Here is a 57,671-nt window from a genome sequence, read left to right as displayed (position 1 = left end):
TATCGAAACAGCCGTTGGTGAATACTACTGTTTCGCCGGCTTGCTGCCACCGCTGGCAACACTCCTTTGCTTGTTGCCAATCATCCACTATTTTCAGTGTTGTATCCATATTGTTTGCCTGTTTCTGTTCGGATGTGTTTTTTTTTGGTTTGTCATGATTTTTTCAACGCTTTGTACAAGACTTCCGCCAGATGCAAAGCTTGTCTGCCGGTACCATCGACTATTTGATGGCGGCAGCTTGTCCCCGATGCCAATATGATATCTTCGGCAGCTGCCCGGCGCACTGCTGGAAAAAGCACCAATTCTCCTATCTTCATCGACACTTCGTAGTGCTCTTTTTCATAACCAAAAGAACCTGCCATGCCGCAACATCCTGAGGGGATGAAGCGCACGGCAAGTTCGGGAATCAACGACAAAGCCTTGCGCGTGTGTGTAAGCGATGACAAAGCTTTCTGATGGCAATGCCCATGCACCCATACCGTAGCATTCAATGCCTCGAAAGAAGCCGATGAAAGGCACCCTTCCTCCAGTTGCCATGCCAAGAACTCGTCGAGCAGCAAGGCTTTGGCTGCCACTTCTTTTGCCTGTGCCTGCATTGGCGAGGGCAGCAGGTCGGGGTACTCGTCCCGGAAGGAGAGGATAGCCGAAGGTTCTACGCCCAGCAGCACTGCCTGTCCGTCGGTCAACAGCGGGGCAAAAGTCTCCACATTGCGGCGGGCGTATTGCTGTGCTTCGTCGAGTAAGCCCTTAGAGATGCATGCTCTGCCCGAAGGGGCATGCTTTACATAATGCAGCTCATACCCCAAAGCCAAGAGTAAGTTGGTCATGGCTATGCCTGCCGGCACATCGTGGTAGTTGGTAAACTCGTCCACAAAAAGATAAACCTTTGTCTTCTGTGTTGGGGTAGGGGCTTGTTTCAAACGTTTTTTCAAGTACTGTGCCCATGTATGACTGTGCAGGCGGGGCAGCTGGCGCTGAACTGCTATGCCCATCATGAGCTTAACCACAGACAAACTGCTGATAAAGTTGTAAAGCGGGGGCATGAACGAAGCCCAGCGCATGGCTTTATCGACTGAGGCAATCAGCCGACTGCGCCATGGTACTCCTTTTTCTCGATAATATTGGTAGAGGAACTCCGCTTTCATCTTTGCCACGTCCACATTGGAAGGGCACTCGGCTTTACAGCCTTTGCATGAAAGGCATAAATCCATCACCTCATAAATTTCGTCATGAGCAAAGCGGTTTTCTTGGGTTGAGTGGGTCAAAAACTCGCGTAGAATATTGGCACGCGCCCGTGTGGAATCTTTTTCATCGAGGGTAGCCATGTAACTTGGGCACATGGTGCCACCGCTATGGTGAGTGCGCCGGCATTCGCCAGCCCCATTGCACATCTCTGCCATGCGCACAATGCCCAAACTGTCGTCAAAATTCAGCAAGGTGGGAATGTCGGGCGTAGGTTTTCCGGGCTCAAAACGCAAGGAAGTGTTCATCGGCGGGGTATCGACAATTTTGCCCGGATTGAAAATATGCTGCGGGTCGAAGGCTTTTTTCACTTCTTTCAACCAAGCATATACCTTTTCGCCCAGCATAAAAGGAATGAACTCGCCACGCAGGCGCCCGTCGCCATGCTCGCCACTCAAAGAACCGCCGTAGCGCTTCACCAAAGCAGCTACTTCTTCCAAGATGGTACGAAAGAGAGCATTGCCTTCCCGTGTTTTTAAATTGATGATAGGGCGCAAATGCAGCTCTCCGTCGCCAGCATGGGCATAGTGTACCGAATACAAACCATATTTTTTCAGTAGGTCGTTGAACTCACGGATATAATCGGGTAGGTCGCGCACATCCACGGCGGTATCTTCTACGACGGGCACCGGTTTGGCATCGCCCGGCATGTTCGACAACAACCCCAAGCCAGCTTTACGCAATGTCCACACTTTTTGAATGTCTTCACCCGTAATTACGGGATGATGATAGCCGTAGCCTTCTTCTTTGAGGTGAGCCACCAGCTGCCGAGCCCGTTCTATAGCATTGCTTTGGCTATGGTCTGAAATTTCCACCACCAAGATGGCAGCAGGGTCGCCTTTTACAAAAAAGCGATTTTTCTGTTGCTCAATGTTGTTTTTTGTACATTCAAGTATGTAATGGTCCATCAGTTCCGAAGCCGTAGGACGATGCTCCAAAGCCAGCAGGTTGGCACGCAAAGCCTCATCGATGCTTTCGCAGTGAATGCACACCAGCACCTTGTGTGGGGGAGGCAAAGGCTCTAAGTTCAGTTCAAACTCTGTCATCAACATCAGTGTACCTTCCGAGCCTGCCAGCAAAGTACAGAGGTTGAAAGGGGTACCGTCTTGTCGGAAGGGTTGATGGCGCAGCAACAAATCCAAAGCATAGCCGGTATTGCGCCGCCGGATGCTACTTTTTGGATATTGGCGCGCAATCTCTTCCTGATTTTCGGTTTTAAGCAATATGTTGTAGAGCGTACGATACACTTGCCCCTCGAGGTCATCGAGCCGCAGTTTAGCATAGAACTCCTCTTGCGACAGCGCATGAATATGGCGATAGGCGCCGTCCCCCATAAATCCCTTGACCGAAAGCAAGTGGTCGCGCGTACTGCCATAAATCAACGAGTTGGCGCCACAGGAATTGTTTCCTACCATCCCGCCAATCATGGCACGGTTTGCCGTAGAAGTCTCAGGGGCAAAGAATAAGCCATACTCTTTCAGTGCCATGTTCAGGTTGTCGCGGATGACTCCGGGCTGCACGCGCACACGCCGCTGCTCTGGGTCTATAGCCAGTATTTGGCGCATGTGACGCGACAAGTCAACCACCACGCCGCTGCCCACCACCTGCCCTGCCAGTGAGGTGCCTGCCGTGCGCGGAATCAAAGCAAAACCATATTCCAAGGCAGCTTTTACCAGTAGCTCCACTTCACTGTCGTTGCGAGGGCAGGCAACTGCCGCAGGCAGTTCTCTGTATGCCGAAGCGTCGGTGGCGTATAGACGGCGCATGGTTTCATCGACAAAGAAAGCGCCTTTCAGTTCCTTTTGTAATACGCTAAAAATGCGATTTTTCGAAGCGTTCATGAGCTTGTGGCTTGAGTGATTTCCTGCGTGGTAAAGTAGCATTTTTACTACACAAAAGATAAAGATAGCAGATGTATGGGCATCTACCAAGCGGCAGGCTCTCCACCTTCATAGAAGGGCTGACCTTCGGCAGCCCCCTCGTCCACGGCAACGAGTACTATCCGACTTCCTGCTTCAGTCTTAAACAAATTCTTAGCATCTTTGTAAAATGACCAAACGATGCTTTTAACATCATGTGTAAGCGCTCCTTCCCGCTTATCCTACTGCTTGGCTGCATGCAGGCTTTGATAAGCCTGCCGCTCCATGCCCAAACACTGGTTGTACGGCGCTCCGCTGCGGGGCTTTATGGCTACAGCCTTACCGCAGCGCAAGACAACTTTGCCATTCCACCCCGCTTTCAAAAAGCCTTTCCTTTCATGCGCAGCGGCTACGCCAAAGTGGTAGCAGAAAATGGGCAATGGGGGCTTATTGACGAAAAAGGCAATTTTGTACTACCACCGCAATACCAGTACATCGGCTGGTCTGACGATTACTACTGGATGGACTATCTCCAAAAAGGCAATGTTTCCGACGCCTCACTTCAACAAGACAGCTACAACCAACTAATAGGCTTTGTACAAAACGGCTTGTGGGGCTTGGTGCATATCCCCTCGGGCAAAGTAGTGCTTTCTGCCCAATACGATGCCCTCCGCTACCCCAAAGGCGGCTTATTGGCTATAGGCAAGCGACAGGGAAAAGATACACTCTGGGGGCTGCGTAGTCTGAAAAATAAAGAGATACTGCCTCTGCAATATCACTTCTTACAAAGCGTGGAAGGCGGCAGCTACTGGATTGCCGGCAAACGCAGCGCAGAAGGCAAACTGCTATTTGGTGCCCTTGATTTCAAAGGTAAGTTCATATGGGAACTCTCCTACGAAGCGTTGCGCTTCGAACAGGGTTTCTGGTTGGTACGCAAGCAAAACCGCTGGCAGGCATACAAAGCAGAAACGCTCGATGCCTGCTTCGGTAAGCAACCATGGGATGCCATACGCATCGCGGATGCTACTCATGCCATAGTGCAAAAAAACGGACGCTGGGGGGTATGCGACATACAGGGCAAAATGTTGTTGCCACTGCAGTACCGCTCTATTTATGCCATTCATGGCAACCGCTACCGGCTTGCCCCTTTTCCCGAGTGGCAGTTCTATGACGAAACGGGCATGCGCCGCGCAGTGCTTCAACTGGCAGAAGTGCAAGCTGTCGACAAAGATTTGCTCATTTACACCTTAGACGGGCGCAGCGGTTTCTTATCGCCTGCTGGCGAAATGCTCTCCTCACCGCAATATGACTACATCCGGGCTGTGGGGGGCGGCATCTGCCTTGTGCGCGACAGCAGCGGCTGCTATGCACTCAACCGGCGCCTCGAAAGACTGACCCCACCCGCCGACAGCGTGCAGCTCGACTTTCCGGGCTTTTTAAGCGTTTACCGCAACGGGCAATGGGCACTCTACGACTCTACCAAAAGACAAATCATCCCTTTTGGTAATTATGAAAGCATTCGACCTTTTCACTTTGAGCGCTTTGCTGTCAAGCAAGAGGGACTTTGGGGCATCATGGACCGTCTGAGCCGCTGGATAGTTTCGCCCCGCTTCGACAGCCTGTCGGCTTACACCCCCCCCTACTGGATAGCCTACAGAGGGCAACACCAAGGGCTTTATGCCGAAGATAAACAAAAATGGCTCATAGAGCCCATAGCCGATTCGTTGCATTTGCTTAGCCGCTACGCTTGCCTGATGAAACAAGGCAACAGCTGGTATCTTGTACGGCTGCCCGAAGGCAGCATACAGGGCAAGATGGATGATTGGCGCCCCCTCAACGACACCTTCTTACTCGTGCGCTATAGTGGCTACGAGGGCATTTTGCATAGGCTTGGACAGTGGGTCATAGAACCCTATTATACACAGGTGTCCGGCTTGTCAAAAGATGGCATTTTCACCATATACCACAAAGGGAAATATGGTTTGGTCAACCGCCATGGCGAATGGTTGTTGCCTTTGCGCCCCTTCGATGCCCTAGGCTTGGCACAAGAAGGCTTGGTGCCCATGCGAGAAGGTAGGAGCTGGGGGTTCGTAAGCATACGTGGCAACAAACGCATCAGCAGCCGCTACGGAAGCGTAAAACCTTACGCCGAAGGCTTGGCTGCCGTGCAAATTGCCGGCAAATGGGGTTTTATAGATGCATGGGAAAGCTTGCGCATACAGCCACTTTACGAAGAAGCCGAAAGCTTTGAGCAAGGCAAGGCTATGGTAAAATACAAAGGCAAATGGGGCGTTATAGATACCCAAGGCAAAACTATAGTGGGGTTTGAATATGATAGTATCGAGCGCCTGCCAAAAGGCTGGTGGCTGGTAAGCCGCAATGGAAAACAGGGCATCGTGGATGCACAAGGCATTGAACGCCTGCATACAAACTATGAGCAAGTGGTATTGTTGAATGAAGCGATAGTGGTGGTCAAGCAAAATGGACACTGGGGCTTGTTGCGTATGGACGGCTTCATGCTGGCTGCTCCTGTGTTTGAGCAATACCTCTATGACCCTTACAGCAAACTGCTGGTCTTTAGGCGGGAACTACCTTGGCAAACCATAGACATAGATGCAGATTAAAAGACACACTAAGGCTTCAAAAAATTGATTAGTTTAGGGAAAATTTTTAGATTAAAACAAAGGCAGACCTCAATGTTTCTCATGAAAAAGAACACTTTTTTGCTCTCTGTGTTGCTTGGCTTTTTGGGGCATAGCTTATGGGCACAAATGCAAGTCCCGGATGTTTACTGGGCTGACTATGTGCTAGAATATTCGTCTTATTACACCCGCCTCGACGACCCCAAGCAATATGCTCCGGAACAGGTGCTGGGTCCTCCCAATGGTTTCTTAAACAACGGCAGTGGCGAGAGCCCTGTCATGTGGGCACCCTCTACTCCCAACGCCAATGAAGAGTTCATAAAAGTAGGCTTTAAAAAGCCTGTCAAAGGGGTGCGTCAGGTGGTCGTTGCCGAATGTAGCCGCCCGGGCGCTATCCGTGAAATCTACTTTTACGACCCCGATGACAACCCCTATCTGATTTATCGCAATACCAATCTGAGTCCTCCGTCCGAAAAAAGCCGTCTTTTTAGAGTAATGGTTCCCCCCACGCCTTATGCCGTAAAGAGCGTAAAAGTAATCTTATCACCGGTGAAAATACCCGGTTACAACTGCATCGATGCCATTGGCATATCTACCAGCAACGTACCCGTAGAAGCACATATTCCGGTTGCCGATGATGTATTTGAGTGGCAAGCATCAGCAGAAAAACTCAGTGAAACCATCAATAGCCCTTACACAGAAATAGCTCCCAACATATCGCCCGACGGCTCGATACTTTATTTTACCCGTGAAAACCACCCACAAAATATTCCACTCATCAACGAACGGGGAGAGAAAGAGTACCGTCAAGACATATGGTACAGCAAAATCAATCCAGACCTCACGTTTAGCGAGCCTGTTAACCTTGGACCACCTATCAACAATCCCTCTCACAACTCCTCTTTTTCCATCTCTGCCGATGGCAACACTATGCTCGTCAACAATGTGTATATGCCCGATGGCAGCATGAAAAAGGGAGTATCTATTGCCAAAAAAGTAAATGGCAAATGGACTCAGCCCGAAGAACTCATCATTGAAGGTTTTGAAAACAACAGTCAATTTTCAGAATACTGCCTCTCGGCAGATGGGCAGGTATTGCTCATGGCTATTAAAATGGCAGACACTCACGGCGGGAAAGACCTGTACGTATCCTTTAAAAAAGGTGAAAGACGCTTCTCCAAACCACGCAATTTGGGTCCTGTTATCAATACGGCTGCCAACGAAATGTCGCCCTTCTTAGCTGCCGATGGCAAAACGCTCTATTTTGCAAGCACCGGGCACCCCGGCTACGGCTCTTCTGATATATTCGTAAGCCGCCGGCTGGATGAGAGCTGGACCAACTGGAGTCCCCCAAAGAACTTAGGTCCTGCCGTCAACACCAAAGGATGGGAAGCTTATTTCAGCATTTCGGCATCGGGCGAATATGCCTACTTCGTATCCAATGAAGACATTTACCGCATACAGATAAGCCCCAAAAGCCGCCCAAAAGTGGTGATTGTGCTCACTGGACAGGTGCGCAACGAAAGAACGAAAGCCCCCATAGCCGCCGAAGTAAAGATAAGCACTCAAGATAGCAGCTTTACGGTAGAAAGTGATGCGCAAGGCATGTATCAAGCTTCGTTGGAACCTCAAAAGAAATACACCCTCTACGCTCATGCCAAAGGCTTCTTCCCTACAGAGGCTGTCATTGACCTGTCCGGCAAAAAAGAATATGGCGAGGTGGTCAAAGACCTCGAATTGATACCTTTGGAAAAAGGAAACAAAATTCGCCTTGAAAACATATACTTTGCACGCGGTCGTGCCGACCTGTTGCCGGAATCTTACCCCACCCTCGATGCATTGGCTGAAACTTTAAAAGAGAACCCCAGTAGCGTCATCCTGCTGGAAGGACACACCGAACCTTACGGTAATAAAAAATCGCTCATCAAGCTTTCTGAAGACCGGGTAAAGGCTGTAGGCAACTATCTCATTGGCAAGGGTATCGACCCGAAAAGAATCAAATACAAAGCCTATGGTGGCATGCAACCTCTGACAATGAAAGACGACGAAGAGAGCCGGGCGCTCAACCGCCGGGTAGAAGTGAAAGTACTCAAATAAGAAAGCCAAAGGCTGCCCTCGCCGGGTAGCCTTATTTTTTGTTTAGGGGCAAAGAGAGGTCTTGCCGCAACGAAGGCTGTAAAATGTAGCCTGTCCTCTCAACATTCACATGCCCTATCTTTTCCACAAGCGTAGTGAGCAATAAGCCGCAAGAGGCAAAATCGATTGCTCGCTTGTGCTTGAAAAGACAAGCAGAAAAGCAGAGAAATGAACAAGAGGGCAAAATGCCCAAAAGCCATCGAAACGACAAAGAGAAAAACTTTTTTGAAAGTATCATTCTACAACTGCAATCACTTTCAGCTCTACGGCAATGGGGGTAGGCAACGCTCCTACTTCTACAGTGGTGCGTGTAGGCTGTATCTTGCCAAAATACTCCTTATATACTTGATTGAAGGCAGCAAAGTCGCGCTTCATATTGGTGAGGAATACAGTTACATCCACGATGTCTTCCCAGCGGGCGCCGGCTTCTTCCAGCACAAGGCGTATATTTTCAAATACAGCCTTCGACTGCTCCACTATGTCGTAATCTATGATTTCGCCTTTTTCGTTGTACAGTGCCCCCGGGATGGTCGTTTGTCCTCTGCGCCGTGGTCCCATGCCACAGAGGAAAAGTAAATTGCCCACACGTTTGGCATGTGGATAAGGACCGACTGGCTCGGCTGCCCTTTGACTGTAGATGGTTTCTATTTGCGGCTTACTCATAGCTTATGCATACATTTTTGGGTTCTGTAAAGAAACGCAGGGCTTCAAAGCCTCCTTCACGCCCCACGCCCGATGCCTTCACACCGCCAAAAGGGGTGCGCAGGTCGCGCAACATCCATGTATTCACCCATACGATGCCTGCTTCTATGGCTGCCGCCACGCGGTGCGCCCGCGCCAGATTTTGCGTCCATACCGACGCCGAAAGCCCATAAGGTGTGGCATTGGCTATGTAGATGGCTTCTTCTTCGGTATTGAAAGGGATGAGCGTAACCACCGGACCAAAAATTTCTTCCTGATTGGTGCGGCAGTGGGCATCCAAGCCCTCAATGACAGTGGGCTCCATAAAATACCCATGGGCACAACGCCCCGGCAGCTCCAGGGCTTTCCCACCTGTCAGGATTCGCCCGCCTTCTTCTTTTGCCAAAGCCACATAAGACAGCACCTTCTGGCGGTGTGCATCTGAAATCAGAGCGCCCAAGTCAGTAGCCGGGTCCAGCGGGTCGCCCACGCGCAAACCCTGCACCTTTTTCACAAAGTCGGTCTTGAAGCGCTCATATAAAGAAGCTTCCACAAGCAAACGAGACCCACACAAGCATATTTCTCCTTGATTGCGAAAGGCAGCCCGCACGCTCATCTCGAGTGCCTGCTCATAATTGGCATCGGCAAAAACAATCGTAGGGTTTTTACCGCCTAACTCCAAAGATAATTTTTTAAACTGCGGTGCTGCAAGAGCAGCGATGCGACTGCCTGTGCGGGTGCCTCCGGTAAATGAAACGGCTTTCACTTGGGGATGCACAACCATGGGCTCACCAACATCACTCCCCGTGCCATGCACTATGTTGAGCACCCCGGGTGGCAAGCCTACCTCTTGACATAAACCTGCTAAGAGGGTCGCCGTCATAGGGGTAAGTTCAGAAGGCTTGGCTACCACACAATTGCCTGCCGCCAATGCGGGGGCTATTTTCCAAGTGAACAAATACAGTGGCAGGTTCCAAGGCGAGATGCAGGCTACCACGCCCAAAGGCTGGCGCAACACATAGTTGATGGCTTGTGTGCCAGTTTGGTAGCTCTCCGATGCCATCTGCATGATGGCAGTGGCAAAGAACTCAAAATTCAGGGCTGCCCGCGGAATATCTACTTGCTGTGCCAAAGACAGCGGTTTGCCCGTATCGCGGCTTTCAGCTTCTGCCCAGAGTGCTAAACGAGCTTCTATGCCTTCGGCTATACGCAGCAGATAGTGGGCGCGTTGGCGCACGGACATGGAAGCCCAAGCAGGAAAAGCAGCCTGAGCAGCTTGTACAGCCGCTTCTACATCGGCAGACGAGCCCGCCCCCACTTCGGCATATACCTCCCCCGTAGCGGGCTCCACTACGGGAAGGAATTCTCCCGAGGCAGGCGGGCACCATTGCCCATGGATATAATGCATGAGGCGTTGCATAATCACCTTCGTTTGATGCTTCTATAAGCAGCGGCTTAAGCAAAGCCCATGACCCGGCGTACCCGTTGCAGGGTTTTGTGTGCTATCTCCCTTGCCTTTTCTTCACCTTCGCGCAAGATAGCATCTAACTCTTGCGGGTTGCTCATGTAATGATGAAATATCTCCCGCTCTTTTTCGAACTTCTTCTCAATCAGTTCATACAAAGCCTGTTTGGCATGCCCATAGCCATAGCCTCCTTTCAGGTAATTTTGGCGCATGGTTTCCACTTCTTCGGGGCTTGCCAGCAGGCTGTACAGCTTAAATACGTTACAAGTATCAGGGTTTTTGGGGGCTTCAAGGGGGGTGCTGTCTGTTACTATCGACATGATTTGTTTACGCAGCGTTTTGCCGCTCAAAAACACATCAATGGTGTTGCCATAAGACTTGCTCATTTTTTGCCCGTCGGTGCCGGGCACCGTCATCACTTGCTCTTGGATGCGCACCTCAGGCAATACAAACACCTCTTCGCCATAGTAGTGATTGATGCGTTCGGCAATGTCGCGGGTGATTTCGAGGTGCTGTTGCTGGTCTTTGCCTACTGGCACAATGTCAGCGTCGTAGAGCAAGATGTCGGCTGCCATCAATACCGGATAAGTAAACAACCCAGTGCTCACAAACTCCTCTCCCAACTTCTCCGATTTATCTTTGAATGAGTGTGCCAATTTCAGGCGGGAATAAGGCATGAAGCAAGACAGGTACCAAGTGAGTTCGGTTACCTCGGGCACTCTCGACTGGCGGTAGAAGTAGTTTTTCTTGGTATCGAAACCAAAAGCCAACCAAGCTGCCGCCACAGCTCTGGTGTTTTCTATGCGTTGCGCTGCCTCGCGGATGGTGGTCAGCGAATGCAAATCTGCAATGAAAAAGAAAGACTCGGTGTCTGGATTTTTCGACAACTCAATAGCCGGCAAAATGGCACCCAAGATATTGCCCAAATGGGGGCGCCCAGAACTTTGAACCCCCGTCAATACACGTGTCATAGGTTTTTCGATGATTTTATTTTTTTGTGAAATACATGCAATCTGCGCTTACAGGTAGTCAGGGAAGCGGTACCCAAAGCGTTGTTCTATTTTTTTACGGCTCATCTCTTTCACTTGCATGCGCATGCGTACATCCTGCTTGGGGCGGTCGTTGCTGTCGGTTTCTACGGCAGCAATTTTGTCCACGACGTCCATGCCTGCAATCACTTCGCCAAAGACCGTATAGTTTTGGTCCAAATGGGGAATGCCCCCTACCGTCTTATAGGTTTCTATTTGTTCAGCTGTAAACTGCACGCCTGTGCGTTTGGAAATAGCCGCTATCTGTTCTTCGGTCATTTTTTTGCCCTGTACAATATAGAACTGGCAACCGGATGAAGCTTTTTCGGGGTTGTCGTCGCGAGCAGCCCCTACTGCCCCTCTTTTGTGATACAAACGCGGGTCAAACTCGGCATCGATACGATAGCCTACGTCGCCACTGCCCAAGGGCTGCCCCGCAAGCGCATTGCGGGAATTGGGGTCGCCGCCCTGAATAACAAACTGCTCAATGACACGATGAAAAAGCAAGCCGTCATAAAAGCCTTCTTTGGCAAGCTTCAGGAAGTTCTCTTTATGTTTGGGTGTCAGGTCGTAAAGAAGCAAAACGATTTGCCCGTAATCGGTATCGATAAATACCAACGGTTCTTTTTTGTTTTTCTTCTTTGCAGAAAGGCTTTGTGCTTGTAGTGCAGAGGCTGGCAACGACAGCAAGCAACACCAAAACAAGAGCTTATAGATTTTTTTCATAACCAACTTCGTTTTTTTAGAAAAGACAAATCAAAGGCAAGCAGGGCAAAAGCTAATAAATTCTTAGAAAAACAACTACTGCGGCGCAATTAAATGCAGGGCTTGCGGTCTCACTTCTATGTGCAACTCCTTGCCCTCATAGGCGTTTTCTCCATCGAAATGGCTGACGGCTGCCTGCTTACGATAAAAAGTTACTTTTTTCACTCGACGGTGTTCATAAAAAGCAAAACGTGGCAATTGTTTGGTAAATAAAGCCAGAGCGATAAGGGGCATTTGCCATTTGGGAAAGGGCTTCAAAATGCATAAATCTAAGTAAGTGTCATCGGCAGATGCCACAGGTGCGATGTAAGCGTTGTTTCCGTATTGTGATATGTTGGCGACCGTAGCCGAGAAGACCGTGTAGGCACGTCGTCCTTCTCCCCAGTCTATTTCCACCTCTTCGGGGCGATAAGTAGCGAATGTTTCCAAAGTGCTGCGCACGTAGGTCATGAAACCCCGCGCTTTGTAAGAAGCAAAGCGCTCAGATACTGCCGCATCGAAACCAATACCTGTGGTACAAAGGAATAGCTTTTCATTTACCTGCCCTACGTCTATGGCTTGAGGCTTGCCTGAAATGAGTAGTTTCAAAGCTTCCTCTGCCTTCAGCGGAATGCCAAAATGCCGTGCCAAGCCATTGCCCGAACCGAAAGGCAAAACGCCCAGAGGAATGTTGGTGTTTATCAGCGCTTGTGCCACTTCGTTGATGGTACCGTCGCCCCCAACTGCCACCACAGCCCGGCATGGCTGCGCTATTGCTTGTCGCGCCAATACAGTGGCATCGCCGGGCATACGAGTAGAGTGTATTTCTATCTGCCACTCATCTTCCGCAAAGAAACCTCGTATCTGCCTGCAAAAAGCATCTTTGCTCTTGCCCCCTGCAATAGGGTTGATAATAAAAACAATACGTTGCGTTTTCATAAATATTTTGGTGTGCGAGGCAAAAATACAATTTTAAGACAAGCTTGCGACTCACCGTCTGCCCTTGCCTACAAAACCAATAAGGTTGTATGCTATTGTAAACATTCACACACGCAAAAACTTGCGAATATTTGTTTTAACCGCATGCTCAACAAAAGTTTACTTATTTGTTTTTCTTTCAAAAATTTGGCATTTTATACATTTGCGTTTACAAAACGGCTTCGGCACGTTCCTTACAAACCGACCGACTGAAGATTGTAAAGACTCATGCAGTACTTGATAAGAAATCAGGGCTATACACAAAATAAGAGAATCTATCATGGATAAAGCAGCTAAAGAAAGGCAAGCTATTGGCTTGTTTTTCTATCTACTCAGCAAAATGTATAATCGTACATTGGCTTACGAACTGCATTTCACTCCACTCGACAGGCATTTCCACACGCTTTGGCTTATTTATGAGCATAAAAGCCAAATCAGCCAACAGGCGTTGGCAGACCTGCTCAAAATAGACAAGGCAGCCATGACCCGTATTGTGCGCGACTTAGAGAAAAAAGGCATGATTGTGCGGCGGGAAAATCCACATGACGGACGCTCCTACTGGCTGGCACTGAGCCGCAAAGGTGAGCAGACGGCAAAAGATGCCTTGGAAGCCATCGATGAGCTGCATACAGAAGTGTTTATGGGCTTCAGTCCAGATGAAGAGAAGCAGTTCATGCAGATGCTCGAGCGTGTGTATAAAAACCTTACGCTGCAACCCGAAAGTGATGCTTTTTTGTGTTTCCTGAAAAGCACGCGCGAAAGTCAAAAAAGTTAAAAACTTATTTTTGCTTTAGAGAACGTCAAGCCTGCTAAGCAGCTGTTGTATTTGATAAGCTTGCCTTTTGTATAAACGTATACTTCCTAAAATTCCGTCAAAAACAGAGAAAACTGCCGCTTTTTATTGAAAAATTGGATGTACAGCACGCCCCCCAAGAAGTGGTCATTGATTTTGCCGAAAGCCGCATGGTAGATGTATCCACAGTAGAAGCCCTAAACAAGCGAACGGCACGCCATCAAAAAGCCAGTGTAGTAGAAGGTCTGTCTTACAAGATTATGGGCAACGTTTGAGCTTACTTATTTAAAAAGCCGGCAGTGAAACGACTTGCCGGCTTTCTTTTATATGCAGATACGCAGCAACTAAAGAATCCACTTCACCAACTTCTTCACCATGCTCAACTTGCCTTCGTAAGGTGCATAGCGAATGGGCACATCCAGCCAAGTAGCATGTTTTACAATAGCTTTGTAATGGGTAAAGGCATCGAAGCCGTACTTACCGTGGTAGTTGCCCATGCCACTAGGACCAATGCCCCCAAAAGGCAGGTGGTGATTAGCCAAATGCACCACTACATCGTTCACGCATCCCCCTCCGAAAGGCACTCGCTCAATCAAGAGCTGCTCGGTCTTTTTATCGTTAGTGAAAATATACATTGCCAAAGGATGAGGCATTTGTTGCAAGCGGTGCATCACCTCGTAAATGTCGGTGAAAGTGAGCACGGGCAATATAGGACCAAAAAGCTCTTCTTCCATGAGAGCGTCCTGCCAATCTACTCCACTCACCACCGTAGGTGCTATGTATAATTGGGTGGCATCGGTTTGACCTCCGAGCACAATGCGCCCTTTGGTGCGCTCCAGCAGCTTCGAAAGGCGCTCGAAATGGCGACTGTTAACAATACGTGGAAAATCGGGACTTAACTCAGGCTCTTCGCCGTAAAATTCTTTTATGTACTTTGTCAGATGGTGTAAAAACAGCTCTTTGACTTCTTCGTGCACCAGTACGAAGTCAGGGGCTACGCAGGTTTGCCCTGCATTGACCATCTTACCCCAGACGATGCGTTTGGCTGCCATTTCTATGTTGGCAGTGGCATCGACTACCGCCGGGCTTTTGCCCCCCAATTCCAGTACCACAGGGGTCAGGTGCTTGGCAGCCGCTTCCATCACTATTTTGCCCACGCGGGTGCTGCCGGTAAAGAAAATTTTATCCCACGCTTGTTCAAGTAACTTTTGGCTCACCTCTACCCCGCCTTCTACTGTAGTCATAAAACGCGGGTCAAAATAGCGGGCAGTCAGCTGCTTGATAAGCGCCGAAGTGTGTGGCGACAATTCCGAAGGTTTCAATACCACACAATTGCCGGCGGCTATAGCCGGTATAGCCGGCGCTATGGTCAGATGCAGGGGGTAGTTCCATGCCCCGATAATCAAACAGAGTCCGAAAGGCTGCGGATAGACATAGTCAGACGAAGGGAAATTCAGTAAAGAAGAAGCCACCCGCTTGGGGGCAGCCCACTCATCTATGTGTTTGAGTACAAAGTCAATTTCAGATACCAAAACCGCTATTTCGGTTACGAAGGTTTCGAACGGAGACTTCTGAAAATCTTGCTTGAGGGCTTCGTAAATAGCTGCTTCATTTTCTTGCAGGGCTTTTTTCAACTGCAGCAGTTGTTTTTTGCGAAAACTCAGCGGCAAGGTCTGCCCGCTATAAAAGAACGCTCTTTGCTCTTTGAGCAAAGACTCTATGGCAGATGCGCCAGTAGAGGGTTGTGAAAGCGTGGAGGTATCCATGTCTTTTTCAGGTTGATGCTCAACGAATTTAACATTTTTTCAGAAATAATTGTTCTGCATGCAGTCAAGCAAACAGGATACCGCGCTCATTTGTCTTACTGTCTGGGTCTGCTATGTAAAAGAGGGTACTGCAATTGTTGGGGTTCATCACTTCGGCAGCTACTCTGTTCAGGTCGGTGCGGCTCACCGCGCGAATGTGTTCGAGCTCATTGGCTATGCGCCCTGCATCGCCCAGCAGTTCGAAATAAGCTAAACCCACCGCACGGTTCATGAGCTCCACATTGCCCAGCGCCCATTGGGTAGCTTCTTGGTTTTTTACCTTTTCCAGCTCCCGCTCTTGCACGCCCTCTTGCAACAACTCTTCTATAACCTCCTCTATTGCCCGATTGCCTGTTTCGACCGCTACTCCCTCGTTCAATTTGCCTTGGATAACCAACAAACCCGGGTCCATATGCCCCATAATGTAGGCATAGATTTCATGAAACAAGCGCTTGTCTTGCACGAGGGCTTTGTGCAGACGCGAAGACTCACCGTTGCCCAATATGCTACTTAGAATGAGTGTGGCATAATAATCCGGGTGGGTACGCCCCACCATATGGTAAGCTTTGTAAATGGCAGACAAGGGCACAGGCGCCTTCACTTCTTGAAAGCGGGCATGCGTTTGAGGCGGTTCTTGAGGCAACTGCCGGTAGTATACTTCCCCAGAAGGAATATCGCCATACCATTTTTCGACCAACTGCCGCGCGTGGCTTGCCTTCACGGCACCGGCAATCACAAGAATGGCTTGCTGCGGACGGTAAAAACGGAAAAAGAAGTCCTTCACGTCGTCCATCGTTGCGCGCTCTATATGCGAGATGTCTTTCCCTATGGTATTCCAACGGTAAGGATGCACTTGGTAAGCCAAGGGGCTCAAATGCAACCACACGTCTCCGTAGGGCTGGTTCAAATAACGCTGCTTGAACTCCTCAATGACCACTTTTTTCTGCACTTCCAACACCTCTTCCTTAAAGGAAAGAGAAAGCATGCGGTCTGACTCGAGCCAAAGAGCCGTTTCTATGTTGGCAGCTGGCAAAACATCGTAGTAATTGGTTAGGTCATTGCTGGTAAAGGCATTAGAACTACCTCCTACCCTTTGCAAAAGGGCATCGAAGTTATCGACATGAGCCGAACCGCCAAACATCAAATGCTCAAACAAATGGGCAAAGCCTGTCTTTTCGGGGTTTTCATCGCGCGACCCCACATCATATAAGGTATTCACCACTACCATGGGCGTAGTGTCATCCTCATGTATAATCACACGCAAGCCATTGGGCAATGTAAACTTCTCAAAGTGAATCATAAATCAGTATTTGTTTTTAGAAGTAAGCAAACACATCGGCACACATTGACATGAAACGCCTCTGCGCTATCGTATCGAGTAAGCAAAATTAAAAATAAAGCACCAATCTTTATTCACCGCAGCATGCCGGGGTAGGTTTCTTCTAAATGCCTTCCTGGCAAGCAGTTTCAGTTGTCAAAAAGCCAAAAGCAAAATTGAACTTTTCAAATATATTACATTCTTTTGCTAAGAAAGACACAGCTTACTAACTTTGCCTACTATATCAAAGCTAAAAGTAGATTTATGCCTTACGCCAAAATCACTGGATTGGGATTCTATGTACCGGAGAATGTGGTTACCAACCACGACCTCACCCGCTATATGAACACCAGCGACGAATGGATTCGTGAACGTACTGGAATAGAGCAACGCCGTTTTTTTACCGAAGGCAAAGACACAACCGCCAAAATGGGGGCACGTGCTGCCGCACAAGCCTTAGAACGTGCCGGTATCACTGCCGAAGAAATTGATTTTATTGTATTTGCTACCCTTAGCCCCGACTACTTCTTTCCCGGCTCGGGGGTTCTTTTGCAACGCCTGTTGCCCTTCCGGGAAATAGGGGCATTGGACGTACGTGCCCAATGCTCGGGCTTCATTTATGCCCTTTCAGTAGCCGACCAATACATACGCAGCGGCATGTATAAAAAAATACTGGTGGTTGGCTCCGAAATACAATCAAACATTATGGAATTGAGTGACCGGGGGCGTGCCGTAGCCGTGCTTTTCGGCGACGGTGCCGGTGCTGCTGTGGTGGAAGCTACCGACGAGCCAGACCACCGCATTTTGTCCACCCATCTACACTCAGACGGCAACTTCGCCGAGGATTTATTTCTCGAGCATCCGGGTGCCGTATTGAAACAACGCCTCACCCCACAGATGATTGAAGAAGGAAAACACTTGCCTTTCATGCGTGGCAATGCCGTATTCAAGCACGCCATCACACGCTTTCCTGAGGTCATTCGTGAAGCCCTCGATGCCAATGGCTATACCATCGAAGACTTGGACCTACTGGTGCCCCACCAAGCCAACTTGCGTATAGCACAGCATGTGCAGAAGACCCTGGGGCTACGCGACGACCAAGTATTTAACAACATACAAAAGTATGGCAACACCACTGCCGCTTCTATTCCTATTGCGCTTACCGAAGCATGGGAAGCCGGCAAAGTAAAGCCCGGCGACTTAGTCTGTCTGGCTGCTTTTGGCAGTGGCTTCACTTGGGCTTCGGCACTCATTCGCTGGTAAATACCCAATACCGATGCATAAAAAAACACTTATATTAGGCGCTACGCCCAACCCCTCACGTTATGCCTATATTGCGGCAGGCATGTTGTCGCAATATGGGCACCCATTCGTGCCGGTAGGCATTAAGAAAGGCGAAGTATTTGGTCAGAAGATACTGTCCGGGCAAGAAGCTGCCCAACAGCTCCAAAGTGGCGATATACACACCGTCACGCTTTACCTAAACCCCCAAATGCAGGAAGAATGGTATGATTTTCTCCTTGGACTAAAGCCCAAACGCATTATTTTCAACCCGGGCACCGAAAACCCTACTTTGGCAGAGCGGGCACAAGCCCAAGGCATCGAAACCGTCGAAGCCTGCACTTTGGTGATGCTGCGCACGGGGCAGTACTAACTACCTGCTTCGGCAAACGGCTAAGGCTACTGTGCCTTTGCTTTTTTCGGTGTTTGGTGCTTTTGTTCCAAAATACAGCCTGCCGCTTGTCTTCAGTTTACCAAAATAAAACCTTTTGCCCTTCATTTGCCTTACCTTGTGTGCTTTCTTTGTGCCACCTGTTTTAAATAAACGCCACAAAAAGCCTTGTGATAGCCGCTTCTTGCTTGGGCACAAGCACCTATTTTTGTAATTTGCGGTGTTTTTACAAACAAGCTGTAAACCCTATGACTTTAATAGCTTCCATTTCTGGAATCAGAGGAACCATCGGTGGAAAGCCCATAGACAACCTGACTCCTCCCGATATCGTCCGCTTTGTATCGGCATACGGTAGTCTCTTGCGTGCTGGCAACAAGCGTCCCAAGGTAGTCATCGGGCGCGATGCGCGCCTTTCGGGTGCCATGCTTGCCCATTTGGTTACAGGCACCCTGCAGGCATTGGGTATAGATGTCATCGATGTAGGCTTGGCTACCACCCCTACCGTTGCTATGGCGGTACCACGCGCCGGTGCGCAAGGCGGCATCATACTTACCGCCAGCCATAACCCCATACAATGGAATGCTCTGAAGTTGTTGAATGCAGAAGGTGAGTTTATCGATGCTGCTACGGGTGAAGCTATTCTGCAAAAAGCCAACGAGGGTAGTTTTGAATATGCCGGAGTGCATCATTTGGGTAGCTACCTCACCAACGAACATGCGCTCGACGAGCATATAGAAGCCATCAAGGCACTGAGTTTGGTGGATGTAGATGCCATCCGGGCAAGGCAGTTTAGGGTGGTGGTCGATGCCGTACATTCGGTGGGTGGCATTGCCGTCCCACGACTGCTCGAAGCTCTGGGGGTTCAAGAAGTAAAGGTATTGTATGGCGAGCCGAATGGACATTTTCCCCATAACCCTGAACCACTGCCCGAACACTTGCACGAGCTGAGCAGCACCCTTACCAAAGAAAATTACGATTTGGGCATTGCCGTTGACCCCGACGTAGACCGCCTGGCACTCTTCTGCGAAGATGGCTCTCCTTTTGGAGAAGAATACACCTTGGTGGCAGTTGCCGATTATGTACTGCAACATGAGCCCGGTCCGGCGGTATCGAACCTCTCTTCTTCCCAAGCCTTGCGCGTGGTATGCGAGCGCATGCAACTTCCCTACTACGCCTCGGCAGTAGGCGAGGTGAACGTAGTTGCTAAAATGAAGGAAGTAGGGGCTACCATTGGAGGTGAAGGCAACGGTGGCATCATCTATCCCAAGCTACACTACGGGCGTGATGCCTTGGTAGGTATTGCCCTTTTCTTGTCGTACTTGGCAAAGTCAGGCAAAAAAGTCTCGGCACTGCGCGCCACCTATCCCAACTTCTTCATGGTAAAGAATAAAATAGAGCTAAGCGAAGATTTAAACCCCGATTCGGTACTGAATGCCTTGAAGGAGAAATACGCCCGACAACAGCAAGACACCACCGACGGCTTAAAAATCTATTTCGACGACGCTTGGGTACACCTGCGCCGTTCCAACACCGAGCCCATCATACGCATTTACACCGAAGCCCCCACACAGCACATCGCCGAAAACCTTGTGGAGAAGTTTATGGCAGACATCCGTGAGCTTCGTCAGCTGAACCAAGAAGAGTAGAAACGAAACGGACATGAAACGCATCTATTTAGACAATGCAGCCACCACAGCCGTCGCCCCAGAAGTCGTGGAAGTCATGTTGCCTTTTTTGCAAGACACCTTTGGCAACCCTTCCTCTACGCACTGGCACGGACGCCAAGCGCGAGCAGCCATTGAACGGGTGCGCAAGCAGATAGCGGCATACTTAGGGGCTTCGCCTGCCGAAATCATCTTCACTTCGGGAGGTACCGAAGCCGACAACTGTGCCATCCGCAGCGCCGTGCGCACATACGGCTTAAAGCACGTCATCACCTCGCCTATAGAGCACCATGCCGTGCTACATACCGTGGAAGACCTAGCAGCCCAAGGAATAATAGAAATGCATCTTCTGCAGGTAGATACGCAAGGACGCATTGACTTAGATGAGTTAAAACAACTTTTGGAAAAGCACCCCAACGCCCTGGTATCGCTCATGCACGGCAACAACGAAATAGGCACCCTCAACCCCATAGAAGAGATTGCCCGCATATGTAAACACTACGGAGCTTATTATCACTGCGACACCGTGCAAACCATGGCACACTACGCTATAGACTTATCGCGCACGCCCATAGATTACCTTGCTGGCTCTGGACATAAATTTCATGCCCCCAAAGCCGTAGGTTTCATGTACATGCGCAAGCAGTCGAAAGTGCATCCTCTCATTACCGGAGGTGCACAAGAGCGCTCCATGCGTGGAGGCACCGAGAATGTAGCAGGTATTGTAGCCTTAGGCAAAGCCATGGAGCTTGCACAGGAACACATGCAGGAACATGCCCGGCATATACGTCAGCTCAAAAAACATATGATTGACTTACTTCTTGCCAAAATACCGGGCGTATCATTCAATGGTACAAGCCAAGACGTTGACAACAGCCTCTACACAGTGCTGAGTGTTTCACTTCCCCCCTCACCTCACAACGACATGCTGCTGTTCCATCTCGATTTGCAGGGCGTGTCGGCATCGGGTGGTAGTGCCTGTTCCAGTGGAGCGGTCAAAGGGTCTCATGTTTTGGCTGCAATCAAACACCCTGCCGCGCGTGGTGCCATACGTTTTTCATTCAGCAGATACACCACCCAAGAAGAGGTAGAGCAAGCTGTAGAGATTCTTCACAAACTGCTTAGCAGTGAAAACCCTGTAGAACTGGTGCGCAAAAACTCACTTTAACAGGTTATCATAAGTCATCATCAATAAAAGAGGGCACCCCAAAAGGGTGCCCTCCGTGTTTTTATATCCCTGCAAACTATAGGATTAACTTCGCCCAAGCTGCTTCAAAGTGCGAAAATGAGAACTTACCGCACGTGCAAAGGTAGGTGCTTCATGATAAGGTACGCCAAACTCCTGCGCACACTCTTTTACTATCTTCGACAGCCTCGGATAATGAATGTGGCTGATATTAGGAAAAAGGTGATGCTCCACTTGAAAGTTCAGCCCACCGGAAAACCAGTTCCAAAAACGGCTTTTGGTGGCAAAGTTGGCAGTAGTGCGCAGCTGATGCACCATCCACTCATCTTCTACTTTCCCTTCTACCGGCATAGGTTTGTCGGTTTCTTCTACCACGTGTGCCGACTGGAATATGAGTGCCAACAACAGTCCAGACACGAAGTGCATCGTCAAGTAACCAATGAGCCACTGCCACCAAGCAATATCCAATAGCCAGAGGGGTATAATCGCTATGTAGCTATAATAAAACAGCTTGATAAAGATGTTGTTGATGAGTTCTCTGGCAAAAGTAGTACGCTGGCGATGCAACAAGCCCATACGATGATAATCGACCAACTGACGGAAATCCTTATGCACAGTCCACGCCAAGGTCATCAGAGCGTAAAGGAAGGGGGCATATAAATGCTGGTAACGGTGAAACCAGCGGGTTTTCTCAGAAGGGGTAAACTTAAACAATCCCCCTGCAGAAATATCCTCATCTTTGTGCGGAATGTTGGTAAACGTATGATGCAATACATTATGCTGAATACGCCAGTTCAGAGGGCTACCCCCAAAAAGAGCCAAGGTAGCACCCGCCAGCTTGTTCAGACGATTACTTTTGGCAAAAGTCTGATGGTTGGCATCGTGCATAGTGTTTAAGCCCACTGCCGCCATAGAAAGCCCCATCACCACGGTAAGCAACCATGCGGTCCATAGGGGCATGTCTAAGGTAAGAATCAGAAAGTAAGGCACAAGATAGGCGGCTACCCATAGCACCGCCTTCATATGTACTCGCCAATCGCCCTGCTTGGGCAGATTGTTTTCTTGAAAGTACTGCTTCACTCTCCTGCGAAGCTCTGTACTAAATCCGTTGGTTTGGTTGCGCGCAAAGGCAACCGGAATAAATTGACTCATAAAACAATGAATTGATGATGATTAAAATGATTGAATAGGAAATGCGGTAAAAATATTTGCAAATGACGTGTGGTTAACAGAAGGTAAAACCTATAGAAAAGGCTATTGTTTTTGGCAACATACGAAATTTTGTCAGTTTACACTATACAAAACTGAAATTTTGTCCAAAAAACTTTTACTACGTTGACAATATAGCGCTTGCTACAGAGAGTGCATCTTTTTTGATACCTTTTTTAAGCACATCAAGAAGAAATCGACATGTTCAACTAACACCCATCAAAAAGGAGGAATGACTATGACCACTGTAAGCAACAAACAACTCAACAAGGTGTTGAAGGAACTCATACAAGTGAGAGAGTTTCCGTGTGTTACCATCACCTTGCCTACACACCGCACCCATCCCGAGAATGCCAAAGACCCCGTTTTGCTCAAAGACCTTATGAAAGAGGCAAAAGTTCGCCTTTTACAAGAGGCAGATAAAAAAGCAGCAGAAGAAATATACAGCAAACTGGAGACTTTGGCTACTCAAATCGACCACCAATACAACACCGAAGGATTGGCATTGTTTGTCAGTCCTTCAGTAAGCGAATATTTGCGGCTACCCGTAAGCCCCGAAGCACGCACCGTAATAGATGGTTCTTTTGAAATACGCGACATTTTACGCGCACTACATAAAACAGACTACTACTATGCGATGGTTCTCAGCAAATCGAAGGTGCGTCTATTCGCTGGTATTGGCAAGCAAATAGAAGAGGTAAGCGAAGGCGGCTTCCCGTTGGAACCCACTTTCAGTGAGAAAAAAATCATTGACAATGGCAATGCACATGAAGTAGAAAACAAACTCAAAGAGTTCTTCAACCGCGCAGACAAGCTATTTTGGGAAATCTATAAAAACAACAAAAGTGGACATTTGATACTTTTTGGTGATACCAAAAACATAGGCTACTATAAAGAAGTTGCCGACCATCCGCAGCTCATTATTGGCAGCGTAGAGGGCAGCTACGATGCTGCCCAAGCCCATGAGTTAGCAGAAAAAGCACAAGCCACCGTAGAGCAATTTTTGGCAGAACGCCGCAAAGAGATGCTCGGAGAACTGGAGAAGGCATTTAAAGAAAAGTTAGCTGCTTCCGGCATCAATGAAGTGTATCGTACTGCCCAAGAAGGGCGCGGACGCCTGCTCTTTGTAGAAGAAGGTTATCAACAAGCTGCCAAGATAGAAGATAACCGTTTGTTCTTCGATGTCGACCCTAAAGCACCAGGGGTTATCGACGACTTAGTAGATGATATCGTGGAAACCGTATTGCAATTTGGTGGTCAGGTAGTGTTTGTGCCAGATGGCACACTCGAAAAGTATGACCGCATAGCCATGATACTCAGATATTAAAAAATCAAAGTTCATCAAAGGGTGCCGAACTGGCGCCCTTTCTGTTTAAAAAAATGCGCTTACTACTTGCACGATTGGCAAAATCGTTATACCTTTGCCATCGCTAAATGCTACCAAGGCAAGCTCGTGTGGTGGAATTGGTAGACACGCCATCTTGAGGGGGTGGTGCCCGTTGGGGCGTGGGGGTTCGAATCCCCCCGCGAGCACAGCTAAGCAAGAAAGAGGGCGCTCGTTTAAACGAGCGCCCTCTTTCTTGCTTTATAGCCTACGACTCAGTTCGCTTCAAACAGCAGTTGTCCGTTGTTATCGCGAGGTAGGTAGGCACGCTGCCTTAAACTAAGCAGTTCACGCCGCACACGACTCAATTCTTCACGCATATGGCAAATAATTTCTATGCCTTCTTTATTCACTCCGAAATCAAGCGCCAAGCGTAGTACACGCTCTACATGCGCCAACATATCATCTTCCACAAAATCCCCTTCTTCTGTATGTATCAGAGGTATCAAGCCAAAGTCCACCAGCTCCTGCCATAAAGAAGCCGGTACTTCATAATATTCTATGATGCGTTGAATGTGTATTCTTGCCATAGTTCTTTATGCTTTTTGTTTTCTTAACTCAGCCAATTGGCTGAATAAGTCTTTTTCTTCTTTGCTTAGCCCCTGTGGCAAGCGGGCTTGAAGCGTTACATACAAGTCGCCTTTTTGTTCTTCATGCTTGTATTTGGGCAGCCCCTTCCCTTTCAATCTGATTTTGGTATTGTTCTGGGTTTCTGGTTTTATTTTAGCCTTCACCCGCCCGTACAGGGTGTCTATTTCTGTTTCGCCACCTAATATTAAAGTGTATAAATCGACTTCATGGGTCATGTACAAATCTTCGCCCTCTACACGAAAACGCGGGTCGGGCGTGATGTGGAAGGTAATGTACAAGTCGCCGTTGGGTCCGCCGTTCACACCTGCGCCCCCTTGCTCTTTAATACGAATGCTTTGTCCATCTTTAATACCTGCGGGCACAGTAATGCGCAGTTTTTTTCCATTGAATTCTATGACACGCTTGTGGGTGCTAAGTGTCTCAACCAGGGGAAGGGTAAGCGTCACGCGCACATCTTCGCCTTTCATGGACATGCGCGTACGCCGGCGCGCCCCCCCGCCAGCAAACATGTCTCCAAAGATGGTTTTGAAGAAGTCCGAGAAATCGGAATATTCCCCAAAATCGGCATCCCCGAAGTTGGTATAAGTATAATATCCGCCGCCTTGCCCTCCATATTGTTGATTAAACTGGTCGGCGTGTTTCCACTGTGCCCCAAATTGGTCATATTTTTTACGCTTTTCAGGGTCACTCAAGACTTCATACGCCTCATTGATTTGCTTGAATTTAGCTTCGGCTTCTGGGTTGTCCGGGTTTACATCTGGGTGATACTTGCGCGCCAGCTTGCGATAAGCCTTTTTTATATCATCGGTTGAGGCGTTTCTGTCCACTCCTAGCACTTGATAATAGTCGATAAATTCCATAGGCTATCCTCCTTTTCTATTTTATAGAGAACCAAAAGACAGGGCTTAGTGGTTGCCCATAAGCCTGCCTTTTTCTACGAACCACTTCAAAGATTATACCCATGTGCAAAAAGGCATAAAAGCTGCCATTTTGTCTTTGAAAATACAGAGTAAAAAGAAAAAGCGGCTTGCCCGAAGACAAGCCGCCGCTTTGTAAAACTGCTGCTCTTAGTTTTCTTCTGCCAACTCTTCGAGAGGCTTATCTACCTCTTCGATAAACTTCGCACGCAAATATTCGCGATTGAGGCGGGCGATGTTTTTCACCGAAATACCTTTGGGGCACTCCGCCTCACAAGCACCGGTGTTGGTGCAAGCCCCAAAGCCTTCGGCATCCATTTGGGCTATCATTTTCGATACCCGGATGGCACGTTCGGGGTCGCCTTGGGGCAGTAATGCCAAGTGAGATACTTTGGCAGCCACAAACAGCATAGCCGATGCGTTCTTGCAAGCTGCCACACAAGCGCCACAGCCAATGCAAGTAGCTGCATCGAAAGCCTCGCTGGCTTTGTCTTTGGGGATTGGAATATTATTGGCATCTTGTGCTGAGCCCGTATTCACAGAAATATAGCCGCCGGCTTGAATGATGCGGTCAAAAGCACTGCGGTCCACCACCAAATCTTTTACTACCGGGAAGGGCTTGGCACGCCAAGGCTCAATCACAATGGTATCGCCATCTTTGAAGCTGCGCATGTGTAACTGGCAAGTGGTGGTTTGCTCAGGTCCGTGGGGTTTGCCGTTGATGTAAAGGCTACACATACCACAGATACCCTCGCGACAGTCGTGGTCAAAAGCCACGGGGTCTTCCCCTTTGTGGATGAGGCTTTCATTGAGCACATCCAGCATTTCAAGGAAAGACATGTCGGGCGACACGTCGTCTACCTGGTAGGTAACGAAACGCCCTTTATCGTTTGCATTTTTTTGACGCCATATTTTGAGAGTCAATTTCATAGCTCTTGGGGGTTTGTTATTTGTAACTTCTTTGGGTTAGCTTCACGTTTTCGAACACTAAAGGTTCTTTATGTAAGACGGGCTCGTTGCCGTCGCCAGTGTACTGCCATGCTGCCACGTAGGCATATTCTTCGTCATTACGCAAGGCTTCGCCATCGGGTGTTTGATATTCTTCACGGAAATGACCACCGCAAGACTCGTTGCGATGCAAGGCATCGACAATCATAAGCTCTGCCAACTCGAAGAAGTCAGCCACGCGCAATGCTTTTTCCAAGGTTTGGTTGAACTCTTCGTTCACTCCTGTCATTTTCAAGTCAGACCAAAACTCTTCGCGCAGCTTCACTACCATTTCACGAGCTTTCATCAATCCTTCGGCATTACGCGACATGCCGCAGTAATCCCACATGATTTTGCCCAGCTCTCTATGGAACTCGTCCACTGTGCGCTTACCGTTGCTGCTCAGCAGCTTTTTAATGCGGTTTTCCACCTCACGCTCGGCATCTTTGAAAGCGGGGTGAGTAGTCGGCACTTTTTCATAGGGCATGCCTGCCAAGTAATCGCCAATAGTATAGGGCAGGATGAAGTAACCATCTGCCAAACCTTGCATCAAGGCACTGGCACCCAAACGGTTGGCACCATGGTCAGAGAAGTTGCACTCACCAATGGCATACAAACCGGGAATGGTGGTCATCAAGTTGTAATCTACCCACAAGCCACCCATCGTATAGTGCACAGCAGGATATATTTTCATGGGCACCTCGTAGGGGTTTTCCCCGGTGATGCGCATGTACATATCGAACAGGTTGCCATATTTGGCTTCAATCACAGCTCTGCCGTCGCGCTTGATGGCATCACGGAAATCCAGAAATACCGCCAAACCAGTAGAACCTACACCACGACCTTCATCGCACACATATTTGGCGTTGCGTGAAGCCACGTCGCGAGGTACCAAGTTACCAAAAGAGGGGTACTTGCGTTCGAGATAGTAATCGCGACGGTCTTCGGGCAGGTCGTTGGGATGCAGCTCTCCACGACGAATTTTTTCAGCATCTTCTACCGTCTTGGGTACCCACACACGTCCATCGTTGCGCAACGACTCCGACATGAGGGTCAGTTTCGACTGGTAGTGCCCCGAAACAGGAATACAAGTGGGGTGAATTTGAGTGAAGCAAGGGTTTGCAAAACAAGCGCCTTTCTTGTAAGCACGCCATGCTGCCGAGCCATTGGACCCCATGGCATTGGTTGACAGGTAAAATACGTTGCCGTATCCACCGGTAGCCAACACTACGGCATGTGCCGAGTGAGACTCTATCTTGCCGGTAATCAGGTTACGGGTAACGATGCCACGGGCTTTGCCGTCAATCACAACCACATCCAGCAGCTCAGTGCGAGGGAACATCTGCACTTTGCCGGCAGCGACTTGACGCATCAAGGCTGAGTAGGCACCCAACAACAGCTGCTGCCCGGTTTGTCCTTTGGCGTAGAAAGTACGAGACACCTGAGCCCCACCAAATGAGCGGTTGGCAAGCAAACCGCCATATTCACGAGCGAAGGGCACTCCTTGCGCTACGGCTTGGTCGATGATGTTGACACTCAGCTGCGCCAAGCGATACACGTTGGCTTCACGGGAACGGTAGTCTCCCCCTTTGATGGTATCATAGAACAAACGGAAGATACTGTCGCCATCGCCTTGGTAGTTCTTGGCAGCATTGATACCCCCTTGAGCTGCAATGCTGTGAGCACGGCGCGGACTATCTTGAAAACAGAATGCTTTTACATTGTACCCTAACTCTGCCAAAGTAGCCGCAGCCGAAGCACCCGCAAGCCCGGTACCCACTACAATGATATCGTACTTACGTTTATTGGCAGGATTTACCAGTTTAATATTAAACTTGTGTCTTTCCCACTTTTCGGCTAAGGGTCCTTCGGGGATTTTGGCGTCCAATTTTATATCAATGTCGATTGCTACAGTGCTCATAGTCTGCTTGTTTTAATCTTTATGGGTTAATATCTGAAATAGATGATAACAGGAATGATGGCATAGCCAATGGCTACGGCAATAGAGAAAGCAATGCCCAGTCCTTTAATAAAACCGTTATACTTACGGTGATGCAACCCGAAAGTGCGAAAGGCACTCATGAAACCATGAGAGAGGTGATATCCCAACGCAACCATCGAAAGCACGTAAAGGGCAACTATCCATTCTTGCTGGAAAGCTTCTTTCACCACCAAAAACAAGTTCTTGTACTGAGCTCCGTCGTACTCTACCATAGGCACAGCACCAAATTTCATTTTAAACCAGAAATTGGCTAAGTGCACTACCAAGAAGATGAAAATAATAGAGCCCAGCAAGCCCATGTTGCGTGATGCCCAAGTGCTGCTGTTTTGCATGCGCGACACATAATACTTCACCGGGCGCGCTTCGCTGTTGCGACGCGTCAGGATGATGGAAGTAATCACGTGCAGAAGAATGAAAGTGAAGTTTAAAATAGAGATTGTTTGAATCAGGGGGTTGTGCCCCATGAAGTGCGCATACTTGTTGAACTGTTCTCCGCCATCATTCAAGAGCAGCTGTAGGTTACCCGACAGATGCACAATGATGAAGAGAATCAAAAAAAAGCCGGTAAGCGCCATAATCAACTTGCGCCCTACCGAGCTCGTGAGTGTTTCAGCTATCCAACTCATAGTTTTTTTTAGCTTTTTGTAAAGTATAAATGAACCGTTTAAGAAAGTTGTTTTAATTGTACGCTCCAAATTTACACCACTGTATGATAGAAAGCAAAAGCACAGTTTTATTTTGAATGTATCTAAACAAGAACTTTTTTCGTTTCCGAATATGACAAGATATTGTAAATTTGTTTTGATTTCAACGTCCTTTGCATAAGGCTTGCATTAAATACCAACTATGAAACAGCTCAATACAAACATCTTTCGTTTTCTCATCTTTGGGTTCATTTTTTTGAGCAGCTACAGCGTGGCACATGCCACCCACCTGCGCGCTGGACAAATTACTGCCTCACAGCTGAGCCCTAACTCGCTCACCTATCGCATCACCCTAATAGTGTATAGAGACACACGCGGCGTTCCTGCCGACCCCCAAGCCACTTTGGTGATTCAACCCGGCGGCGTGTCGCTGACGGCTCCACTTCTGGACGAAGTGCCAGTAGCGCCACTCATCACACGGGTGCGTTATGTGTTTACCTATACCTTTCCCGGAGCAGGTACCTATCGCTTAGGCTATCGCGAGCAGTTCCGAAACGGTTGTACAGTAAACATGAGTAACGCACTGGAAACGGATTTGTTCGTAGAGTCGCAACTGGTCATTCAGCCTTTTGTAGGGGTCAACAACAGCCCCATCCTCTTGGCACCTCCGGTAGACCAAGCCGCCTTGGGGCAAAAGTTCTTGCACAACCCGGCTGCCTATGACCCTGATGGCGATAGCCTTTCATTCAAGCTAGTAACACCCAAAAGAAATTTTGACACGGAAGTGTCTAATTACAGACCTTTAAATAACTACCTGAGTGCCATCTCCGAATCGGGCGGCACGCCGTTCTATGGCATCGACCCCGTGACTGGCACCGTCACATGGGATGCACCCGGCGGTCTTGCCAACGGCTCTTGTGTAAACATCGCCATTAAAGTGGAAGAGTGGCGTAAGGTGGTAAACGCTCAAGGGCAGGTGAGTTATGTATTTCTGGGCTATGTGGTGCGCGACATGCAGATAGTAGTAACCCAAACCACAAACCGTCGCCCGCTTTTGCAAGTCCCCGGCGACGCGTGCGTGGCAGCTACTCAAGAAAGCCTCAACGAAGTCATCACCGCTACTGACCCCGATGGACACAGCGTGCAAATCACAGCCACAGGACAAGTATTCGACAGCAGTTTTCCTGCCCCAAGAGCCTCTTTTGACGGCACCACCTTTCAGTGGGCGCCCTCCTGCGAGCATATCCGCGCACAACCCTATCAAATAGTATTCAAAGCTCAAGACAATCCTCCCCCCAGCTTGGGCGAACCACTTGTGGATATCAAAGTATGGAACATCAAAGTGGTAGGTCCCAAGCCGGTCAACCTGCAAGCCAATGTAGACAATGCCAACGATGAGATTACACTTACATGGGACCCCTATGTATGTGCAGCTAAAGCACAAAAATTGATTGTATGGCGCAAGGACGGATGCTCTTCGGGCAACCCCATGAATTGTGATACCGGCGCCCCCGACGGGCAGGGTTATGTAGCCATTGCCGAGCTGCCCCCTACCGCCACTTCTTATACCGATAAGCGCGTGAAGGTAGGACGTCGCTACAGCTATCGCATATCTGCTGTGTTTCCACCACCCGCAGGGGGCGAAAGTTATGCCTCTGATGAGGTATGTGTGGCTTTGGCTATCGACGTGCCTTTGTTCACCAAGGTAGATATTACCAATACCGATGCAAACAATGGCAGCATAGAAGTCAACTTCATACAGCCGTTTCAGTTTCCCAACGGCACCCCACCCTCGCCCTTTGGTTATGTGGTGTACCGGGGCGAAGGCTTGGATGGCAATGCAAACACACCGGTCTTTAGCCTGTACAATGTAAACCCAGCAGACCGTTCCATCATCAGTTTCATAGACAACGGTCTGAATACCTTGGATAAAAGCTATCACTACCGCATCGCTTTCTTTAGCAACGCCACCGATGCCAACAGCGCTGTTTTCGTCGATTCTTCGGACGTAGCCTCTACCGTGCGGCTCAGTTTAACCCCCAAAAGCAACTGCATCGACCTGCGTTGGGACTACAATACACCCTGGAGCAACGCCTTACAAAACCATGACATCTTCCAGAGTTTAAATTCTGCTGGCAGTTTTAATCTGTTGGCACAGTTCATGCCAACGGTTACAGAATACGGCTTTTACACAGACACCGGCGCTGGTCAAGACAATACCACTTACTTTTATTACATACTTACGCGTGGTTCTTATTACAACGACGACATTACAAACGAGTACCCTTCGTTGAGTGTGCCTTTGGTTAACCGTTCTCAAATAAACAGCGCTCAGCCCGATGACCAAGTGCCTCCGTGCCCGCCCGTTTTGAGTGTTCAAGCTATAGACTGCGCAACCTTCGATTTCACGGCGGGTCCACCTTTCAGCAATCAACTGCAATGGAGCTTTAACAATGGAAATGGAAGCGGTAGCGGCAGCTGTGGCGAAACCATCAATGGCTGTGAATATGAAGCCTCGAACATAGCTGTCTTCCGTATCTACTACAAACCCAACACAGAAGCCAGCTACGGCAGTCCTATAGCCGAAGTAAGCGGCACGCAGTTTAGCTTCACACATGGAGGCTTGAATTCACTGGCAGGCTGCTACGTAATCACAGCAGTGGACCAGTCGGGCAATGAAAGTGCATTCAGCAATGAAGTATGCGTGGACAACTGTATTCAGTTTAAACTTCCCAACGTATTCACGCCCAATGGCGATGGCTTCAATGACGTGTTCACCCCACTGGAGCCCTTGCTGTTTGTCGAAAGCATAGAGTTTGAGGTGGTTAACCGCTGGGGCAAACGCGTCTTTTATTCGGCTTCTGACCCGGCTATCAACTGGAACGGACGCTACAACCCGGACGGCAACAGTAGTGGCGGCAGTGAACTGCCTTCGGGCGTGTATTACTACATTGCTAAGGTGCGCTTTTTGCGTGTGGACCCCAAAAACTCGGAACAATTATTTCAAGGATGGATACACCTGTTACGATAAAGCAACAGCTTGCCCCCCTATGGCAGGCAAACAAGCGCTTGGTACTCTTCGACGGAGTATGCAACTTCTGCAATGGCAGCGTCAATTTTATCATTCGCCACGACAAGCAAAGGCGCTATCTCTTTGTACCATTGCAGGAGCCTTTGGGCAAAACGCTATTGGCTGCCTACCAACTGCCAGAAGACTACCTCGACAGCCTGATATTGCTCAGCAATGACCGGGCATATTCTCACTCGACGGCTGCTTTGCGTATAGGCGAAGGCTTGGGCGGCTGGTGGAAAGGGCTGCGTCTCCTGCGCATGATTCCTGCCTTCTTGCGCGATGCTGTCTATAAAATCATAGCGAAGAACCGCTATCGCTGGTTTGGTAAAAAAGAAAGTTGCATGCTGCCCTCCGCCGACGTGCGGGAGCGCTTCTTGTTGCACCCCGATGACCTGAAGCGTTTTAAATATAGCGCTTCTCGTTAACCAAGAAATTCTCGTTTATCCACATAATGGCTTGCTGTTCCGTATGGAACTTACGGGGGTATTTCAAGCCTTTCTCTTGCAAACGCTTTTTGTTTTTAGAAATGAAAGCCACAAAGGTAGTGTTTTCTTTTTTGGTTGCTACGTAAATCATGATTTCAAGGTATTTTGAATACTGTTTTGATGCCACAAAAATCCTTCCACATTTTCAGGAAAAACAAAAACATCGCAAGTTCATGGAATTCATACCTAAGGAGATTCAACAATACGCCGAAAAACACAGCTCTGCCGAACCGCAGGCACTCTACGAACTAAACCGGCAAACACACTTGAAAGTCCTTCAACCGCGCATGCTGTCAGGGCACTTGCAGGGGCGTTTGTTGAGCATGATTTCTCACATGATAAAGCCCCAACTGGTGATTGAAATAGGTACTTACACCGGCTACTCGGCGCTATGCCTTGCCGAAGGCTTGGCAGAGGGGGGCAAAGTCATCACCATAGACATCAACGAAGAGCTCAAGTCTTTTGCAGAGTCTTTTTTCCGGAAGGCAGGCATGCAGGAGCGTATCCAGATGCTCACCGGCAATGCAAGGGACATTATCCCTACCCTCCCTGAGGGCATCGACTTGGCATTTATCGATGCCGACAAAAAAAGCTACCGTCTTTATTATGACGCTCTGTTGCCCAAAATGCGCAAGGGTGGTTTTCTGCTTGTGGACAACGTGCTTTGGAGTGGCAAAGTGGTGGAACCTCTACGCAGCAACGACCATGCCACCCGCAGCATCATGGAATTCAACGACTACGTGAAGCAAGATGAACGGGTCGAGAAGGTATTGCTCCCTATTCGTGATGGCATTTACCTGATACGAAAAAAATAAGGCTTACACTGCTGCTTCCAGCCAGCGCAGTGTTTCGGCAATGGCTGTCTCTAAGGGTGTTATTTCATAGCCCAGCTCCTTTTGTGCTTTTTCTATGCTCACCCGCCAGTCGTAGTGGTATTTCCGCACGAAAGGTGGGGTAATCAAAGGAGGGCGCCCCCAGGTGTCGGCTTTCCATTGCTCAAAACGGGCAACCGTCATCATCAAAGGCAAAGGAAGCGGAATCATAGCATAACGCTTGCCCAACACTTCGGCTACTTTGTCGAATAACTCACGATAAGACACATTGTGCCCTCCTAAAATGTAGCGCTCCCCCTTACGTCCTTTTTCCATAGCAAGCAAATGCCCTCGTACCACGTCTTCTACATACACATAATTGCCAGACTGATGCCCAGAGCCCGGATAAAAGCGGAATTTGCCTTTGCGGTAAAGAGCTATGAGTTTAGTAACGGCATTGCTTTCGTTGAGTTGTCCGGGACCAAATACACGGGTCGGATTGACTATCACCACATCCAATCCTTGCTCCACATAACGCTGCATCACTCGTTCGGCTTCTGCTTTGGTTCGTTCATACTCGGTAGAAAGGACCACAGGGGTTTGTGATTCATCTACGGCTTTTCCGTCGGGTGAAGGACCCAACACACCAGCTGTAGAGGTAAAGACCACTCTCCGTACTCCACAGGTAAGGGCTGCTCTGGCTACCCGCTCGGCACCTTCCACATTTACCCTGTAGAATGCCTGCGGGTCTTTGTCCCACACTTTGGCATAAGCAGCCAGATGATACACCTCTTCGCACCCCTCCATAGCCTTCTCAAGCGCCTCCGCCTTGTCCAAATCTCCTTCTATGATACAAGTTTCCTGTGGTAGCAGTGTCCGAGCTTTTTTGGGGCTTCGACACAAGGCACGCACTTCATTGCCCTCTTGCAAAAGACGCTGAGTCAGACGTTCGCCAATAAAACCGGTAGCGCCGGTTATCAAGATTTTTTTCTTAGCCATAAGAAACGAAAATCAATGTACTTATACTATCTGTTGGAGATGTCCACCGAGCGTTGATTGTTTTTTTGTCCTTTGTCAGTTATGCACGTGGTTCGTCAAAAAACCACACAGTCTTGAAAGACAGAATCGCTGTACAGGAGACGACCGCCATAACAACAAGTAAAGCTCCAACCCTGCTGCATAGATAATCAGAAAGGAATAAGCTGCAAAGCCCACTTAAGGTCGTGCAGACACTTGTGCACACCTTCTGCCTCATTTTTGACTCAAGTTTCTTTGAGCAGACAGCCATCCCGAAAAGCTGCTACAAAACGCAGATGTTCATCATACATTTGTTTTTTATGCATAATACAAAAAGCCAAACAAAGCAGCAACTCAAGCAGCATGCTCCCACCTCTGCCCGATGATTTTATCGTTTCAAGCGCATATCGGGGTGATAATACAAAGAAAGAAAAGAATTACTCAATGCCAACACCACATGCACTCCCCATGCTATCCAAAGGTTTTGTGTGCGAAGGGTGAGATAGCCCAAAAGCAAACCAAGAGGAATAGCCCCTATTGTCTCTTTGATGCCTTTGGGAATATGGGCAATAGCATACAAAGCAGTAGTAAGCAGAACGGCTGTAGAAGCCGGAAGTATCGCCGCGGCACTCATTAAGAAAAGCCCCCGGAATAGCCATTCATATGCCAACAGATAAGCTGCCCAGCTGAGTATGTTGTGCAGCACCACGGACGTGGTCCATTCCTTTAGCCTTATTTGAGGATACATGGCTAAGTTGTCGGGCTTGCGCGCATTGAAATAGTTGACAGGCAAGATAAGCAAGGTTAGTCCTCCTATCCATTGCAGGTCATAAAGCGTAATACTAGACCGAAAACCGTAGGTCCAAGGCGCATGGTTCAACAGCAAAAGCCCTACTGCCGGAAGCAGCCCCAAGCACAACACACCCACATAGCGCTGATACAATACCAGATAGTAAGCGTGCGCTCTTTCACCTTTTGCCTGCCAACGCTCAATGACCGAAGGCGAAAAGCTAAGAAAAAAGTAAGCAATAAAACCCAATGTTAAAGCAGCTACAGCATAATCAAAAACAGGCATAGGTATTCATTTTTTAAACAGCTGCCAAAGTTACAAAGGTGAAACAGTGCTGACAAACTTTTGCCTGCAAGGCACTGTTTCAATAAAAAACCTTAAACCTATGACACTTTTCAAAAGCATTCCCGTTTATTTTTTATTTTTGATTACAGGGCTTGCCTGTCAACAAGCCTCCACACAACAAAACAACACTTCCTTGTCTATGAGTCAAACTCAACAAACAAAGAATTTGGAAATCGCCACTTTTGGTGGCGGCTGCTTCTGGTGCATAGAAGCCGTCTTTCAACGATTAAAAGGTGTAGAAAAAGTAGTGTCGGGTTATGCCGGCGGACACAAAGAGAACCCCACCTACAAAGAAGTGTGCAGTGGCACTACCGGGCATGCCGAAGTGTGCCAAATATATTACGACCCGCAACAAATCACCTATCAAGAACTGCTGGAAGTTTTCTTTACCGCTCATGACCCCACCACGCTCAACCGGCAGGGCGCCGACGTGGGCACTCAATACCGCTCCATCATCCTTTATCATAACGAGCAACAAAAATCAATAGCTGCACACTTCATACAGAAGTTGGAAGAAAGTAAAATATTCAACAGCCCAATAGTAACAGAGCTCAAACCCTTTACTACCTTCTATCCGGCAGAAGACTATCACCAAAACTATTACAACAACAATCCAACACAGCCCTATTGTACCTTTGTAGTAAAACCGAAGGTGGAAAAAATCAAAAAGCTATTTTCCGAAAAAATAAAGTATTAGCACGGCTTCACCCATCTGAAAACCAACTAAAAACAGTTAAAACGATTATTTGGCTATGGCATCAGGAAAAGAGATTAAACGCGACCGCTTGATTCCTTCGAAAAGTAATAACAGCACTCCTTCTAACAAAGAACAAACAAACTGTACCCTTTGGCAATTTATGGCAGAGCAGTCGCTCGAAGGCATCCTTGCTTTCAACAAAGAAGGCAATGTAATTTTCAAAAACCCCACTATTGAAAGCCTTTTAGGCAAAAAAGAGATTGATGCTGCTCTGTTCTTACAGCTTTTGGGAGGGAACTTCACCTCCATTGCCGATTTCTTTGAGAAATTCCGAGCGCCACTGCATAGCGGTATGGAATATGAGCTACAGCTCAACGGACAGCTGCACAGCGTAATTCTGCGGGGGAGCTATCTTGAAAGCCAAGCGTGTTATATATTTCATATCCGAGACGCACAAGAGCGTAAGCAGCTCGAAGAGAGCCTGCTGAAATTACGGGAAGACATGCGTGCCGCCTTCAAGGTAGCCAAAATGGCTACATGGTTCTTCTACACCGAAAAACAAGAAATACACCTGAGCGATGGCGTATTCGACATGCTACGCACCGATGCACGTGAACAACAAGGTTACCGCTTCTCACTGCAACAATGGTTGGATAAGTTCGTTCACCCCGACTATCATACTGCTTTCCGTGAGCATATAGAAGATGCCATAGCCCAAAAGTCCAAAAAGAAAACCAGCACCCTCACTTTCAAAGCCATCCGCCAAAGCGGCGATACCATATATCTGGGTTCTACCCTGTCTCCCTCACAGACCAAACAAGGCGAAGTCATTCAACTGCGGGGAATATTTCAGGATGTTACCGTGCGGGAGCGCATGAACAGCACTCTGCGCGAAAAAAACAAAGAGCTGCAACAACGTGAAGAACAACTGCAGCAAAACATAGAAGAACTAAAAACAACACAGGAAGTACTGGCAAGCAAGCAGCTGGAGCTGGAAAAACAAAACGAACTGCTTAAACAACAAGAAGAAGTATTGAAAAAAGCCCTTGCCAAAGCCAAAGAACAAGAAAAAGAGTTGGCACGGCAACGGGCTCACTTCGAAGCACTCTTTAACAGCACCGAGGACTCCATTACCCTGGTAGACAAAGACTATCGCGTCATTTTGATGAACAACGCCATCAAGAAACGTTACCAAGGCACTCCTTATGAACAAATGAAAGAAGGCACTTGTGTACTTGACTTCTTGGGTGAACACAAAGAGGAATGGAAAGGATATTATGACCGTGCACTGCAAGGCGAACGCCTGATGTTCGTCATGGAAAGCATCGTAGAAGAAGACAAACATTACCGTGAATACCACATCAATCCCATCTATCAAGAGAAAGAAATCATTGGGGTTTCAGTTTTTTCGCGCGACGTGACCGAGCGCTTCCGTCAAGAAGCCGAAATCAAGCGCCTCTTGCAAGAAAGCCAAGAGAAAGCAGAACTGCTGCAGGCGCAAGAAGAAGAGCTGCGCCAAAACATAGAAGAACTTACTGCCGTGCGCGAAAAAGAAGCAGAATTGTACAAAAAGCTGGAACGTTCGCAGTCTGAAATGCAGTCGCAACTCAATGCTATCAATCAAAGCAACATCTTTGTCATCCTTGACCTCAATGGAAGGGTAATAGAAGCCAACCCCTTGTTTTTGCGCATTACGGGCTACAGCCTCGATGAACTGCGCCACACCTCTTACTTTGACCTGATTCCACAGGAGGAAAGAGAGAGCTTCAGCCAGTTATGGGAGCAGATAAAAACAGGAAAGGCTGTATCTAAAAAGCTGAAGCGGCAAGCAAAAAATGGTCAAATCCTTTGGATAGACGCCTCCTATGCCCCTATGTATGACGAAAAAGGCGAGGTATCCAAAGTCATCAAGATAGGAAAAAACATCACTGAATTCCAACAAGCCTTGCTTGCTACGCAAAATTTTCTTACTGCCATCAGCCAAGGCAATTTAAATGTTAATTTTGAATTGAATGTCTATGAATTAGACGAGGAGCTGCAAAAGATGGCACAAGCCAATCTGAACCTACAGCGCACCCTCGCCAACATATTAGCAGAAGTAGGACGCGTGATGCATCTTGCCGGGCACGAAGGAAAGCTCGACGAGCGCCTCCAAACCGAAAAACTTCAAGGCGTATGGCTTGAGCTGGCAAACAACATCAACTACCTGCTCGATAGTATCAGCCACCCGGTGGTGGAAATCAAAGAGGTACTTAAACAAGTAGCCGAAGGCAAACTGAATGTGCAATATCAAGGCGAAGCCAAAGGGGTATTAGCAGAAATGGCAAAGTCTTTAAATGCGGCTATTCAAAACACCTATGACCTTATCAAAAACATACAGATGCACACGCTCGTCATTGAGGGGTCTTCAATAGACATGCTCGACAAAGCCACCCGCATGAAACAGCAACTGGAATCCACTACCAGTGCCATCACGCAGATGTCGGAAGGTGCCGAAGACCAAGTACGCCGCACCGATGAGGTATCCAAGCTGATAGAAAACATCTTGGCTTCTGCCAATCAGATGCGGGCAAAAGCCGAGCTCATCAACCAAGTAGCCCAAACAGGGCAAGAGAACTGCAAACAAGGGATTGCTGTCATCAATACCTTGGTAAAGAATATGGAAGCCATCAGCAGCTCGGCAGACCAAACCGCCATGACCATAGAAACCCTTACCCAACGCTCCGAAGAAATATCCAAGACACTACGTGTCATCACCGATATTGCCTTCCAAACCAACCTACTGGCACTCAATGCCGCCATCGAAGCGGCGCGTGCCGGCGAAGCAGGACGCGGCTTTGCTGTGGTAGCCGAAGAAATACGCAAGCTGGCAGAGCAGTCAAAGCAATCTGCCAATGACATTGAGGAAGTGGTGCGCAAAGTACAAAAAGACACCTTTGCCGCTACCGAAGCCATAGAGAGCATGCGCGAAAATGTGAAAGCAGGTATCGACTCCACCCAAGAAGCCGCCGATGCCTTCAATCAAATCAATGAATCGAGCCGTGAAACCCTCCTCCTTTCCGCCGACATAGTGGAGGCAACACGCCGCCAGGAAGAAGACCTGCATGTGGTCGTGCGCAATATAGAGAAAATAGTGGTAGTATCGGAAGAAACAGCCGCTGGCACCCAAGAAGTGGCACATGCCAGCCTGCAATTGAACCGACAAATGGAAGAGGTAGCCAAAACAGGCGACCGCCTGCAAACCATATCTGCCAAATTAAAAGAAAACGCTCAGAAATTCCAGCTATAAGCCTTTTAACTAAAAACACAGCAAAAACGGAGCTGCTTTAAAAGCAACCTCCGTTTTTTTTCTTAGCTTAAGACCTAAAGAAGCACTCTCAATTTTTGCACAAAAATATTACATATCTCCCATGCCACCCGGCTTATTTCCTAATTTAGAATTAAAATCAAAACATCCTCTTTTATGAAAGACTTCACTCCCAACAACTCCGCTATCATCGACCTGAAAGCTCATTGCCAAGAGATTTTTGACGCCCTGCCTGCTCCTGTGTTCATTGCCACGCCACAAGGGCAAGTGATATACCGAAACAGCGCCGCCCAATCTCTCCTCAAAGGAATTAAGCAAGAGCAAACAGATACCCTGCTTCCTTTTTTTAAAGAAGGGAACAGCACACCTAAAGAGCTGACCGATAGCCTGCAAAATAAACCATTACAGTTACCTGGGCAAAACATTTCGCTCCCCTTCCGAGCACAGCTCAAAAGCATCGAAATCAACAAAGAACGCTACAAGCTGGTGATGCTTTATGACATCAGCCTCGAAATCAAATCTCAACAAGAATTAGAAGAGCGCAACTTAGCGCTTACGGCTCAAGAAGAAGAATTGCGCCAAAACTTAGAGGAACTACAAGCTACTCAAGACATACTGGTGCAAAAGCAAAAAGAGCTGGAGGCTGCCAAAAAACGCATGGAAGCCAACGAAAAAATGCTTTTGAAAGCACTGGAAAAAAGCAAAAAGCAAGCCGAGGAGCTCAAAGCTAAAAACCAAGAGCTACAAGCCCGCGACGAAGAAATGCGGCAAGCCATGGAAGAACTGCAAACCCTGCGTGAACAGGAAATGCAGCTGCGCGAAGCGCTGGAAATGTCGCAAGCCGAGCTGGAAGCCCAGCTACGCGCCATCAACGCGGGCAACATATTCGTAGAGTTTGACCTGCAAGGCAATATCCTTTTTGTCAATGACGTATATCAAAAGCTAAGCGGCTACACTGCCGAAGAGCTGATGAACAGCAGATATCAAGAGCATCTTTCACAAGAAGAGTACGAAACTATCGTGCAAAATTTGCAAAAGGTAATTCAAGGAGAGTCGACACGAATAAAAGTGCGCCGCCGCCGCAAAGACGGTAGCTATTTTTGGGTCGAAGCCATATATTCGCCTGTATACAACAAAAACGGAGAAATCGTTCGCATCATCGCCATCGGGCGCGACATCACTGCCTTCCAAGAGGCACTCATGGAAACCAGCCGTTTTCTGTCGGAACTGAGTGCCGGTAACTTGGATGCCTCCTTCAACCTCGATGTGAGTCATATAGAAACTGAGCTACGCGACATGGTAGAAGCCAACCTTCACTTGCAGCAAACCCTGCGCAGTATCTTGGCAAACATCACCGAGGTGGTTACTCAAGCCGGCAATGCTGGCAACCTGCAAGCCCGCTTGTCGCTCGACAATCTGCAAGGGGTGTGGTACACCCTTGCACAAAGCATCAACCAGCTGCTCGATAATATTAGCAACCCCATTCTGCAAATCAAAGAGCTGTTGCACAGTGTAGCAGAAGGCAAGCTAAGCATACGCTACGAAGAAAACCTGCGAGGCAGCATGCAGGAAATGACCCAAGCCCTTAATACCGCTATACAAAACATAGCCCATTTGATTCGTAACATACAAAAACAAGCCAACAACATAGACCAAGTAGCTGCCGATATGCTACTCAAAGCCGAACGCACACAACAAGCCCTGACCGCCACCGTCAGTGCTATATCTCAGATGTCGGAAGGTGCCGAAGACCAAGTGCGTCGCACCGACGAAGCCTCCAAACTCTTAGAACAGACTTACAACGACTCCAGCGAGATAGGTAAAAAAGCTGAACTCATCCACGAGTCTGCCAAAAAAGGAGAACAAGACTGTATCAACGGCATCAAAACCATCGGGCAGCTGACTCAGAGCATGGAAGCTATCAATAGTTCTGCCGACCAAACGGCTCAAACCATTGATGTCTTGAACAACAGCTCAGAAGAAATTACCAAGACGCTGCGTGTGATTACCGACATCGCTTCGCAAACCAACCTACTGGCACTCAACGCTGCCATCGAAGCGGCACGTGCTGGGGATGCCGGGCGAGGATTTGCCGTAGTAGCCGAAGAAATACGTAAGTTAGCCGAACAATCTAAGCAATCTGCCGATGACATCGAAAGCGTAATTAAAAAAGTGCAGAAAGACACGCACGCCGCTACCAAAGCTATTGCTCAAATGAAAAGCAAGGTGCAAAGCGGTATTGCTTCTACTCAAGAAGTAGAACAAGTATTCCGCGAAATCAAAGACTCAAGCAGTCGCACTTTGTCTTTGGCAGGTGCTATATTAGAAGATACACGCAAACAAAGACAAAGCTTAGACTCGGTCGTCCGCAACATTGAAAAGATAGTGGTGGTATCCGAAGAAACAGCAGCAGGAACCAAAGAAATCTCGCGCTCATCAAGCACCCTACACGAGCAAATGAACGAAATTGCCAAAACAGGCAATAAACTCAAACAAGTAGCGCAAGAACTTAAAGAAAATGTAAGTTTGTTCCGTATTTAAGCTTCTGCCCTTCAAATATCATAGAAGCCTATCTAAATGCACTATACCATGGACAGCAAGCAGCCGTTTCAAACAGAAGCAAACATGCCCGAGGAAACCCACCTGCGTGTACAGCTTATTTGCTTGCAGGTGGGCAAAGAATATTATGCCCTACCCATAGAACAAGTCAAAGAGATAGTAACACTTCATCACATCACGCCGGTACCTCTTACCCGCCAATTTGTCTTGGGTGTCACCAACATACGGGGCAATATCATTCCCATTATTCAAGCCGAGCGGTTGTTCGAAACACTCGCCACCGAACAAAACGACGACAGCCCACACAAGCCGTTTGTCATTGTCATCGACGGCAAAAACTACCTCTTGGGTGTATTGGTACACCGCCTACCCGAAACACTGAATGTCAAGGAAAAAGACATTGACCGCTCGCCGCATATCATACAAAGCGAAGTGGGTGACCAGAGCTATATAAAAGGAATCATTCGTTTACCCAACAGAATGGTCGTTCTGCTCGACTTTCACCAACTGGTCGAAAGTGAGCTGATGAACCAAATGGTCATTGACTAAGTCCTTTAAAGTTTTTTATATTTGAACAGAATGCTAACTCATTTAAACTGCATACACTTATGAGCAAAAAAGTATTGGTTGTAGACGACTCTTTGTACATGCGCACACTCATCAAAGATGCGCTCACTAGCATAGGCTATGAAGTGCTGGGTATGGCTGCCAATGGCGAGTCGGCAATAGATATGGCGTTTGAGCTTCAACCCGACCTCATCACCCTTGACAATATATTGCCCGATATGCTGGGACTTGACGTACTCAAAACCCTGCGTTCCGAAGGGCTTACTGCCAAAATCATCATGATTAGTGCCGTAGGGCAAGAAGCTGTTGTAGAGGAAGCTATGAAAAATGGTGCCAATGAGTACATCATCAAGCCATTTACCACTGAACAGCTGGTGGAAGTAGTGCAAAAAGTAATGTAAAAAAATAAACACACCCTCAATGCCTCCTGTCAAGGTATTAGTAGCAGACGATTCCAGTTTCATGCGCCTTATTTTGCAAGACATATTGCAGCAAAACAACCAAATAGAGGTTGTCGCAACTGCCCACCATGGCAAGGAGGCATTCGAAAAAACTTGCACCCTCAAGCCAGATGTGGTCCTACTCGATTTGATGATGCCTGAATACGATGGCTTGTATGCCATAGAGCAAATCAATACACACTGCCCCACCCCCATTGTGGTAATTAGCGGGGCAAGCAGCCAACAAATAGAGCACATCATCTTGGCACTTGAAAAAGGTGCCTATGATTTCATACTAAAGCCCAACGCCGGTATCAATGCCAAAATACGACAGCTGGCACCCGAAATCACGCAAAAGATACTGCAAGCCACCCAAGCCAAGCGGTCGGTGCTTGCCGGCTTGCCCCACCGCAGGCACAACACCAATCCGCACACCTTCGACCATGTAAACTACGAAGTAGTATTGATTGGGGCTTCTACGGGAGGCACTACCGCCATAGAACATATTTTACTGCAATTGCCATCCAACTTTCCTGTTCCGGTGGTCGTTGCCCAACATATGCCCCACTCTTTCATAGAGTCTTTTGCACGCCGGCTGCAGCAACTCACCGCGCTGAAAGTGAGTGTGGCATCCGAAGGGATGACTTTGCTTCCTGAAAGCTTGTATATCCTACCCGGCAACTGCAATATGGTGCTTATGCAAGATAATCTGAAACAGGTCCGCTTCAAAAAAAGCAAACAACAGTTCGAAGCATACAATAACCCCTCTATTGATGCGCTCTTTTTTAGTGCCGCTTCCATCTATCGCAACAAAGCCATCGCCATATTGCTCAGTGGCATGGGGCGCGACGGCGCTGCCGGCATGGAAGCACTCATCAAACAGGGCGCCTATACTATCGCCCAAGATGAACAAACCGCTACCATCTTTGGTATGCCCAAAGAAGCCATAGAACGAAAAGCCGTAAAAAAGGTGCTGCCTATTCACGAAATAGCTCCCTTTGTGGTTGGCTGTCTCTAAGCCCCTAATCACAAACTTTATATGCTACCATGAAAGACGACGAATTAAGAGATATATTCTTCACCGAAGCGCAAGAGCAATACGACGAAATCAACCGTCTGTTTGTAGAACTGGAGCAAAACAAAGAAGACAAACAGATTATCGACAGTTTATTTCGCCTGCTGCATACACTCAAAGCCAATGCAGGCGGCATGGGCTTTGAACAGCTGGCTCAATTTGCGCATACACTCGAAGATGTGTTTGGCGAGATAAAAAAAGGAAACCTGCACATCAACAGCGAGCTGTTTAATACACTCTTTCGCGCCAATGATGTACTGGGGGCAATGATTCAGCATCTCAAAGACCCCGAGCACCAAGAAGCCCCCAAGTACAGAGGCATAAAAACCAAACTGGAAGTATTGGTGCGCAAAACCCAGGCACAAGCCAACGACTCAAATGATGAAACAGAAGCAGTTGCCGCCTCTCCACAAGCCAATGCAAGAGAAGCCGCCCCCCCTCCTTCAGGCGAAGTATATAGCAAGGAAGAGCAACGTAGCCCCTTACAAATAGAAGCAACAGAAACGGCAGTTGCCACCGAAGAACAGCTGCACCTGTCCGACAGCATCCACGTGCCAGTGAAAAAGCTCGACAACTTGCTGAACCTTGTGGGGGAACTAATCATAGAGAAAGACAGAATACTGAACTTGTATGAACGGCTAACTGCCCAACGCAACGGCTACAATACAGAAATGACCCATATACAACGCCTTACCAATGAGCTTCAGCACGCGGTCATGAGCATCCGCTTGGTACAGGTAGGCACGCTGTTCAAAAAATTCCACCGCATAGTGCGCGATGTAGCCAATGAAGAGGGCAAACATGTTCGGCTCGTGCTCAAAGGCATGGAAAATGAAATAGACCGCAATATCCTGCAAATCATCAGTGAATCGCTGGTGCATCTGGTCAGAAATGCCATCAGTCATGGTATTGAAACCGAAGACGAGCGAGTCAAGCAACGCAAGCCGGGGCAGGGCACCGTCACCCTCTCTGCCGAAACCATAAAAGAAGAAGTGCGCATACAAGTAAGCGACGACGGACGAGGAATAGACATAGAAAAAATTAAACTAAAAGCCTTGCAAAAGGGGCTTCTTTCACCCGAAGAAGCCAAGCGTATGCCCCCCGAGCAGCTTATGCAACTCATCTTTCTACCCGGCTTCTCGAGCGCCGACACCGTCACCAAAATATCGGGAAGAGGCGTGGGCATGGACGTGGTCAAACGCGCCATCGAGCGCGTGGGCGGGCAAATAGACATCTCCTCCACCTTGGGCAAAGGCACTACTTTCACACTCATACTTCCCTTATCTATGGCAGTAAAAAGCACCCTTCTGTTTCAGCTCAACGACGTTACCTATGCCATTCCACTCGCTTATACCTCAGCGGTAAGTACTTTCCGTAAAAATGACATTCATTATGTACGCAATGGATTGGCTACCAACTTCTTGGGGAAAAGCATCTCGGTTGTTTTTCTCAAAGACATATTTTCCCTGCAATCTATCCAAAATCCGGACAAGCAGTTTATTATCAAAAGCTTTGAAGCTACCCCCCCTGATGCTCTTTTCTCTACCATCATCATCAACTACGACCAAAAAGAAATAGGACTGATAGTTGACAAACTGCTTCAGCAAAAAGAAATTGTGGAAAAGCCTCTCGGCACCTTGTTGAAAGACGCCCACTTTATCAGTGGCGCAACCATACTGGGCACCGGCGAGGTGTGTCTAGTACTGGACGTACCCAGTCTTATGCATTTTTTATTCAAACAAATACGCTCTTATCAACCCTCAAACTCCTAAGCCTTATGATACAGCTCACTCCTTATGAATTCGATATTACCCGGGAACTGTTTAGCATCGCCTTAGCAAATGCTGCCGATGCCTTCTCAAAGTATGCAGGCGAAAAAGTCATGATTAAAGACTACAGCATTGAAATATTTGACAAAGAACAGCAAGAGGAAACTATTAAACGCCTGCACGATGAGCATTTCTATACATTGAACACCGAAATAAAAGGGGCATTGCATGGCAAAGCATACCTGCTCTTTCAACACGAAGAGATTAAAAAAGTATTTCAAATCTTTGCCCAACCACCGGTAAGTATTGTAGAGAAAGAAGGGGAAATCACCGACATCCAAAAAGACATCCTACTTGAACTGGACAACATCATTTCGGCTGCGGTGGTTACCCAAGTGGCAAACTTCACTGAGCTCTTCATCTATGGCGACATTCCTCGATTCAGCTACAACACTGCCTCACAACTTGGCGAACTGTTCAAAAAAGACTTCGAAACCTTCGGACACGTGCTCAACATACGCACGCAGCTGCAAACTTACGACACTAACATAAACCCTCTTTTTGTCTGCTTTATGGACGATGAATTCCTAAGCACCATGAAACAGATGATTCTTATCAAGGGGAACAATATCTTGCAAAAACAACTCAAGCGACGCTAAATACCAAAATATTTGCTCAGCCGACATAAAAAAATTATCTTTCAATAAAAGAAAGCGACGATAGAAAAACCTATGAGTCAAAAAAATACATCCTTACTAAGCAGCATCCTGCTGATAGGGCTGGCAATATCAGCCCTATTGCTTATCCTGTATGCATGGCTTAGTACTTCTTGGAATGTATGGTTATTTACTGTCATTCTTGCACTCATGGCAATAGCTGCCTTGGGCTTGCACCAAAGCCTACAACGACTTGTTTTTCACCCTTTAAAAAAAATCAAACAGTTCTTCTCTGTCCAAAGCATAGATGCCGAGCTACCCCTCGCCGAATTTGCAGATATTGACAAGCAGGTTTACGAGCTCGTTAAAAAGCTGCAGGAAGTCTCAGAATCTAGAAAACAGGCTGCCCGCCTTATTGAAGCCATAGGACAAGGCAACTACGACGCTTCTATAGAAGGGCTACAAGTATTCGAAGGAATAGGGCAAGCGCTGATGCGCATGCGCGACCAGCTCAAGCAACTCAACGAAGAGCGCGAACGACGCACTTGGGCAGTTTCCGGCTTGGCAGAGTTCAACAACCTATTGCGCGAACACCAAAACGACCGCATCGAAGACCTCGCTTTTGCCTTCCTGCATAAATTGGTAGAGTATGTGCAGGCGCATCAAGGGGCGGTGCACTTGGTGCAGCAAGACGAAAACCCTCCCTATATCCATACCGTGGCAGCCTATGCCTTTCAAAGAAGAAAGTATCTTCAAAAACGATTCGAGTTGAAAGAAGGGCTTGTAGGGCGTTGTGTACTTGAAAACGACCTGATTTATATCGATGATATCCCAGAAGACTACCCCAAGATTGTCTCAGGACTCAGCGAAGGAAAACCCAAATGCATTCTGCTTTCGCCCATACGCCACAATGACCGTGTTTACGGCGTGGTGGAAATAGCTTCTTTGCGCCCTTTGCCCGCCCATGTGCGGCAGTTCATAGAGGACGTAAGCCAGACCTTCGGTTCAAGTATCGCCAATGCACTGAATAAGGAACGCACCGAGCGCCTGCTGCGACAATACGAGCAAACAGCCAAAGAGCTCCAAGAAAAAGAAGCCACTTTGATGCACAATACTGCCGAACTGGAACGCACCAAGCGCATCCTTGAAGAAAAAATGCGAGAGGTAGAGCGCGAGTCCATGCTCACCAACTCTATCTTGAACGCCGTCAACAAAACCAATTCCATGCTTGAGTTGGACCTCGAAGGCAGAATTACCGATGTCAATGACATTTATACCAGCCTCACGGGCTACAGCAAAGAAGAGCTCATAGGCAAACCCGAAAGTATGTTGCTGCCCCCGAATGAACAGAACAGCCTGCGCTATAGCATGATGTGGGAAGCAGTGAAAACGGGCTCTTATATTTCGGGCGAGTTTCGGCGCATTGCCAAAAACGGCAAAGAACTGTGGCTTTCGGCTACATACAGCCCCATTTTCGACGTGAATAACCAAGTATATAAAATCGTACAATTCGGGCAGTTCACTACTGAGCAAAAAGAAAAGGAACAAGAATACGACAGCAAAATCAAAGCAATCGACGAAGCCGTCGCTTTGGTAGAAATAGGCAAAGACGGTGTATTGTTGCGTGCCAACCCGCGATTCATGCAGGAGTTCGGTTTTCAAAGCCGCATGGAAGTACGCCGTACCCGCTTTGCCGGACTTCTCGACCTGCAAGATGTCGACGACTTCAATGAGCTATGGCAGCAGGCACTCAAAGGTACACCAGCACATTATATCTACCGCCTATACACTCGTACAGGGGATTTGCGCCACTACCGCTGCAGCTTCAGCCCCGTAAGAAACCTGAATGGTGAAGTCTATAAAGTGGTTGCCATCTTAGTAGATGTTACCGAACTGCAAAAGCTGCGTCAACAGTTGCAACAAAGCCTCAAAGAGGAGCGGCGACAAAATGTGCTCATGAACATGCAGATGACCACCACCGAAGACTTTGCCGAGCAGCTGGCTCAAATGCTACTTGAAAACAGCAACAACATAGAGAAGGAGTTCAGCAACAAGAGCGTGCCCGTGATTCGAATTAACCGCTTGGGCGAAATACTCTCTGTCAACATAATGGCTACGCGCCTGCTGGGCTATGATGCGCGCCAACTGCAACACAAACCCATTCAAAAGTTCCTGCTGTTCCATTCGCAAGTAGAACAAGATTACTTCCGGGCAAAAATAAACATGCCCGAAATGGCTCAGTTAAAACTTTCCGTCCGCCTCGACGAATACAACACAACTACTTTCAATGTGGTATTGGTGCCTCAGTATCCGCACCCCAACAACCCGCAAGAGTTCGATATGGTGATGCTGTTTGTAGCTATCGAACCCACCGATACGTTTTAAAGTGCTACTTGCATGCTGAAAGAAGAAGAAGTAGAGGCTATCATAGAGGCAATCTATCAGCGCTACCGGCTGGACTTTAGCAACTACGAGCGCAGCTCGCTGAAGCGGCGCCTGAGCAAAGCCATGTACAAGTTCAAATTAGATAGCGCCGTAGACCTTTGGCGCAAAATGCTCTATGAGCCCAACTTCATTCATGAGCTTATCGATACCATAGCCGTCAATTTGACCGAACCTTTCCGCAATGCCGACTTATGGAAATTCTTGCGACGCAAGGTGCTTCCCCTACTCTTTGACCGCCCACAAATACATATATGGCATGCCGGCTGCGCTACCGGTGAGGAAGTTTATTCCTTCATGATTCTACTCAAAGAAATAAACCTCTTGCACAAAGCCCACATCCTAGCCACCGACATCAACCCCAAAGCACTGGAAGTAGCCCACCAGGGCAAGTACAGTATAAAAGCCTCAGAGCAGTTTCAACAAAACTACTTCATAGCCGGCGGCATTCATGATATTCGCCGCTACTGCAGCATAACTTCCCACTATGTTGTGTTCGATAAAATACAACAAGAAGCGGCTGCCTTGCATTTCCGTCAACACAACCTGATTCAAGACCCCATAGATGGTTGTTTCGACCTCATATTCTGCCGAAACGTGTTTATCTATTTCGACCCTGTGCTCAAAATGCGCGTGTTGAGGACCTTCTATGAGCACAGTCATCCTGAAAGCTTACTCGTCATGGGCTATTACGATAGCCTTCCACAAAACCATGAGGAGTATTTTGAGTTGCTTTATCCTAAGCATAAAATTTATCTCCGAAAGGAATAATATTTGTAAAGGCAAAACAAAAAACCGTTTATTTTTTTATTTTATATTTCAATCCAAAACTTAAAAAACTATGCATACCATCCGTCGCTATGCTTTACTACGAAGCGCCCTCTGGTTGTTGGTACTCTTTGGGTTTAACAGCTGCAAAAAAGGCAATCCTATTTTTTTCTCTCTGCAAGATGAAATACAACTGGGGCAACAAGTGCGAGACGAAGTGCTCAACAATCCACAAGAGTATGGCGAGGTACTTAGCCGTTCGCAGTATCAGGCGGCTTATACTTACCTCGATAACCTAGTGAACAGCATCCTTAGCTCACCCGATGTGCGGTACAAAAAAGAATTTGCCTGGGAAGTACGCATCATACACAAGCCAGGCGTACTGAATGCTTTCGCCACCCCCGGGGGCTATATCTTCGTTTACGTGGACCTTATCAAGTACTTAGATTCTGCCGACCAGCTGGCAGGGGTTTTAGGGCACGAAATTGCTCATTCTGACCGCCGCCACAGCGCCCGTAATCTTGAGCGTGTCTATGGTGTGGCAATCCTGTTGGATATTGTATTAGGAAAAAGCAGCTCGCAACTGGCACAAATCACCAAACAGCTGGCACTGGGCTTAGCCGGTTTAAGTTTCAGCCGTGATATGGAGCGCGAAGCCGATGAATATTCGGTAATCTACCTCAACAGCACCTCCTATCGGTGCAATGGTGCTGCCGGCTTTTTTGAAAAGCTCCAAGCCGAAGGAAAATGCGGAGGGCTCACTTGGACCAGCACCCACCCCGACCCCTGCGAACGAGTACAGAATATCAACGATAAAGCGGCTGCCTTAGCATGCGAAAACCGTCCGGCAACCATCTCTTCTTACCAGGATTTCAAAAATTCACTGCCATAGGTATTGTAAGTTCAAAACCCATCTATTACCTTTGCAGGTGTGGAGACGTGCCGGAGTGGTCGAACGGGCTTGACTCGAAATCAAGTGTACCCTTTAACGGGTACCGAGGGTTCGAATCCCTCCGTCTCCGCTTTTATTTTTTTACATCAACCTAAATTAAGAATTAGCTAAAAGGCAGACAAATCGGATTACTTGTAAGAATTATCTATATCTGTATCTGTACATTTTACCTCCCAGATATTGAAGTCTTTATTTATTTCTACGGATTCTAATCGTTTTTGATATTTTTCTTCAAAAAGAGTTTTTAATAATTTCATACCTCTACCTTCGGCAAATATAATAAGTTTATCTTGGCAAATTTTATTTAAATCGTATTTATTCCCATTGGGAAGAAAGACATTTAATAAGCCTGCGTATATTTCTAAATTTTTCGAATGATCAATGCTACTTAAAACCGGATAATGAAATTCAAAAGGAAAATCTCCTGCGAAAGCTAAAATTTTTTTATTGCTTAAAGCACAAATTATTGAATTTATTTTTATCGATTTTTTGTAATATGAAAAATTCTTTTGATAAAAAACAATTAAACTCATCAAAGAAAACATTATAGTTAAAATGCTTATAAGATTGGAATTGACTTTTCCACTCTTATACAAAAAGAATGACATTAAAAAAATATAGGCGAATAACATGAATGTAACTCTATTGTAAGGTATTTTACCCAGTAATGAAAAAATTATGATTATTAAAAATGACAATGTGAACATCAACAAAATCTTCTTTGATTTAGTTTGAATAAACATTATTGTAGCCAATAACATAAACAAAATAGAGAATTTGGAAATATAACTTCTAAATAACTCATAAATTAAGTATGGAAGCGATTTCAATTTTTCATATGTAACAATACTATACGAAGAGGAATGCATAGCATCTTCTACCATAGATTTCAAAAGTGCTATTTTTTCAGGAGAGTTTATATGAAGAAAAAAGAAGTTTCCTATGAGTTCAATATCATTTTCACTAAAAAAATATTTATATTTTGAATCATCAAGATTTATGTTTATTATTTTATAGTCTGTAAATAAAAACCATATTGAATTGAACTCATTAAATAATTTATAACTTTGATTATTGTAAGATTGATAATCAATGTAGTAAAGTATAGAAATTGAAGTAAGCATTGTAACCACAAAACCTATAAAAGCCCTTGATTTAATCATTTTTTTTATAGGAAGTATTATTGGTAGAAACAAGTAAATCATAAAAAATGAGTGAGTTCTAATACAAAATGAAAGGATACCAAAAATGAGGGCATAGAATAAGTAATCACTTCTTTTATTTTCCGTAAAATAAAAGTATAAAAATAAAGTCGATATTATTGCCGAAAAAGACGCGGTTTTGGTAAACTGAGGATATAAAAGGGGATGCGTTGTTATAAGTATAAAAACACAAAAAGCAACTACCCAAGAATAGTTCACTTTTCTTAAAAAGTAAATTAAAACACCTCCACATGTTACAATTAAAGAGATTTGGGCAATAGAATATCCTAAAACACCATTAATAGTTGGAATTGCTCTAACGATATAGCCCCAAACAACATTAGAAAAAACAATTTGAGGAGCACCATAATTAAAAACCCCATACCCATGAGCACACATGGACATAAATACATCGTCATTAGTTTCCCAATAAGGGGTACAAATAGAATATAAAACAACTACATAAAGAGTTGAAAATAAAAATGACAAGAACAAATCGTTTTTAATAATGGAGCTATTAATTTTAACCACATTAAAAATGGTTTATTGTTTATTTTTTTAGATATTACTAAAAAAATTTTTAACCTCCTCACAAATATATTCTAAATCACTCTGACTCAAATCGTAATAAAAAGGTAACCTTACCAAACAATCTGCAAATTTATCAGCGTTTGGAAGCATTCTGCCATCGTGTTTGTCTTTGTAATAGGGAGAAGAATGTAAGGATAAATAATGAAAGACCGCTTGAATACCTTTATTTTTTAAATGCTGAATAAGTTTGGTTCTTTCATCTAACGAACGGCAAACTAAATAAAACATGTGTGCATTGTTAGTAGCATATTCAGGTATGTAGGGTAATTCAAATAAACCTTGGTCTGCCAAGGGTTTTAGTAATTTGTAATAAGTGTTCCAAATCCATAATCTTTTTTGCTGAATGTGTTCTAACTCTTCTAATTGTGCATACAAAAAGGCGGCAATAATGTCTGATGGTAAAAACGATGAACCAATATCTACCCAACCATATTTATCAACTTCACCTCTAAAAAAAGCAGAACGGTTAGTTCCTTTCTCCCAAATTATTTCAGCTCTTTTTTCCAACTCTTTGTTATTGACTACCAACATTCCTCCCTCGCCTGAAATAATATTTTTGGTTTCATGAAAAGAAAAAGCTGATAAATCACCTATTGATCCTAATGGAATTTTTTGATTTTTTTCATCAATATAAAAACTATTTATGCATTGAGCGGCATCTTCTATTACATACAGATTATATTTATTTGCAATAGATAAAATTTTTTTCATATCATTTGCAGCGCCTGCATAATGCATCACTACTATGGCTTTAGTTTTTGAAGTAATACACTCTTCAATCAAATCTGGATTCATATTAGGGTGATGTGGATAACTATCTATAAACTTAATATTTGCTCCACGCAGAATAAAAGCGTTGGCAGTACTAACAAAAGTATAAGAAGGCATAATGACTTCATCACCCGGTTGGATGTTGATGAGTAGTGCAGACATTTCAAGAGCATCGGTACAAGAGGAAGTAAGAAGCACTTTATTGAAATGATATTTTTCCTGAAAAAACTGATGACAGAGCTTGGTGTATTTACCATTACCTGAAATGTGTCTATGAAAAACAGCATCATACATGTAATGTACTTCCTTTCCTGTCAGATAAGGTTTATTGAATCCTATCGTATGCATAAAGAGTCCCATTATTTTGAAACAAGCATAGCGATACCAAAGCCTGTTTTGCCGTATCCATTGCCATTATAGAGCATGAAGCGCTGCCCTTGATAATCGAAAACAAAAGGGTAGCAAATCATGTCTGAATCCCATCCGTCGGCAGAGACATCAATCCCTACTTCCTTGTCTCGCCTTACCCATTCAAGACCATCTGAGGAAGTGGCATAACCAATCCGGTAAGTGTTGATGCTTCCATTCCCTCTATAAGAATACCACATGCTATATGTTCCATCTTGCTCCTTGATTACAAAGGGCTTTGAAAGAGCAAACTCATTATCGTATATATGGTGAAGTACTACTTTCCCACTACGCTCCCAATGAATAGCATCCTTGCTTTCGGCATATTTAAATACATGCCTCATACTGGTTTCATCTTTTCCCCAAGAAAGGTTCGAACCATACCACATACGATACTTTCCGGCATCATAAAGAACAGATGGATAAGAGATGCTAAAGGGGTCTTCGTGAGAGCGGTCTAAAAGAGGTGCCCGGCTATACTTCTGAAATATGGGGAATCCATCCTCCCCTTCTTCTTCGGATATAGCCAAGCCGATAGTATTCAGCCAAGGTACTGTTACTTTGAGGTTCCACCCTAAGTAATAAAGCAGGCGCCGCCTCTCTTTTGTAATCAAATACCCCATTGCCACGCCACTATCATCAAATAAACCCGGCTCACCCGGGCATAACAAAGGACGACTACAAAGAGCCTCTATTTCAAAGTCCTTATCAGCTCTTAATATTAAAGCCGAAATATGAGAGCGGTTGCAAGCATCGCGACAACTAAAATAAACCATCAACTGATCGGATGAAATCCATTCTCCAAAAGGGTTAGCGGCATGCGTTTGCCTCCATTCAAAATCTGCTTGGGGTGCATACAAGTGCTTTAACTTTTTCCATTTCATACTTTAAAGCTTTAAATCTGTGCTTTTTTTGTCTAAAAGTACAGAGCGAGGAGGCACCCATACACTATAGGGTTCTGTGTCTTTGGTAATTACAGCTGCTGCCCCCACCAAAGTGCCCTCAGCTATCGTTACGTTGTGCCCGATGGTACTATTCACTCCAAGAAAGCAATAAGATTCCAGCACACAATGCCCCGATATGACTACGTGTGAGCTAATAAAATTATGAGCCGCAATTCTGCTATGATGCCCAATATGGTTTCCACTCCATATGGTCACATTATCGCCAATTTTCACAAAAGGCTGAATGGTATTGTCTTCAAAAATGAAGCAGTTTTCTCCACAATTAAACTGCGACAAATAAGTACACTTTGAGCTCACATAGCTTACCAAACGATATCCTTTTTCTTTTGCCTGCTGAAACTTTAAAGCACGTAACTTATTCATGTTGGCATAAGACAAAGCAATAAACATCTCATATTCATTTGGAGGGAAATGCCGCTCTATTTCTTCAAAAGGGTAAATAGGTAAGCCTTCAAACTGCACTTCCTGTATGTAGTCCTTATCTACGGTAAAAGCTACAACCTGATAAGGTGAGTCTATCTCAAAGTAGTATTTTGCTATTTGAGCGATATCTCCGGTTCCAAAAATCACGATTTTCTTCATATTTAGTTCAAGTTTTTCAGTTTGGAGTCAAGCAGTCTGTAATTCAGCAATTTTGTTTCTTTTTCTGATACCTCTATACTCAGCTCCATAGCAGGGTGATTAACATAAGCTTCGGGGCAGTACTCCCAGAGCTTCAAGCTCCGTGCCGAAGCATTGCGATAGAGTACCACCTTGTACTGCTTGGGAACTTCACTTCCAAGTGCCTTGGCTCTTCCGGTATCTATCGATATAACACGCTCAATTAGCTTCCACCCCAACCCTTGCGTATGCCACGAAACCCATTGTTCATTGCTTATGGCTTGCGCCGCTCTGCGATATATTAAGGTAGTGCCAAAGTAAAATACATCAGAGTTATGATTCATAAAAAACAAAAAATCAAAATTTTCATAATTCAGTCTTTCTCCCTCCTGTCCAACGAGAGGCACCATTGTTTCTTTGTTCTGTGCATCTTTTCGATACAAAACAAAGAAACATTCTCCCATCTGAAGGTCTTGGCTGTTGAACACATTAGGTGGCACTGCCCCTAAGTGAGCAGCAAGCCAAATAGATACCCGGTTCGTCATAAGCTCTAAAGAGCGTTGTAGCCAATAGGCATCCGTTAAACGCCGGTAGGTTTTTCCATATAGTAGCCCACTGGCTAGCATATAGGGAAACAACACCAAGAAATATATGAGTAATGTTCCTGTAAGAAGCACTTTTTGCCATAAGTTTTCTTGCCCCCCGCCCGGGAAAGCATCACTTGCTTTTGGCGACTTCTCCTTCCAAGGGAAGAAAATAAGCCCCCATAAACCCAATTCTATCCACGGTAAATAAGATAAGTTTAAGAAAAAGAGAGAAATCACAAAAAACAGCACACCATGCCACTTTACATAAAAGCTCCCCCACCTAAAATAAATCAGAGGAATCATAAACATTTGAAAAAAACCTTGAAAGATGACGCCCAAAAAAGAGATTATACCCAACAGCCAAGGAACATCTTTGTCAAGTAAACGAAAATAAGCATAATACTTGCATAGATATGAGTTTACCAAAGCTACCTTCACACTTATAAAAGACCACCAGTAGTCATCTGTCACATGCATTAATATAGCCGAAAAACTCATTAGAGCATAATACGCAAAAAACAGAAAGTAAACAGCACGTAGGCTTCGAGGTGTCCTAATCAACAGAAAAGCCTGATTCAGCTTGGATATCCACTTACATCGCTTTTCTAAATAGCCATCTAATGAGTAATGAGCCCCAGATGACACAAACAAAGAAAGCAGCAGATAGTTGACAAAGATATCCGTGCCTAAGGTAAAGGTAGCCGATTTCAGCTCAAAGTGTCGATACAATAAAATAAGGAGCACGGTAGTCGGTGCAGTCATAAAGCCTATAATAAAGCATGTAAGCAGCCCTACTATGACTACACTCAATAAAGCATGGGGGAGCAGCTCGCCTCCTTGTATCACCCATTCCCCCCATAAAACCTCAAGCGTACGAACCCATGCAACTATCCCTATGGCAATACGCAAGATTGCAGCCTTCTTGCGCTCACCGTTTAAAGAGGTAGGCAAAGGAATAAAAGAGTGCGCCACCAGCTTACGGTAAAAAGAAGACCAGCAAAAGTTAACTACTGTTTCTAGTTGGTTCTGCAGCTTATGTACCATGGTTTTAGTAGTTTACCCCTTGATACTCCATTCTCATTTTCTTACCAAAATTGTAAACTCATAAAGCCCATAGTCATGTAGTAATGCCACATTACGGGAAAAATGTCTTTTGCAGTAATCAAAATAAAATAGCGGATCAGCATAATATAGATGATCTCTCATATACTCTGCATCTGAATAAGAAGTAAGTATATTAAATGAAAATGCAACAGAGGATAATTCATTTAATTTATTCAAGGTGTTTAAAATATATTCCTTCCAATCTTCTTTAGATGTATCTAATTTTACATTAAAGATTCCTGACGCAACCACATAGTCAGCTTTATTTAATTTATTCTCGTCATTTGTAAATAGATATTTTTCGCTTTTGAAAAGAGATTTTGCCTTGTTTATCATTTCATCCGAAACATCATAGCCAATATATTTAAAGTTATCATAATGTTGCATAAGATATTCAATAAGGGCACCATAACCGCAACCATAATCTAAAATTGTAAAAGAAGTGGTTTTGTCGGCGGGTAATATTTTACATAGTTGTTCAAATCGTAAAAATTGAGATTCTTTGCTATTCCAATCTACACCTTGGCTTGAAATTCCGTGTTCTTTAATTTTATTTGTATAATATTCAGATACTTTTTTAGTAATATCTTTTTGTGTGCTCATTTATGTTATTTTAGTTTATTTAATTTAAATTTTCTATATGTTTGGGAATTAGTAACCAAATATAGATAAATTTCCATTCCTTTTTGCGATAAATAAGGCAATGGTTATTCTCAACATCTCTTCACTTTTTGAATAACAT

Annotated in this window: 47 protein-coding genes and 2 tRNA genes (1 of these 49 running past the window's edge); 25 read left to right on the top strand and 24 right to left on the bottom strand. The window is 46.5% G+C overall.

What is annotated here, in order from left to right; all coding sequences use genetic code 11:
• Together rfaE2 and FHS56_RS00240 are read right to left on the bottom strand one after the other, a co-directional pair.
• On the bottom strand, positions 1 to 109 hold the beginning of the coding sequence (gene rfaE2 / locus FHS56_RS00245; RefSeq protein ID WP_166917887.1) for a D-glycero-beta-D-manno-heptose 1-phosphate adenylyltransferase. 392 nt of this gene lie to the left of the window's left edge; the window shows 109 of its 501 coding nt (coding positions 1-109); the start codon lies at positions 107 to 109; its stop codon lies beyond the left edge, outside the window.
• 43 nt (positions 110 to 152) lie between these two features.
• Positions 153 to 3,083 carry an FAD-binding and (Fe-S)-binding domain-containing protein gene (locus FHS56_RS00240; protein ID WP_166917886.1) on the bottom strand — a complete coding sequence of 977 codons (2,931 nt, stop codon included), beginning with the start codon at positions 3,081 to 3,083 and terminating at the stop codon, positions 153 to 155.
• A 233-nt stretch (positions 3,084 to 3,316) separates the two neighbouring features.
• On the opposite strand from FHS56_RS00240, the gene FHS56_RS00235 reads away from it, so the two are divergent.
• A complete protein-coding gene (locus tag FHS56_RS00235; protein WP_166917885.1) occupies positions 3,317 to 5,725 on the top strand; it encodes a WG repeat-containing protein in 2,409 nt (802 codons plus the stop codon).
• A gap of 81 nt (positions 5,726 to 5,806) precedes the next feature.
• A complete protein-coding gene (locus FHS56_RS00230) occupies positions 5,807 to 7,840 on the top strand; it encodes an OmpA family protein (RefSeq protein ID WP_166917884.1) in 2,034 nt (677 codons plus the stop codon).
• 273 nt (positions 7,841 to 8,113) lie between these two features.
• Here FHS56_RS00230 and FHS56_RS00225 read toward each other — a convergent pair whose 3' ends face one another.
• The 5 genes from FHS56_RS00225 to FHS56_RS00205 all read right to left on the bottom strand — a co-directional run bounded on the left by FHS56_RS00225 (position 8,114) and on the right by FHS56_RS00205 (position 12,736).
• A complete protein-coding gene (locus FHS56_RS00225; protein ID WP_166917883.1) occupies positions 8,114 to 8,542 on the bottom strand; it encodes a RidA family protein in 429 nt (142 codons plus the stop codon).
• On the bottom strand, positions 8,535 to 9,980 hold the full coding sequence (locus FHS56_RS00220; RefSeq protein WP_166917882.1) for an aldehyde dehydrogenase: 1,446 nt from the start codon (positions 9,978 to 9,980) through the stop codon (positions 8,535 to 8,537). Before FHS56_RS00220 ends, FHS56_RS00225 begins: the two co-directional genes overlap by 8 nt.
• A gap of 35 nt (positions 9,981 to 10,015) precedes the next feature.
• Positions 10,016 to 10,996, bottom strand: a complete 981-nt coding sequence (gene trpS / locus FHS56_RS00215) for a tryptophan--tRNA ligase (protein ID WP_166917881.1) — start codon at positions 10,994 to 10,996, stop codon at positions 10,016 to 10,018.
• 48 nt (positions 10,997 to 11,044) lie between these two features.
• A complete protein-coding gene (locus tag FHS56_RS00210) occupies positions 11,045 to 11,779 on the bottom strand; it encodes a peptidylprolyl isomerase (RefSeq protein WP_166917880.1) in 735 nt (244 codons plus the stop codon).
• A gap of 75 nt (positions 11,780 to 11,854) precedes the next feature.
• Positions 11,855 to 12,736: a diacylglycerol/lipid kinase family protein gene (locus FHS56_RS00205; protein ID WP_166917879.1), complete on the bottom strand. Its 882-nt coding sequence runs from the start codon at positions 12,734 to 12,736 to the stop codon at positions 11,855 to 11,857.
• A gap of 319 nt (positions 12,737 to 13,055) precedes the next feature.
• Between FHS56_RS00205 and FHS56_RS00200 the strand changes: the two genes are divergently transcribed.
• Together FHS56_RS00200 and FHS56_RS00195 are read left to right on the top strand one after the other, a co-directional pair.
• Positions 13,056 to 13,550 (top strand): MarR family winged helix-turn-helix transcriptional regulator, encoded by a 495-nt coding sequence (locus tag FHS56_RS00200; protein WP_166917878.1) that lies wholly within the window; start codon positions 13,056 to 13,058, stop codon positions 13,548 to 13,550.
• A 134-nt stretch (positions 13,551 to 13,684) separates the two neighbouring features.
• Positions 13,685 to 13,843 carry a hypothetical protein gene (locus FHS56_RS00195; RefSeq protein ID WP_166917877.1) on the top strand — a complete coding sequence of 53 codons (159 nt, stop codon included), beginning with the start codon at positions 13,685 to 13,687 and terminating at the stop codon, positions 13,841 to 13,843.
• Positions 13,844 to 13,912: 69 nt separating this feature from the next.
• Here the strand turns inward: FHS56_RS00195 and FHS56_RS00190 are convergent, their stop codons facing one another.
• Positions 13,913 to 15,334, bottom strand: a complete 1,422-nt coding sequence (locus tag FHS56_RS00190; RefSeq protein WP_166917876.1) for an aldehyde dehydrogenase — start codon at positions 15,332 to 15,334, stop codon at positions 13,913 to 13,915.
• Between the two features lie 64 nt (positions 15,335 to 15,398).
• Positions 15,399 to 16,673: a M16 family metallopeptidase gene (locus FHS56_RS00185; protein ID WP_166917875.1), complete on the bottom strand. Its 1,275-nt coding sequence runs from the start codon at positions 16,671 to 16,673 to the stop codon at positions 15,399 to 15,401.
• Positions 16,674 to 16,955: 282 nt separating this feature from the next.
• On the opposite strand from FHS56_RS00185, the gene FHS56_RS00180 reads away from it, so the two are divergent.
• From FHS56_RS00180 to FHS56_RS00165, 4 genes are all read left to right on the top strand, one after another.
• On the top strand, positions 16,956 to 17,954 hold the full coding sequence (locus tag FHS56_RS00180) for a 3-oxoacyl-ACP synthase III family protein (RefSeq protein ID WP_166917874.1): 999 nt from the start codon (positions 16,956 to 16,958) through the stop codon (positions 17,952 to 17,954).
• 13 nt (positions 17,955 to 17,967) lie between these two features.
• A complete protein-coding gene (locus tag FHS56_RS00175; protein WP_166917873.1) occupies positions 17,968 to 18,345 on the top strand; it encodes a CoA-binding protein in 378 nt (125 codons plus the stop codon).
• Between the two features lie 266 nt (positions 18,346 to 18,611).
• Entirely contained in the window at positions 18,612 to 20,009 is a 1,398-nt protein-coding gene (gene glmM / locus FHS56_RS00170; protein WP_166917872.1) for a phosphoglucosamine mutase, read from the top strand.
• A gap of 13 nt (positions 20,010 to 20,022) precedes the next feature.
• Positions 20,023 to 21,195: a cysteine desulfurase family protein gene (locus tag FHS56_RS00165; protein WP_166917871.1), complete on the top strand. Its 1,173-nt coding sequence runs from the start codon at positions 20,023 to 20,025 to the stop codon at positions 21,193 to 21,195.
• A gap of 84 nt (positions 21,196 to 21,279) precedes the next feature.
• Here FHS56_RS00165 and FHS56_RS00160 read toward each other — a convergent pair whose 3' ends face one another.
• Positions 21,280 to 22,365, bottom strand: a complete 1,086-nt coding sequence (locus FHS56_RS00160) for a fatty acid desaturase family protein (protein WP_166917870.1) — start codon at positions 22,363 to 22,365, stop codon at positions 21,280 to 21,282.
• A 295-nt stretch (positions 22,366 to 22,660) separates the two neighbouring features.
• On the opposite strand from FHS56_RS00160, the gene FHS56_RS00155 reads away from it, so the two are divergent.
• Both FHS56_RS00155 and FHS56_RS00150 read left to right on the top strand, forming a co-directional pair.
• The gene (locus tag FHS56_RS00155) at positions 22,661 to 23,749 is read left to right on the top strand and encodes an AOC03_06830 family ribosome hibernation factor (RefSeq protein ID WP_166917869.1); all 1,089 of its coding nucleotides are present in this window, start codon (positions 22,661 to 22,663) and stop codon (positions 23,747 to 23,749) included.
• Between the two features lie 122 nt (positions 23,750 to 23,871).
• Positions 23,872 to 23,955, top strand: a tRNA-Leu gene (locus tag FHS56_RS00150).
• A 66-nt stretch (positions 23,956 to 24,021) separates the two neighbouring features.
• On the opposite strand, the gene FHS56_RS00145 is transcribed toward FHS56_RS00150, so the two are convergent.
• The 5 genes from FHS56_RS00145 to FHS56_RS00125 form a co-directional block, all read right to left on the bottom strand.
• The gene (locus FHS56_RS00145) at positions 24,022 to 24,336 is read right to left on the bottom strand and encodes a chaperone modulator CbpM (protein ID WP_166917868.1); all 315 of its coding nucleotides are present in this window, start codon (positions 24,334 to 24,336) and stop codon (positions 24,022 to 24,024) included.
• Between the two features lie 6 nt (positions 24,337 to 24,342).
• The gene (locus FHS56_RS00140; protein ID WP_166917867.1) at positions 24,343 to 25,257 is read right to left on the bottom strand and encodes a DnaJ C-terminal domain-containing protein; all 915 of its coding nucleotides are present in this window, start codon (positions 25,255 to 25,257) and stop codon (positions 24,343 to 24,345) included.
• A gap of 207 nt (positions 25,258 to 25,464) precedes the next feature.
• Positions 25,465 to 26,244, bottom strand: a complete 780-nt coding sequence (locus tag FHS56_RS00135) for a succinate dehydrogenase/fumarate reductase iron-sulfur subunit (protein ID WP_166917866.1) — start codon at positions 26,242 to 26,244, stop codon at positions 25,465 to 25,467.
• Between the two features lie 16 nt (positions 26,245 to 26,260).
• Positions 26,261 to 28,195 (bottom strand): fumarate reductase/succinate dehydrogenase flavoprotein subunit, encoded by a 1,935-nt coding sequence (locus FHS56_RS00130; protein WP_166918822.1) that lies wholly within the window; start codon positions 28,193 to 28,195, stop codon positions 26,261 to 26,263.
• Positions 28,196 to 28,248: 53 nt separating this feature from the next.
• Positions 28,249 to 28,929 carry a succinate dehydrogenase cytochrome b subunit gene (locus tag FHS56_RS00125; protein WP_166917865.1) on the bottom strand — a complete coding sequence of 227 codons (681 nt, stop codon included), beginning with the start codon at positions 28,927 to 28,929 and terminating at the stop codon, positions 28,249 to 28,251.
• A gap of 220 nt (positions 28,930 to 29,149) precedes the next feature.
• Here FHS56_RS00125 and FHS56_RS00120 point away from each other — a divergent pair, with 220 nt between their 5' ends.
• Positions 29,150 to 31,978 (top strand): T9SS type B sorting domain-containing protein, encoded by a 2,829-nt coding sequence (locus tag FHS56_RS00120; RefSeq protein ID WP_166917864.1) that lies wholly within the window; start codon positions 29,150 to 29,152, stop codon positions 31,976 to 31,978.
• On the top strand, positions 31,957 to 32,445 hold the full coding sequence (locus FHS56_RS00115; RefSeq protein ID WP_166917863.1) for a thiol-disulfide oxidoreductase DCC family protein: 489 nt from the start codon (positions 31,957 to 31,959) through the stop codon (positions 32,443 to 32,445). Before FHS56_RS00120 ends, FHS56_RS00115 begins: the two co-directional genes overlap by 22 nt.
• Here FHS56_RS00115 and FHS56_RS00110 read toward each other — a convergent pair.
• Positions 32,423 to 32,596, bottom strand: coding sequence for a hypothetical protein (locus tag FHS56_RS00110; RefSeq protein ID WP_166917862.1), 174 nt, complete (start codon positions 32,594 to 32,596; stop codon positions 32,423 to 32,425). The two genes, FHS56_RS00115 and FHS56_RS00110, sit on opposite strands and share 23 nt — an antisense overlap.
• A gap of 82 nt (positions 32,597 to 32,678) precedes the next feature.
• On the opposite strand from FHS56_RS00110, the gene FHS56_RS00105 reads away from it, so the two are divergent.
• A complete protein-coding gene (locus FHS56_RS00105; protein WP_166917861.1) occupies positions 32,679 to 33,320 on the top strand; it encodes an O-methyltransferase in 642 nt (213 codons plus the stop codon).
• A gap of 3 nt (positions 33,321 to 33,323) precedes the next feature.
• Here FHS56_RS00105 and FHS56_RS00100 read toward each other — a convergent pair whose 3' ends face one another.
• Positions 33,324 to 34,316, bottom strand: coding sequence for an SDR family oxidoreductase (locus FHS56_RS00100; RefSeq protein WP_166917860.1), 993 nt, complete (start codon positions 34,314 to 34,316; stop codon positions 33,324 to 33,326).
• 406 nt (positions 34,317 to 34,722) lie between these two features.
• Positions 34,723 to 35,409, bottom strand: coding sequence for a CPBP family intramembrane glutamic endopeptidase (locus FHS56_RS00095; RefSeq protein ID WP_166917859.1), 687 nt, complete (start codon positions 35,407 to 35,409; stop codon positions 34,723 to 34,725).
• 100 nt (positions 35,410 to 35,509) lie between these two features.
• Between FHS56_RS00095 and msrA the strand changes: the two genes are divergently transcribed.
• The 12 genes from msrA (at position 35,510) to FHS56_RS00035 (ending at position 50,771) form a co-directional block, all read left to right on the top strand.
• The gene (msrA, locus tag FHS56_RS00090) at positions 35,510 to 36,166 is read left to right on the top strand and encodes a peptide-methionine (S)-S-oxide reductase MsrA (protein ID WP_166917858.1); all 657 of its coding nucleotides are present in this window, start codon (positions 35,510 to 35,512) and stop codon (positions 36,164 to 36,166) included.
• 55 nt (positions 36,167 to 36,221) lie between these two features.
• Positions 36,222 to 39,455 carry a methyl-accepting chemotaxis protein gene (locus FHS56_RS00085; protein ID WP_166917857.1) on the top strand — a complete coding sequence of 1,078 codons (3,234 nt, stop codon included), beginning with the start codon at positions 36,222 to 36,224 and terminating at the stop codon, positions 39,453 to 39,455.
• Between the two features lie 174 nt (positions 39,456 to 39,629).
• A complete protein-coding gene (locus tag FHS56_RS00080) occupies positions 39,630 to 42,014 on the top strand; it encodes a methyl-accepting chemotaxis protein (RefSeq protein WP_166917856.1) in 2,385 nt (794 codons plus the stop codon).
• A 48-nt stretch (positions 42,015 to 42,062) separates the two neighbouring features.
• Positions 42,063 to 42,581 (top strand): chemotaxis protein CheW, encoded by a 519-nt coding sequence (locus tag FHS56_RS00075; RefSeq protein WP_166917855.1) that lies wholly within the window; start codon positions 42,063 to 42,065, stop codon positions 42,579 to 42,581.
• A gap of 59 nt (positions 42,582 to 42,640) precedes the next feature.
• Positions 42,641 to 43,000, top strand: a complete 360-nt coding sequence (locus FHS56_RS00070) for a response regulator (RefSeq protein WP_038032889.1) — start codon at positions 42,641 to 42,643, stop codon at positions 42,998 to 43,000.
• A 19-nt stretch (positions 43,001 to 43,019) separates the two neighbouring features.
• The gene (gene cheB, locus FHS56_RS00065) at positions 43,020 to 44,057 is read left to right on the top strand and encodes a chemotaxis-specific protein-glutamate methyltransferase CheB (protein WP_166917854.1); all 1,038 of its coding nucleotides are present in this window, start codon (positions 43,020 to 43,022) and stop codon (positions 44,055 to 44,057) included.
• A gap of 29 nt (positions 44,058 to 44,086) precedes the next feature.
• A complete protein-coding gene (locus FHS56_RS00060; protein ID WP_166917853.1) occupies positions 44,087 to 45,886 on the top strand; it encodes a chemotaxis protein CheA in 1,800 nt (599 codons plus the stop codon).
• 5 nt (positions 45,887 to 45,891) lie between these two features.
• Positions 45,892 to 46,542: a chemotaxis protein CheC gene (locus tag FHS56_RS00055; protein WP_166917852.1), complete on the top strand. Its 651-nt coding sequence runs from the start codon at positions 45,892 to 45,894 to the stop codon at positions 46,540 to 46,542.
• Positions 46,543 to 46,614: 72 nt separating this feature from the next.
• Positions 46,615 to 48,924, top strand: a complete 2,310-nt coding sequence (locus FHS56_RS00050) for a PAS domain S-box protein (RefSeq protein WP_166917851.1) — start codon at positions 46,615 to 46,617, stop codon at positions 48,922 to 48,924.
• Positions 48,925 to 48,936: 12 nt separating this feature from the next.
• Entirely contained in the window at positions 48,937 to 49,752 is an 816-nt protein-coding gene (locus tag FHS56_RS00045) for a CheR family methyltransferase (RefSeq protein ID WP_166917850.1), read from the top strand.
• 70 nt (positions 49,753 to 49,822) lie between these two features.
• Complete coding sequence (locus FHS56_RS00040; RefSeq protein WP_166917849.1) at positions 49,823 to 50,641, top strand: M48 family metalloprotease; 819 nt, start codon at positions 49,823 to 49,825, stop codon at positions 50,639 to 50,641.
• Positions 50,642 to 50,682: 41 nt separating this feature from the next.
• A tRNA-Ser gene (locus tag FHS56_RS00035) sits at positions 50,683 to 50,771 on the top strand.
• Between the two features lie 58 nt (positions 50,772 to 50,829).
• Here the strand turns inward: FHS56_RS00035 and FHS56_RS00030 are convergent.
• Genes FHS56_RS00030 through FHS56_RS00005 form a run of 6 tightly spaced genes read right to left on the bottom strand, consistent with a single transcriptional unit; the run spans position 50,830 to position 57,532 of the window.
• Positions 50,830 to 52,434 carry a hypothetical protein gene (locus FHS56_RS00030; protein WP_166917848.1) on the bottom strand — a complete coding sequence of 535 codons (1,605 nt, stop codon included), beginning with the start codon at positions 52,432 to 52,434 and terminating at the stop codon, positions 50,830 to 50,832.
• A gap of 27 nt (positions 52,435 to 52,461) precedes the next feature.
• Entirely contained in the window at positions 52,462 to 53,613 is a 1,152-nt protein-coding gene (gene rffA, locus FHS56_RS00025; protein ID WP_166917847.1) for a dTDP-4-amino-4,6-dideoxygalactose transaminase, read from the bottom strand.
• 11 nt (positions 53,614 to 53,624) lie between these two features.
• A complete protein-coding gene (locus tag FHS56_RS00020) occupies positions 53,625 to 54,557 on the bottom strand; it encodes a glycoside hydrolase family protein (RefSeq protein WP_166917846.1) in 933 nt (310 codons plus the stop codon).
• A 3-nt stretch (positions 54,558 to 54,560) separates the two neighbouring features.
• Positions 54,561 to 55,220 carry an acetyltransferase gene (locus FHS56_RS00015; RefSeq protein ID WP_166917845.1) on the bottom strand — a complete coding sequence of 220 codons (660 nt, stop codon included), beginning with the start codon at positions 55,218 to 55,220 and terminating at the stop codon, positions 54,561 to 54,563.
• Positions 55,221 to 55,222: 2 nt separating this feature from the next.
• Entirely contained in the window at positions 55,223 to 56,869 is a 1,647-nt protein-coding gene (locus FHS56_RS00010) for a hypothetical protein (RefSeq protein ID WP_166917844.1), read from the bottom strand.
• A 33-nt stretch (positions 56,870 to 56,902) separates the two neighbouring features.
• On the bottom strand, positions 56,903 to 57,532 hold the full coding sequence (locus FHS56_RS00005; RefSeq protein WP_166917843.1) for a class I SAM-dependent methyltransferase: 630 nt from the start codon (positions 57,530 to 57,532) through the stop codon (positions 56,903 to 56,905).
• Positions 57,533 to 57,671: the final 139 nt, after the last annotated feature.

The sequence above is a fragment of the Thermonema lapsum genome (assembly GCF_011761635.1).
In the GTDB taxonomy this organism is placed as follows: domain Bacteria; phylum Bacteroidota; class Bacteroidia; order Cytophagales; family Thermonemataceae; genus Thermonema; species Thermonema lapsum.
This window is presented reverse-complemented; position numbering and strand designations above follow the sequence as displayed.

Coding starts and splice junctions, on each gene's coding strand:
- FHS56_RS00240 (WP_166917886.1), bottom strand. CDS start 3,083: ATGAACGCTTCGAAAAATCGCATTTTTAGCGTATTACAAAAGGAACTG.
- FHS56_RS00235 (WP_166917885.1), top strand. CDS start 3,317: ATGTGTAAGCGCTCCTTCCCGCTTATCCTACTGCTTGGCTGCATGCAG.
- FHS56_RS00230 (WP_166917884.1), top strand. CDS start 5,807: ATGAAAAAGAACACTTTTTTGCTCTCTGTGTTGCTTGGCTTTTTGGGG.
- FHS56_RS00225 (WP_166917883.1), bottom strand. CDS start 8,542: ATGAGTAAGCCGCAAATAGAAACCATCTACAGTCAAAGGGCAGCCGAG.
- FHS56_RS00220 (WP_166917882.1), bottom strand. CDS start 9,980: ATGCAACGCCTCATGCATTATATCCATGGGCAATGGTGCCCGCCTGCC.
- trpS (WP_166917881.1), bottom strand. CDS start 10,996: ATGACACGTGTATTGACGGGGGTTCAAAGTTCTGGGCGCCCCCATTTG.
- FHS56_RS00210 (WP_166917880.1), bottom strand. CDS start 11,779: ATGAAAAAAATCTATAAGCTCTTGTTTTGGTGTTGCTTGCTGTCGTTG.
- FHS56_RS00205 (WP_166917879.1), bottom strand. CDS start 12,736: ATGAAAACGCAACGTATTGTTTTTATTATCAACCCTATTGCAGGGGGC.
- FHS56_RS00200 (WP_166917878.1), top strand. CDS start 13,056: ATGGATAAAGCAGCTAAAGAAAGGCAAGCTATTGGCTTGTTTTTCTAT.
- FHS56_RS00190 (WP_166917876.1), bottom strand. CDS start 15,334: ATGGATACCTCCACGCTTTCACAACCCTCTACTGGCGCATCTGCCATA.
- FHS56_RS00185 (WP_166917875.1), bottom strand. CDS start 16,673: ATGATTCACTTTGAGAAGTTTACATTGCCCAATGGCTTGCGTGTGATT.
- FHS56_RS00180 (WP_166917874.1), top strand. CDS start 16,956: ATGCCTTACGCCAAAATCACTGGATTGGGATTCTATGTACCGGAGAAT.
- FHS56_RS00175 (WP_166917873.1), top strand. CDS start 17,968: ATGCATAAAAAAACACTTATATTAGGCGCTACGCCCAACCCCTCACGT.
- glmM (WP_166917872.1), top strand. CDS start 18,612: ATGACTTTAATAGCTTCCATTTCTGGAATCAGAGGAACCATCGGTGGA.
- FHS56_RS00165 (WP_166917871.1), top strand. CDS start 20,023: ATGAAACGCATCTATTTAGACAATGCAGCCACCACAGCCGTCGCCCCA.
- FHS56_RS00160 (WP_166917870.1), bottom strand. CDS start 22,365: ATGAGTCAATTTATTCCGGTTGCCTTTGCGCGCAACCAAACCAACGGA.
- FHS56_RS00155 (WP_166917869.1), top strand. CDS start 22,661: ATGACCACTGTAAGCAACAAACAACTCAACAAGGTGTTGAAGGAACTC.
- FHS56_RS00145 (WP_166917868.1), bottom strand. CDS start 24,336: ATGGCAAGAATACACATTCAACGCATCATAGAATATTATGAAGTACCG.
- FHS56_RS00140 (WP_166917867.1), bottom strand. CDS start 25,257: ATGGAATTTATCGACTATTATCAAGTGCTAGGAGTGGACAGAAACGCC.
- FHS56_RS00135 (WP_166917866.1), bottom strand. CDS start 26,244: ATGAAATTGACTCTCAAAATATGGCGTCAAAAAAATGCAAACGATAAA.
- FHS56_RS00125 (WP_166917865.1), bottom strand. CDS start 28,929: ATGAGTTGGATAGCTGAAACACTCACGAGCTCGGTAGGGCGCAAGTTG.
- FHS56_RS00120 (WP_166917864.1), top strand. CDS start 29,150: ATGAAACAGCTCAATACAAACATCTTTCGTTTTCTCATCTTTGGGTTC.
- FHS56_RS00115 (WP_166917863.1), top strand. CDS start 31,957: ATGGATACACCTGTTACGATAAAGCAACAGCTTGCCCCCCTATGGCAG.
- FHS56_RS00110 (WP_166917862.1), bottom strand. CDS start 32,596: ATGATTTACGTAGCAACCAAAAAAGAAAACACTACCTTTGTGGCTTTC.
- FHS56_RS00105 (WP_166917861.1), top strand. CDS start 32,679: ATGGAATTCATACCTAAGGAGATTCAACAATACGCCGAAAAACACAGC.
- FHS56_RS00100 (WP_166917860.1), bottom strand. CDS start 34,316: ATGGCTAAGAAAAAAATCTTGATAACCGGCGCTACCGGTTTTATTGGC.
- FHS56_RS00095 (WP_166917859.1), bottom strand. CDS start 35,409: ATGCCTGTTTTTGATTATGCTGTAGCTGCTTTAACATTGGGTTTTATT.
- msrA (WP_166917858.1), top strand. CDS start 35,510: ATGACACTTTTCAAAAGCATTCCCGTTTATTTTTTATTTTTGATTACA.
- FHS56_RS00085 (WP_166917857.1), top strand. CDS start 36,222: ATGGCATCAGGAAAAGAGATTAAACGCGACCGCTTGATTCCTTCGAAA.
- FHS56_RS00080 (WP_166917856.1), top strand. CDS start 39,630: ATGAAAGACTTCACTCCCAACAACTCCGCTATCATCGACCTGAAAGCT.
- FHS56_RS00075 (WP_166917855.1), top strand. CDS start 42,063: ATGGACAGCAAGCAGCCGTTTCAAACAGAAGCAAACATGCCCGAGGAA.
- FHS56_RS00070 (WP_038032889.1), top strand. CDS start 42,641: ATGAGCAAAAAAGTATTGGTTGTAGACGACTCTTTGTACATGCGCACA.
- cheB (WP_166917854.1), top strand. CDS start 43,020: ATGCCTCCTGTCAAGGTATTAGTAGCAGACGATTCCAGTTTCATGCGC.
- FHS56_RS00060 (WP_166917853.1), top strand. CDS start 44,087: ATGAAAGACGACGAATTAAGAGATATATTCTTCACCGAAGCGCAAGAG.
- FHS56_RS00055 (WP_166917852.1), top strand. CDS start 45,892: ATGATACAGCTCACTCCTTATGAATTCGATATTACCCGGGAACTGTTT.
- FHS56_RS00050 (WP_166917851.1), top strand. CDS start 46,615: ATGAGTCAAAAAAATACATCCTTACTAAGCAGCATCCTGCTGATAGGG.
- FHS56_RS00045 (WP_166917850.1), top strand. CDS start 48,937: ATGCTGAAAGAAGAAGAAGTAGAGGCTATCATAGAGGCAATCTATCAG.
- FHS56_RS00040 (WP_166917849.1), top strand. CDS start 49,823: ATGCATACCATCCGTCGCTATGCTTTACTACGAAGCGCCCTCTGGTTG.
- rffA (WP_166917847.1), bottom strand. CDS start 53,613: ATGCATACGATAGGATTCAATAAACCTTATCTGACAGGAAAGGAAGTA.
- FHS56_RS00020 (WP_166917846.1), bottom strand. CDS start 54,557: ATGAAATGGAAAAAGTTAAAGCACTTGTATGCACCCCAAGCAGATTTT.
- FHS56_RS00015 (WP_166917845.1), bottom strand. CDS start 55,220: ATGAAGAAAATCGTGATTTTTGGAACCGGAGATATCGCTCAAATAGCA.
- FHS56_RS00010 (WP_166917844.1), bottom strand. CDS start 56,869: ATGGTACATAAGCTGCAGAACCAACTAGAAACAGTAGTTAACTTTTGC.
- FHS56_RS00005 (WP_166917843.1), bottom strand. CDS start 57,532: ATGAGCACACAAAAAGATATTACTAAAAAAGTATCTGAATATTATACA.